Here is a 57,671-nt window from a genome sequence, read left to right as displayed (position 1 = left end):
AACCTGGCAAGACCTTACTAGACATTGGTTGCGGTTGGGGTACGTTGATGTTGACTGCCGCTAAAGAATACGGCTTAAAAGTCGTCGGGGTCACGTTATCACAAGAACAATATAACCTAGTTGCTCAACGCATCAAGGATGAAGGCCTCAGTGATGTTGCTGAAGTCCGGTTACAAGATTACCGTGAACTTGGCAACGAAACTTTCGACTACATTACCAGTGTTGGGATGTTCGAACACGTCGGTAAGGACAACTTAGCAATGTACTTTGAACGCGTTAACCACTATCTTAAAGCTGACGGGGTTGCCTTATTGCACGGCATCACCCGGCAACAAGGTGGCGCCACTAACGGTTGGTTAGATAAGTACATTTTCCCAGGTGGCTACGTTCCTGGGATGACAGAAAACTTACAACACATTGTTGACGCCGGCTTACAAGTCGCTGACGTTGAAACCCTCCGTCGCCATTACCAACGGACGACTGAAATCTGGGATAAAAACTTTAACGCTAAGCGCGCTGCCATCGAAGAAAAGATGGGCGTGCGCTTCACTCGCATGTGGGATCTCTACCTACAAGCCTGTGCCGCTTCCTTCCAGTCTGGTAACATTGACGTCATGCAGTACCTCGTAACTAAAGGTGCTTCATCACGAACCTTACCAATGACCCGGAAATACATGTATGCGGATAACCGAATCAATAAAGCTTAATTAAATGCCAAAATACCAACTATCTCGATTATTTCGAAATAGTTGGTATTTTTTTGACCATTTTTCAGGAATGACTGACAACTAGCTTTCAGTCACCGCCATGCGTACCCAACCCAAGATCTGATGGTAGATGAGTAACGATCCTAGGAAGAAAGCGGCCGCTAAGCCGGCGGATGTCGGTAGTTTGTTAAACATATTGGCTGGTAACACTAAGGCTAATAGTGGAAAGGCATACGCTGCTGGCAATTGTAAGTTAAGCGCCCGTAACCACAAATACACAAGTGGTAAGGCAATGACCGTCGTTAATAGCCACGAAGCAATCAATAGGTGAATGCCGACCCCAATACTAGCAGCAGCCGACAATGCAAGCCACTGCTTAAGTGCGGTCGTTACCGTATATTCAGACTGTTGAGCCGCTTCAAAGAAAACGACGATCACGGGTGGGATTGCGGCCATCTGGGGCTGTCCCGCTAGCCAAACAATACCCACCCAGACAAAAACTAGGCTGATAAAGCCGAGCATTTGCCAGCGACTAGCAGAAGCTTCGGTTACCCGTGAGATTGATCGCGGTCGTTGAATCCAAGCCCCAATCATCAGGCAAATAGTCCAGAAAAAGATGGCTACGATAAAGGTCCAGTGCGTTGCATTAATGATAATTGGCAGTAAGCCAGTAGCAAAGGCTGGCGCCAAATTCGATTTTAACCCCTTCAATAATAATAGCATCAGTAATAGACCGACAAGCACTTTGAGGGCGTACGACCAAGGTAGTTGATTGACTAAGAAGCCAATAATTGCAGTTCCAGATGGTACTAAGAATAACTTTAAGGGTTGCCGAGTCCACGCCGTCTTACGATAAACCCACGTCCCGGCTGTCAGAGCACCGATTTCGGGTAAAATGATTTCCGCATCATGTTGCAATGTGGCACTCGCCACCATTAATAGAATGAAGCTCCACCCAGCTAAGTATCGCCAACCATCGCTTTGCTTTAAATCCATTTCGACAAAATATTCCTTTCTTATATTTAATTAGATACATTTATGTTATCAAGTGTCAACGACTAGCATTGTACCATAAATACAATCGTCTCCTCAAATAATCCTGAAAACACATCAACAGTTTTCAGGATTATTTTCAATCACTTTCCTGACCTATAAATCAAAATTCGACTGAGTAAAGTCTTACCCAGTCGAATTCAGTCGTCGCGTCACCGCAGTCAGAAAATTATGCATTTTGCATAAGCCTTTTGATAACTAAACGGTTATGCTATTTATCGTACTAGTAATTGGTTAACCAGCCTACGTACACTAGCCGTTACGGCCTAACATCAAAAATATGAAGATGGCTTCTGCTACTCGTAACCACCACCGATATCGATGCCAGCGTAATACCGACCAATGGTGTTTTAGCCACTGATTGGCATAGTGCGCAATCAGTGGCGCCCCGATAATCATAAAACCCTCGGTCCAAAAATCGACGCGGGCGGGCCAAGTCGTGTTATCAAAGCCAGCACCAATGGTCGCAACTACGAGCAAGATGTAGAGGCCCCACAAACTGATTTGTAAAGGTCGTTTGATTTTCGGCCACCATTGCCGGGCCTGTATTCGCTTAATCATTGATTGATGGTGCGGCCGATAATGCTCATGACCAGGTAACGCTGCTAACATTGCAGTCGCACTTTGATATCGTTGCTGTGGGTCTAGGGCCGTGGCCTTCATAATAATCGGGGCCCATGTTGAATCCTGTGTCAGTGTCGTTGTATCTAACGGCCCGCTCGGCTCTTGACCAGTCAACAAACAGTTTAGAACGACCCCTAACGAATATAGATCGCTCCGTTGATCCGTTTGGGCGAAGCCATAGTTTTCAGGTGCGGCAAAACCGCTCGTGCCTAATAAACGAGTATCACTGTCTTGCTCAGCATGATATTGTCGCGCTGCGTTGACGTCAATCAAATAGTAGTGATTCCGATAACACATCACGTTACTTAGTTTAAGGTCCCGATGCACAATTTGTTGTTGCCCCAACGCCTGTAGCGTTATCAACAATTCTTGTGCGACGCGCACCGTCATTTCGGGGGAAAACGGTCCTTGTGTTGCCAATCGATCCGCTAGTGTTTGACCATTAATTAAGGTCTCAACACTTACAATGCAATCAGCCGCCGTTAATAATGCTTCGATCCGGGGCATTCGGGGAATTGGCTGCTGCTTCAAACGCTGTAGAACAGGAATATTATCAGGATTTACTAGTTTAGCTACCGAAACAACCTGTTGCTTCTTAACCAGTAACGGAAACTCGCGTTGCGCAACTAATGGTCCTAGTGGTTCATAACCAGCCGTACTTAACAATTGCATTGCTTGAACAATCGGTAACACCGTGACACCCCCCTTTTTATCAAAATTACTAACTTTTATCATAACCATACTTTTGGAGGAATTACAATGTCAAAATATCAGAATAACGAAGTCACACCAGTCGCACCCCATTCGCGAACAGCCGAATTAGTTTTAGGAATTATTGGCGGTATCTTCGGTATCATTGCCGGCTTACTGGCGATGACCATCGGCGGCATCGGTAGTGCTTTAGAAACCAGCGGATCGGCTGGGGTCAGCAATCTTGGCGTTGGCTGCATTATTGTCTCTGTCCTCGCGATTATTTTAAGTGTCATGATTAATCGCAATCACGTTTTAATGGGCTGGTTGATCATCCTTTGTGGGATTCTTAACTTCGTCTTTGTCAGCTTCTTCGGGATTCTAAGCGGTCTGCTCATTGTTATTGCGGGCGGCTTAGCACTAAGAAAGTAGGTAAGCTCATGCAAAAAACGAAAGCTTGGTATCAAAAATGGTGGGCGTGGGTCCTGATTCTCCTTGGCATCTTCTTTGTCATCAGCCTCGTCAATTCTCCACAAGACGGTAAAAACTCACAAGCAGCGACGACCAAAAAGACCAGCGCTAGCAAGTCCACCGCTAAGGAACCCCCGGCAAATACGATTTATAAAGTCGGGCAGACAGCCACCATCGATCACGTGCAAGTAACGGTTAATAATGTTAAAACCGCAACGACGCTCAATGATGTTCAGCCTAAAACTGGCAATCAATATTATACGGTCACCGTAACATTGAAAAATAGCGGTAGAGATAAAGTCAGCTATAACCCGTTTGACTTTAAAATCAAGGCCGCCGGTAACCAAACTAGCCTAGATGAGATCAACATTGATGAAAATAACCAATTAGATAGTGGTGACCTGACCGCTGGTGGCTCTGTCAGTGGTACCATGACTGGTCAAGCCAAAGCAGATGGGTCCGTTGAACTCATCTACAATCCCAGCTACTTCAGTGATCGGCATTTGACCTTTAAATTACAGTAGTTTCTGGTACACTAATACTAATTAAGAAGGAGTATTAGGGGGGCACTAACCGTGGTAGAACGCGCAACTAAGGAACTATTTAACGAAATCAAACATGCAAGTGAGGCCGACCAATTTATGACAAATATGGCCAATAGTTTTATTCGTACCAATCCGGCGGAATACCTCGCCGAGCTTATTCAAATCAAACACGTCACTAAAAGCCAAGTCATTCGGCGCGCTAATCTAACGCCCTCGATTGGTTACCAGTACTTCGATGGCAAGCGCCGACCTAACCGGGCTCGCATCATCGCCCTCGGATTCGGTTTTCAACTGACCCTGACCGAGCTTAACACGATGCTCAAGCGAACTGGTTACGCCGCCCTTTATGCTAAGGATGAATGGGATGCTCTGGTCATCTTCGCACTTAGTCAGCGCTTTGATCTTAATCGTACTGATGAACTACTTTATCAATACGGTCTAGGTACGATTACCGACGAAGATTAGCGTAGTTGCCATATAGACTCACGCCAGCTAAAAGTTCGGCATAACCAGGTTTTAGAATAATAAAAGACCAGGCCCTAATGAGTTGAATGCTCATTAGGGCCTGGTTTGCTCAATCTAGGTCAAAGATAAAGATGATGGTTTCAATCAACACAATGAACGGGATGTATCGAACAAATAAGATAAAGTACCAGAAGGCCTCGTTAAAACTCACAACATTGAATCTAGTTATCCCTAGAATAATCAAACAACTAACTAGTATCAAAATCGAAAATAGCTTTTTTACCCTTAATCGTTTGCCAAACCCTGACCCCATAATTACAGCCAGCAACAGCCCACAACTCACATACCCAGTGAGCTGATTACTATCCAGCTTAAATCCAACCTGAACCCCCGTCGAAAAGTAAAGTGCCGCAATGTATATCAGCAAGTAAATCCCTGCAATAACTTGAATTCGTCTGTAGCTATTCATATATCTCCCCAATTTAGCAGTTCTTAGAATAAAACTATACTAAAAGGAAACCAATAAGCCAATGCTTTTTTCAGCTATGTAGCACCTGTAATTAAGCATCGTTAAAATAAAAAATCTTCAACAATAAATATTTCAATCCCGGTTGTTCAACTTTAGAACCGTGCGCAAGGCCGATTAAGAAGCTACAGTCAGGTACGCTCAACGGCACTATCTTACGCATCCACGTCTGCTCCCAAAACAGATAAGCGCTGTTCCAGCTGTAGCTGGCAAATTCTTGATTATTAAATTAATAATATTAAATTTATACATTGGGATTAACTCGTTTATAACCGAAGACAGATTGTCGAAGTGCTACCGCTGCTTTCTGAAAATATTTTTTAACACTTGGACGATTTGCACCATCAAAAAAGGCCAAACGCATTGCGCCTGACCACTAAAATCAACTCGTAATGAAGGTGATAAATACCTCGTTCTAAACTGGCGCAATCAAATAATACCCGCCACTAAGTCCAATGAACAAGTAGATCAAATGCCGGACTGTCGTCATGGGTAGCCGCGGCAGGATTCGTGCCGCCAGCGCCGTCCCAATGACCGCACCTACCATACCAATCATAATATGGGGGAGCAAGAATGGCGTCAGAATACCGTTCAGTACGCGGACTGTCGAAATATAGACCACATCGATCAAAAAGAAAGTCTGCAAATTTCCCAAGTAATCCGCAGTCGTATCGGCAAGTGATAGAAAATAAAGGGCCATCAGCGGGCCGCCAATACCGAATAACCCATTGAAGAACCCCGAAATAATCATGAAGAGACCGGCTAACCACCACGGATAAGTCTGATTCGCCGCACGTTTGCTCAGACTAAAGTACCCGGCTAACGAAACTAACAGCGCACCTAATAACCGTCGCAATAATTGCACATCTAAAACTTGACCAAGATGTACCGAATAGGCCGCCACACTGGCATAAACGATAAACGGCACAATAATCTGACGAAAGTGGATATGCTGATGATAACGCCAAACTAATGTTATGACACTGGCTGCCATAATAACGCCCGCCACGGCCGCACTTTGAGCAATCGGAAACAACTGTGGTAAAAAGATCATCATGACGATGGCCGCACCAAAGCCCGTTAACCCTTGGACCAGACCAGCCAATAATCCGGGTAAGAAAACCAATAACCATACCATCAACGTATCCTCTTTTCATCATAATAAAAAAGAACCGGGTCACCCAGTTCCAACAAAATCTAAATATGAATTAGTAACACAAAAATCATCACTGAGACTAGACCAATCACCACTGATAAAGTCATTGAACGCGTGCGATAAGCCACAAATCCAACGAGAATAGCAGAAATAATCATCCCCAGATTGCCAGAAGTGATCACTGCGTACTTACTATCGATAAAGACACTTTTAACAACTAACGCCGTGAATAGTGAGACGGGTACGAACCGCATCCATTCATTAAACCATTCTGGGATCTTCCGCTTCGTAAAGAACAGTAGCGGGAAAAAGCGTGGTATGAAAGCCACACACGCACAAAAAATGACCAACCAAAAATGGTCCATACTACTCATTGAGCTGACTGATTGCATAAGAAAAACCCCTCTGTGCCCTACTTGTCAGATTCTTCCATGGCTGTTTGGCCAGTAGGATCGTGAACCTTATAGAGTAAATGACTTTCTGGCTTATGTGCCAACAAGTAACGTTCAATAAAGTAACCGGTCAACGACGCGAGTAGTGTTGACACCACTAGGCCCAGCGTACTCTTCATTAAGACCAGAAAACCTATCGTTAGAACGCCAGACAAAACTGCCACTAAGATAATCAAACGGCTCTTAGTTTGCATAATTGCCATATAAATGAATAGTGCCGTCAGCGCAAAATCCACCACTTGGAGATTAATCGTCAATGCACTGCCAATCAAACTACCAATAATATTACTTACCGTCCAAAATAATAACGAATAGTGTTCGACCATTAAGGCCTGCGATGGCTTCCAATGCTTGTCCGTCGCAAACTTTAAATAGTTGACCGCGTAATTTTCATCATTCATCGAAAACGCAAACGTAAAAATGAACGGTAATGATTGCCCCTTCAGATAGCGCGATAAGCTGGAACCTAATAAGGCGTACCGTAACTCCAAGAAAAACATCATCAAAATAATGGTTGTCATCGGTGCATTAATTGTCAGCATCGATGCAATTAAAAATTGGGCGCCACCGGAAAAGACCATTACCGAAATTAACGCCGTCAGTAGATGGTTGAACCCGGCCGCATGCAATAAAACCCCACAAGCTAACCCGATGGGAATATAGCTAAGCCCAAGTGGCATTACTGTTCGTAATACCACTAACCAATTTGGCTCGTTCTTTTTCACCAAGAATGCCTCCAGTACCATACCAGTAAAGAATTCTAGCAACAACAGCGAGCGTCAAATTACTTAGACACTCGGACTTAATTTTAACATGTTTTTTATTGCAATCCTACACCTTGTTAAGTTTTTAAGTGTATGTAAGCGGTATCAATACCATTTTTTACTTGAAATGTTGTCCCAGAATCACTAAGTCATTCGGTCGGCCACCTAATTCAGCGACTTCTGGCAGAAACCCCCACTGTTCGTACCCAAACTTTTTGAACAGCTTAATGCTTGGAATATTACTTGAAAAAATATAAGCGATAATCGTTGTTAATCCCAACACAGGTAATTGTTTAGGAACTAATGTCAAAACCTGGCTACCGATTCCCTGTCCTTGAACACTGCGATCCAAATAAACTGAAATTTCAGTCGTCTTTGCATACGCTGCCCGTCCATAAAATGGTGACAGACTAACCCAACCGACCACTGAGTCGTCCTTTACAACAACCCACAGCGGATAGTGTTCAGGGGTATGACTCAAAAACCAATTTCGACGTTGCTCAACCGTAACTGGTTTAAGATCAGCCGTCACTTGATGACTGGGAATCGTTTGATTGTAAATATCTACAATAATGGGTAAATCTGACATGGTTGCAGTTCGTAATGATACGCTCATAGGTGACTTTCACTCCATTCGGTTTAACTACTGTTATCAGTCTTCATTATACAGTTAATCGTGGATCATGCTAACAAATTCTACATAAATGGAATCGCAATTTATCCGCAAAGCTAGCATTCAAATATTAGCAAAAAAAGAAAGAACGCTCAAACTGGAACGCTTGTAGCGAATAGTCGAAGTAGTGACTAAGATAGGCACACGGCCTAATTTAGGGAATAATTTTTAACAAAGCACCTCATAATTATCCCGATTTAAACGTTGCTTTTTTAGCATCGCCAAATGAAGACTATTAATACTCTTTTTATCATAACATCCGCAGCCGTTCAACTTGGTCATCCTTGACAGTGCCTTTTTGAAATTACTCTGGATGCTAATTATTTTTAATTAGCTAAATCAGTGGCACAGCCCTGGTCATTAGTTGCCTGTCATGAATCACTATTGCCAACAAAAAAATCCTCCTTGAGCAGGCAAGTCTCAATTACTAGCTTGCCTACTCAAAGAGGAATATATCTTTTAAGAAATATCTCGTAGCGTTTACTAAGCTAATGCACCCACAGAATCTAATACACTAACTGCTATAATTTAGTTGAACCAGCTCTTAACCCCGCGCCACATCCGTACAAAGATATTTGCTTTGTCGATGGACTTCTTAGGCGTTACATTGATGGTCATATTCTTGCTAGTCGTTCCGTCAACTACCTTGATAGCTTTCTTGCTTAGGTTCAAGTTAACAGTACCGACAGTCTTGCCATTCTTAACGGGTGCTTGTAATTTACCATCGGTTGTCGCCGACTTCTTCAAGCTGACCTTACCAGTAACGGCACTAGCATCCGTCCCGGTTGGCAAGTAAATCTTGGTTGCACCACTATTTGAAACGAGTTGCGACGTTAAGGACTTCCCATCTTGGACATCAACGGCTTTCACACCATTGATCTTGCCATTCTTGTTAATCGTCGTAGTCGTGTAGTTGTGGTAAACATATGACATGATTTCAGCCGTTTGAGTGAAACGTTCCGTCCCACTATCGTTAGCGGCACCGGCATGCATGACGACCGTAATGATCCGGTTACCATTGCTAAACTTAACGGTCCCAGTGAAGGCATTCCCAGCCTTAGTGGAAGTCCCAGTCTTCAAACCATCCACAGGAAGTGCGGAGTAATGTTTAACTAATCCTTTGAGCATGTAGTTTCGGTTATCCATCTTGGTTGCTGAACTAGTACCCTTTTCAAACCAAGCATGGGCAATACTAGAAGTCTTTAAAACTTCTGGGTAATCTGATAATAGCTTTTGCGCAACGGTAGCAACATCTTGTGCTGACATTTCGTTTTCAGCACTGGCGGCAACGGTACTGTACCCAATTGTGCTGCCAACCTCTTTATTGGTTAATCCACTGGCATTAATAATGGTAGCGTCCGTGATCCCCCATGCTTTAGCCGTCTTCCGCATCAAGCTAACAAACTTATGGGGCGTCCCGGCTACCGCGTCACCCAAGGCTGTGATAGCGGCGTTAGCGGAATAGATTTCAGTCGCGTTATATAATTGCCGCACTGAATACGTCTTCGTTGATAATAACGGTACGTTCGCATATTCCGTGTTTTGGCTCATCTTAGCGACTGCCTTGCTAACACTGATTTTTTGATTCCAAGACAACTTACCTTCATGGATCGCCTTAAGCACTAAATATGTACTTAACATCTTCGTCATTGATGCGATCGCCATTGGCTTACTACTGTTCTTATCATACAGGATCTGACCGGTCGACGCGTCAACCGCAATGGCGGCTTTCGCAGAGATCGATGGTGTACTGGCTGCTTGGGCCTGGAGGTCAGCCCCCGCAATGCCTAAACCAGCTGTACTAAACGTGACTGCCGCAACGAGGGCAATCATAACTTTCTTTAACTTTCCCGCAAATCTCATTTCTCAATTATCCCTTTCTTAATTGCTAATGCTAGTTTTAGTTTAAATAATTATGTCTGTGGAAACAAGTTAATTTATCATATCCGATTGTTTTTTTGTTAATGGGTGGTCATGTTTAACTGGCAAATGAATAACAAAGCTTGTCTGCTCATCATCACTTTGCGCATAAATATAGCCACCGTGGTGATCCACGATACTTTGGGCAATCGCTAAGCCCAGTCCAGAACCCCCGGTCGCCTTAGAACGCGATTCTTCAACCCGATAAAACCGTTCAAATAAGCGTCCCAACGACTCAGCTGGAATACGCTGACCATCATTCGTGACGTGAATCACGACTTCTTCACCACGTTGTTCAGCTTGTAATACTACGTTTTTAGCACCAGTTCCATATTTAAACGCATTAGTGATCAAATTGCTGAAGACCCGCCCCAGCTTTTCAGCATCGGCTTCAATGTAAATAGGCTGCGTGCCACTTTCTACTTCAATCTTCAGATGCTTCTTGTTCGCTTCCAGCTCAAAGCTTGCCGCTAACTGTTCTAACATGGCCGTCAAGTTTAACCGATTAATGGCCAACGGTGTCTCTGTCTGCCGTGATTTCGTATATTCAAACAGATCTTCAACCAGTGACTTCATTTGTGTTGCCTTCAAATAGGCAATATGCGCATATTTAATTAAATCCTCTTCTGATTGGTACTGTTTGTTCTCAATTAAGCCTAAATAGCCGATAATTGACGTCAACGGCGTTCGAATATCATGACTGACATTCGTAATTAACGCATCCTTAGACCGCTCAATTTCCCGTTCCTCGTCCATCGAGTGGATTGCCGAGTCTACTAAGGCATTAACACTTTCAACGACTCGTTGTGTATCACCAGTCAGATTAAAGTCAATCCGATGGTCAAAGTGGCCGGCCGCAATATAATGCAACTCACTAATAATATGTCGTAACTGCATCTGTTTGTATCGTCGAATTAATCGCCAATATAATACGAAACCGTCCGCAATCAGCATCAGTCCAATAAAGATGTTTTCATAACTCCATAGCTGGTAGTTATTGGGACCAATGGTAATCGATCGTTTAATTTGGAAAATACCGCTCTGTAACCCCGGATTATGCGCAATCGTACTGTTGATCAGTACTACGATCGACAAGTTTAAAAGGAGTAGCAAAATCACCGTCACTACCCCTTCAAAAAATAATTCACTTTTTTCGCGTCCCGTTAATTTCAAAAGCTAACCCTCACTTTTAACGCGATTCAATCTTATAGCCAACGCCCCAAACGGTCTGAATGACTTTTTCTCCATCCGTGGCTTCTTCGATCTTATCCCGCAAATGACTCACGTGCACCATCACGGTCTTAGCTGAGACAATACTTTCTTGCTGCCAAACACGTTCAAAAATATCATCAGCTGAAAAGACTCGGTTAGGATGACTTGCGAGCAAATACAAAATACCAAATTCTAACGCGGTTAATTGAATATCCTTACCCGTCAACGTTTTAACTTCGTGTGAATCTTTATTGATCGTTAACGGTCCAATGTCCAAAATATCAGGCTCGGTAGTCGTCACGTTATTTTCAGAACGTCGTAATAGTGACTTGACCCGTGCCATAATTTCAAGCGGATTGAATGGCTTGGTGACGTAATCGTCAGCTCCCGTAATCAAGCCCTGAATCTTGTCCATATCACCAGTCTTGGCCGACAAGACTAGGATTGGAAGTTGGGAATCTTTCCGTACTTCTTTGATGACCTCAATCCCATCCATTTCAGGCATCATGATATCCAAAATCATTAACGCAATATCAGGATTCGTATTTAATTTAGTCAAAGCTTCACGGCCATTATAGGCGCTAATTGGTTCATAGCCTTCGTTTTTAATATAAATTTCTAATAGTTGTGCAATTTCTTTGTCGTCATCGACTACTAAAATTTTCATCTTATTTTTCTCCTTAAATAATTCTGTTTTTATTTTACCAAAAAAGCGGCCGGGCTTGGCAGTTAACGATTGATTTTAGAGAAAACGCAACTATTCCGCGTCATTTGCCGTACGGTGAACTAATAACCAAGTATAGTATCCACCTACTAAAATCAATAATCCCGCCGCAACCCATATCGTCCGTAATGTCCACCACCGCTGCAATATCGCCGAAACAATCGCGCCCGTAGCAAAGCTCAACACTAATTCCCAATACACTAAACCAGTGTCAAGCTCCGTGCGCACGCCTGTCAACCAATAATTCGTCAGCGCGATCGTTGCCTTCTTGAGATTACCAGTAGAGAACACGTTATTATAGCCGTGGCCGGCGATTGCGCTGAAGGCTGTCGTCTGCATCGCCATCACGAATGCGAGTGGTGGGACCACCATCGCATTACTAACAGTCGCTGGTAGCATGCCGACCATTAAACAAACAACCAGCTCTGCCACCAAAACGGGCAAGCGCCAGTAGTGTGACCGCGCGCCCAACCATTGTTTCAGTATACCCACGACAATTACACCTAGTGTAAAAAAGAGGACTGTTGCTAATTTAGTCAACACACCCGGTAAATTCCACTGTGCCACATCAACACTGAGAAAAATCAAATTTCCCGTTTGACCAGCTGCTAAGACACCACCCCGTTGGATGAATGTGTATGCGTCAATAAAGCCACCGATACAGGTTAAGCCCAAGCCAATTTCTCGTAACTGGAATAAATGGCGTGACTGAAACCGTTGCATCTACTCCCCTACTTAATATGTTGAATTTGGCACCTCACTAAACTGGTACAATACGTTTTAATAAGTCCATCATAGCGCAATTAATCATCAGTACCTAACGAAAACGCGCCTTTTAACCCATGACAGGTTAAGAGACGCGTTCATAATCATCACATCATTGCTGATGATTCTATTGTTAGCTATTTTGGGTGGTTAAATAATCATTAAACGCTGGTGCGAAATGGGCATCAACTACCTTAACGTGGGCCGCTTTGAAAACTGACCGAATCGTCGCAACTTGCGTCTGCTTGTCCATCATCCGCTGTTGCTGGATTTTTTCACACAAATAATTTGTCACATCAATCTGCTTACCGCTATCATCAGTTACAGCCGCAGTCTTGGATCGACGACTGACAACGTTGATAATTTCATAAGTTGGTTTGTCTTTCGTGTCGGCAGTTGCCATAACTGTTTTGACCGGTTTCGTGACATAGTGTCCCACTCGTAGTTTAGCTGTGGCCTGTACAATTGCTGGTGCTAGAGTTTGATTATAACTGTCAAACTGCGCTAATTTTCCAGCAGTTGTGTGCGCTTGTCGATTATTCTGATATTTTCGCACTTGCGAATCAAAGCTAGCACCCGCATTCAGTTCAGCAATAATTTTTTGCGCTTGCTTCTCATTGGCCGTCGCAATGTGTTGAACCGTTGTCATTGGCATATAAGCTGCTCGGGCTTTTTTTAGTTGCGCTTTAGTCACTGGATACTTAGCACTAATGGCTTTCTCCATCAATAAATTCGCTTTGATTTGCGATTTTAAACGCGGTTCAGTGACATGATTACGTTCTAAAATCATGTGATAATTTGCGCCTGCCTGCCGTTTGAATGCTTTTAATTTAGCAGTTACTTCAGCTTGTGAAACATGATATCGTTGATTAAGGACTTTGTTTAGAGTCAATTCTTGAACAGCCTGTTGCGTCGTCGCCTGGTTTTCAATTTGTTTAAATACTTCCGCTTGTGTGACCTGGCCAGCATCTGACTTGACCAATGTCGTAGCCTTCGCTTGACACCCTGTTAACATGACTGCGATGACTAGACTCGCACCTACCCCTATTAACCGATACTTCATTTATATTAGCCCCTTTCTTTGCATCACTAATACCACGATATCATTAAAAATCTAATGAACTTAATAAGTAACACAATCGTGTACAGAGCTAGTATCAACGTCCTAACAAGAAAGAAGCACTACGGTCAATCTACACGAACGTTACATCTGCCTATATTTTCTGCTGGTACTCACCAGACAAAAAAAGCGTAGAACAAAGTTGATGTTCTACGCTTACTTGATGCTTATTCAACTAAACCAATCAGACTGACTCATACGATATCGTCATTTTAACCGTTGACTGAATAGTTCGGTGCATTCTTTGTAATTTGAATTTCATGTGGATGTGATTCGCGGAGCCCAGCGCCAGAGATTTCAACAAACTGGGCGTTTTCGATCAAGGCATCAATGTCTTTAGCGCCAACGTAGCCCATGCCAGAACGTAAACCACCTAACATTTGGAAGATAATATCATCAACGCTGCCTTTGAATGGCACACGTCCTTCAACACCTTCTGGAACTAACTTGTTCGCTTCGTTCACGCCGCCTTGGAAGTACCGGTCAGACGAACCATGAGCTTGTGACATCGCCCCAACGGAACCCATGCCCCGATAGAACTTGTATTGACGGCCATCGTCAAAGACAACCTCACCCGGTGCTTCGGCTGTTCCGGCTAACATACTCCCAAGCATCACGGCGTTGCCACCAGCAGCGAGGGCCTTAACGATATCACCGGAATACTTGATCCCACCATCAGCAATGATAGCTTTGCCGTATTCGCGAGCAACGCTGGCAGAATCATAAACCGCTGTTAATTGTGGCACCCCGACACCAGCGACAATCCGGGTCGTACAGATTGAACCAGGGCCAATCCCCACTTTAACAACATCAACACCAGCTTCAAATAAAGCACGCGTGCCTTCTGCCGTCGCAACGTTACCAGCAATCAATGTCTGCTTAGGGAAGTGGGCCCGAATTTCCTTGATCTTCCGAAGCACACCAGCGGAATGACCATGAGCCGTATCAATAACGATGGCGTCCGCACCAGCGGCAAATAGGGCTTCAGCCCGGTCAAAGGTATCACTAGTGACCCCAACAGCCGCAACGGCCAACAAGTGATTGTTGGCATCAACGGCAGCGTGTGGGTGATCATCATCCTTAACGACCGCTTTGATCTTCTTAACTTCTTCAGCCTGCGCTTCAATGCTTAAGTTCTTATGGATAACAGCTAAGCCACCTTGGTTGGCCATCGCGATTCCCATTGCGGATTCTGAAACAGTATCCATTCCCGCACTAATAATTGGAATATTCAGCTGTAAATTATCGGCAAGTTTAACACCTAAATTGACTTCATTCGGTAAAACATGACTTTCGGCCGGAATTAATAGTACATCATCGAACGTATAACCCTTTTTTCCAAACTTTGTATCCCAATTAGACATTGAACGTTAGCTCCTTATGTTTTTATTTTTATCTGTAAAGGTAACAAAACATCGCGATAAATGCAAGGGGTTGCGCAGATTTTCAGAAAGTTCTTATTTTAAGCCTGTAACGCCCAACCGAATGTTCTAGGTTGGGCCGAGCGTACTTCACACACAACTTTCATTCAGTCATTACATCCGTATCACCAGTTTAAAAGCTAACTAGGTGAATAACAAGCAATGACCACTTGCAATCGACAAAAAGACAAGCCAATGCACGCCATCAGCTTGTCTTTCAGTCCGAGCCTAAAACATGCTCGTCGTAATATTAAAGCGCCGCTTCAACCACATCCGGGCGAAGAAGACGACGACGGCAATGATCAAGTACGCGATTCCTGGTAAGACCGGGTTCAATGGTCCTTGAATCATTGACATGGTTGTAAAGACTAACATCCAAACGATGATAGCCAGTACTGACCACGCGATTTTCTTCCATAACGAAACTTTCTTGCCATCTTTAGCAGGCATTAAGTATTCGAATAACTTAGCAACGCCCAAACCACCAATGGCAGACGTAATCAGAATAGCGGTGATCCCGTTGGCACCAGCTGAATTCTTAGTAGCGTTCGTGCCGATGAAGCCCATGATCCCGTACATTAAGCAGAAAATCATGAATAGCATCAAGCCATTATCCAGCGCCGTGACCCAATAGTTCGCCTTTTGACGTTCTACCGGTGTCTTTTTTGGATTCACAATCTCTTCGGTCCGTTCTTGAACGGTCCCGTATAATTGACGAGCCGTGGTTCCCCGACCTTGTTCCGCTAACAATGTAGACGTCATTTCATTCAGAACTGCCGTCTTTTTCTCACCACTCAACGCTGTGGCATCAAGTGACTTGCGCATCTGACGCATATATTCAGCATTGCGCTTCGTCAACTCAGTCGCTTCGTGAACTGGCCGTTCTGCGGCTTGGGCCTGCTTGGCCCCGGCCGCGGCGTTCCTAGGTGTCTTTGAAGTTTCGCTCTCACTCACTATACAATTGCTCCTTTCAGCTTAAACGTTGAAGCGGAATTCGACGATGTCGCCATCTTGCATGACATAGTCCTTACCTTCCAAACGCAGCTTACCATTTTCCTTGACCTTTGCTTCTGAACCGGCTTCATCCAAAGCATCGTAAGACATCACTTCAGCCCGAATAAATCCACGTTCAAAATCAGAGTGAATAATTCCCGCTGCTTGAGGGGCCTTAGTACCGCGTTTAAACGTCCAAGCCCGGGTTTCCTTACCACCAGCCGTGAAGAAGGTTTCCAGTCCTAATAGCTTGTAAGAAGCCCGAATCAGCTTATTCAAGCCAGGCTCTTCAACGCCTTCAGCTGCTAAAAAGTCGGCCTTGTCGTCATCATCTAGTTCGGCAATTTCTTCTTCAGTTTCAGCAGCAACACCAATGGCTTGGGCTCCTTCTTGCTTAGCATAGTCCGCAACCACTTGGAAATACTTAGAGTTTTCTGGATCGGCCATGTCATCTTCGGCAATATTGGCTACATACAGCACTGGCTTAGACGTTAATAAGAATAAGCCCTTGACGATTTGTTGGTCATCTTCGTTGAATTCTAGTGAACGCACGGGTTTGCCGGCTTCCAAGGCAGGTTTGATCTTTTGCAAAACAGCGAGCTCAGCCTTAGCTTCTTTATCGCTCCCCTTAGCAGCCCGTTGCACTTTAGCCAAACGCTTATCAACAGCTTCTAAGTCCGCTAAACTCAATTCTAGATTAATTGTTTCAATATCATCTTGCGGATCGACTTTACCCGTCACATGGGTGATATTGTCATCATCAAAGGCCCGGACCACGTGCACAATTGCGTCAACTTGGCGGATGTTTTCAAGGAACTTGTTCCCAAGTCCTTCACCCTTACTAGCACCCTTGACGATCCCGGCGATATCCGTAAATTCAAAAGTCGTGGGAACGACCTTCTTTGCGGGGATGATTTCTTGAATTCGGTCTAGTCGTTTGTCGGGAACTTCAACCATCCCAACGTTGGGGTCAATCGTCGCAAATGGATAGTTGGCCATTTCGGCGCCCGCCTTCGTAATTGCGTTAAACAATGTGGATTTACCAACGTTTGGTAACCCAACGATACCTGCTGTAAGTGCCATATCGGTTATTCACTCTTCCTTTTTTAATAATTAAGCTTGATCGGCTTTGCTTTCTAATACCTTTTTGAGTTTTTTATTGAACTCACGACGCGGCATCATGACCACGTGACCACATCCCGTACATTTAATCTTAATGTCAGCGCCCATCCGGGTAATTTCCCAGCGATTGACACCACACGGATGCGCCTTTTTCATCTCGACAATATCACCTAAATCATACATGCGCAACGCCCCTTTATAAATTAATTAATTTAAATCAATACTGAGAATTTCTAAAATCCGTGTCAAATCTTCATTTGACAAGTACGGAATTTCAATTTTCCCTTGATCAGCTTTGTTCGCCTTAGTTTGAATCGAAACGGCCGTCCCAAACTTCTCTTGTAATTGTTCTTCACTCGCACGGATGTACGGTGACTTCTTGGGTGCAACTTTTTTGGCCGGCTCCTTGGACTCGCCGTTATAACGCGCCACGATTTGTTCCAACTGACGGACCGTCATGTTATCCTTCACGACGCGCTTCGCTAATGGCGCTAACTTGGTTTTATCCTTCAAAGACAAAAGCGTTCGAGCCTGGCCCATGGACAGTTGGCCCTTTTGGATATACTGTTTGACCCCATCTGGCAAGCCCAATAACCGCAAATAATTAGCAATATATGGCCGACTCTTGCCTAGGCGCTTTGAGACTTCCGCCTGCGTCAACTTCAGCTTCTTCATCAACGAATCGTAGGCCGCAGCTTCTTCAAGCGGAGTTAAATCTTCCCGTTGTAGATTTTCAAGCACCGCCACTTCCATCATTTGTTCTTCGGTAACATCACGGACAATGGCTGGAATAGTCGTTTGATGAGCGAGCTTCGACGCCCGAAAACGCCGTTCACCAGCAATGATTTCATATTTATTCAGCTCGGCATCCGGTTGTCGTACAATGATTGGCTGGAAAACGCCGGACTTTTCAATCGAGCTGGCGAGCTCCTTAAGTGCCGTCTGATCAAAAGTTCGCCGGGGTTGGTACGGATTGGCATGAATATCCTTAAGATCTAGATCAACCACGGCTTCTTCACTAGCTGGTTCGTTAACATCGGCAAACAGGGCTCCAATACCGCGTCCCAGCGCCTTATTATCTTTATCTTTACTTGCCATGAGCGGCCAACACTTCCTTTGCTAGAGCTAAGTAGACTTGCGCACCTTTCGAACGGGCATCATAATCGACAATCGATAGGCCGTGGCTAGGTGCTTCAGATAACCGCACATTGCGGGGAATAATCGTCTTATAGACGGCGTCCTTAAAGTATTTCCGAACTTCTTCGTTGACCTGGGCTCCGAGATTGGTACGGGCATCGTACATAGTCAATAGCACGCCTTCAATTCGCAACTGTTTATTAAAATGTTTTTGTACGAGCTTGATCGTATTCAATAACTGACTCAGCCCTTCCAAAGCATAGTACTCGCTTTGAACCGGAATCAAAATCGAATCACAAGCCGTAAACGCATTAATGGTCAGCAAGCCTAACGACGGTGGACAATCGATCAAAATATAATCATAATCATCCTTCACGTCATCGATGGCATCACGTAAGCGGGTCTCACGTGCCATCATCGGTGTCAGTTCGATTTCTGCCCCAGAAAGCTGAATTGTAGCCGGAACGATATCTAAACCCTTATGACTCGTTGGGATAATGGTTTCTTTAATGGGAACGTCATTGATTAAAACGTCATAGATTTCACGTTCGATGGTCGACTTTTGAACACCTAAACCACTGGTCGCATTCCCTTGCGCATCCGTGTCAATTAATAAAACTTTTTGGCCTAATTCGACCAGACTAGCCCCGAGATTAATACTCGTGGTTGTCTTGCCAACGCCACCTTTTTGGTTAGCGAGTGCAATTACGGTTCCCATAATTATTGATCACCCCTTGGTTGATTTTTTGGAATTTCAATCGTAATCCGATACCCGTCATCCGTATCCTCTTCATGGGTCTTCACGGGTAAGCCGGCATCAGTTACCATCTTAATTGATTTTTTGATCGTATTCACAGCAATTCGCGTATCGCCGGTCAACCCCCGTGCACGTTTGCGTTTGGGCTTCGGCGGCGTTTGGGTCTTCGCCACTAGCTGTTCTGTTTCTTTGACCGTCAATTGATCAGCAAGCACCCGTTTCAAAACCGCAGCCTGTTGCTCCACAGCCAAGTTGAGTAGTGCGCGGCCGTGCCGTTCGCTGATTTGTCGCTGCAACAACGCCGTTTGAACCGGCTGTGCTAACTTCAACAATCGCAACTTATTCGCAACTAACGACTGACTTTTGCCCAATTCTTTCGCTAGCGCCGATTGCGTTAATTGGTTGAGTTCCATCAGTTCTTGGTAGGCCCGAGCCTCTTCAATGGCCGTTAAATCTTGTCGCTGTAAATTCTCGATCAGCGCCATTGACGCGGTTTCACCATCATCCATCTTTTGAATGATGGCCGGCACATCTGCCCAATGAAGTGAAGAAATGGCGCGGAACCGCCGCTCACCAGCGATAATTTCGTATTTCTGCGGTTCGTATTCCCGCAAGACAATTGGCTGCAACAAGCCGTGATCCGCAATCGTAGCAGCCAATTCAGCAATACCAGTTTCATCGAAGACTTGCCGGGGTTGAAACCGGTTGGGGATAATGGCAGTGACCGGAATACGGACAATTTGTTGCTCCGTGGGGGTCGTGGCCGCCTCGGTTTTATGTTTATCACGATTAGAACCAAATAATGAAAATGCCATTGAAATTACCTCCCACCTTACATTGGTGCCGTTAACGGCTGTTTCGCCGGTGTCCCCGGCTTGCGTGGATACCGCTTCGGTGACGGCTTCTTCTTATCAATAACAATGATATGGCGCGGATCAGCAGTCACGGGCAAACTAAAGGCCTCGTCCTGAACAATTTGGCCCCCTAATTGTTGAACGGCGTATGTCCCTTCAGCCGTTTCAGTACGGGCATTGGCTGCTTTCAATGCAATCATCTGGCCGCCAATTTTAACGAGTGGTAGGCAGAGTTCGCTCAATACTGATAGGCGCGCTACTGCCCGAGCCGTCACGATATCGTAGCTTTCCCGGTGAGCAGACTTCTTGCCAGCAAACGTTTCAGCGCGAGCATGGAACGTTTTCACACCCGTTAAGCCTAATTGTTGGACTAGATCATTTAAAAAATTGATTCGCTTATTCAATGAATCAACGATCGTCACTTGTAACTGTGGGAACGCAATTTTGAGCGGAACCGACGGGAAACCGGCTCCAGCGCCAACATCACAAATCGTGAGTGGTTGATCACGCAGCGCAGGAACGTAGAATGCTGGCGTGAGTGAATCGTAAAAATGTTTAAGATAAACTTCTGGTTCCGCTGTGATCGTGGTCAGGTTGAACTGCTTATTAGTCGTGACCAATAGTTGAAAATACAGCGCAAATTGTGCCAATTGTTTTGCCGTCAGCGCAATCTCGTGTTGGGCTAACGCTTGTTTAAATTCTTCTGGATTCATTAGTAATAGCTCTCCTTAAAGGGGTCACATTCGTCCTCTTTTTGTGAAACAACTCAATGTTTCACGTCACCTCATAACTTTAACGTAAATAACACTTAAAATCAATGCACAGCCCCGCTGTTAAAATCGCAATAACCCTTGAAAAGTCTGCTTTTACAGCCATCATTGACAGCTATTCTAGTTTGCAATTTTTCTAGTCAAATTCATGAACCGCCTTGAACATCTCACCGTTAAAAACGACACCGGATAAAAGTATGACCAGATGATTCATTAATAAAAAAGAGGCCAGCCGAATAGCTGACACTCTTACGTTCAATTCAAAATTAAATTATATCACCGACTACCAAACGAACAACCCAACGACACCGGCTGATAGTAAGGAGACCAGGATCCCAGATAATAGCATGTAACCAACATTCCGTGAAATCAAATCGTTCTTTTCACGATCAACGATTCCCTTGAAAGCCCCAATAATCATCCCAATCGTTGAGAAGTTCGCGAAGGACGTTAAGAAGACCGTTAAGACTGCCCGGAAATGCGGTGCAAAATCGTTAACTTTGCTGGAAACTTCACCCATGACAACGAATTCGTTAGTCACTAATTTCGTTCCCATATATGAAGCCATTTGGAAAGCATCACTTGGGTTAAAGCCAAGTAACCATGCAAATGGGAACATGACAACCCCAAAGATGTTTTCAAGTGATAAATTGCTATTGATTAAACCTAACAACTTATCAATTAATTTGGCTAACGCTACGAAAGCAATAACGTTAGCAGCAATAATCAAAATCAAGCGACCAGCGCCTAAGATTGAATCACCCAAGAAAGAGAAGAATGGTTCGCGAGCTGGTTTAGCTTCCTTAACTTGTTCATTAGCTAATTCTTCAGAACCGCTCGTTTCAGTGGTGGCAGTAGTTTCTTCAACAGCCGCACTACCTGAGATTTTCGCAATGGTATCTTCTTCCGGCTTAACTTCGACCGGATTCAAGATTGCAGCAATAATCGCAGCGTTTAAGACGTTCATTGGCACCGCCGTCAAAATGAATTGACCAGGCATCATCTTAATGTAAGCCCCTAAGATCGATGCCGTCACACAACTCATTGACATCATCGCAATCGTCAAGTTTCGTTGTGCCTTCATCTGCTTCAATTGTAACTGCGAAACAGCAAGAGCTTCCGTGTTGCCCAAGAACATCATTTCAACAACGAAGAATGATTCGAACTTTGGTTGACCAGTAATGTAAGCTAAGCCCCGGCCAACCCATTTGATAATCCATGGTAATACGCCAATATAGGTCAAAATATCGAATAATGGCACAATCAACAAGATTGGTAATAATGAACTAGTGACGAAGTCCATCGACTTAACGTTAACCCAACTAGCTAACGCAAAGGCGATCCCATCGTATGATACATTGACGAGCCAAGTGAAGCCATCTGCCGCTGCTTTAACCGCGTCGACACCGACTTGTGAACCCGTTAAGAACCATGCCAATAAGACTTCTAGTACTAACATGACACCAACTGAACGCCAGTTAATGGCGTGCTTTTGCTTGGAGAATAAGTAGGCAATGGCAATAAAAACCACAATCCCAATAATATTAACTACCAAGTTAAAGACCATGTGAATAATCCCTCTTCCCTATGAATGTAAGAAATATGACAAAACTACTTCTATTAATTTACCATTTAATACGCACTTGCGGTAGCACTTTTTAAAGAAAAGCTTAAGTTCTTAATTAGGCCGTACCAATTTATTGAAAGGCCCCGTCCAGATAGTGCTGGTAACCGTGAGAATTTTAGTTATGTCTGCCCAATTTCATTCTAAATTTTAGTAATTCTGCTAATCATAAATCGAAAATTTAGGTCCATCTTGATTAACCGTTAACTTATTGTGACTAGAATTAATTTATTAACTTAGTAATCTATCTGAGTATTCTCTAAGTCGTTAAGTTACAAACTAATAGCAATAATAAAACCAACACATTATAATCTGTAAAATTAAAGTATCATGATTCAATTTACCTATATTTCTCACCGCAAGTACCCGTAATTCAAAGTCATTGTATCAATCAAGGGCCAATTTAATAAATCATTATCAGTTAATAAATACCTCAAATCATTAAATAACAGTTGAAAATCACCAGTTACTTGGCAGATAATAGACTTTTGTTGTTACAACCCGGGAATCATTGAGATTGACTATATCTCTATGTTGGTTGCATTCAATTATTTTTAGTTAATCTTTTTAAAACTTTATGCCAATATACAAAGGAGAATTTCATGCGTCATTTGGGGAAAGTACCAGTTTGGATTACTTATACAGTAGCCTTTATTATTTTAACTTGCATCATTTATAGTCCACTATTTCTGGACGGACGGTCTTTGATTTGGACAGTAGATGGGATTTCACAGCATTTGCCAATACTAACAGCATTCCAAAAAATGCTTAAGGGAATTGGCACACAATCATTATTTGGATGGTCCTGGAATCTTGGCCTAGGAGCCGATCAAATGACGACTTTTGCGTATTACGTTGTCGGCGATCCATTCAACTACTTAGTCGCTCTATTTCCAACTACTAAAATTGAATTTGCATATCAGTTTCTGATTTTGATTCGCTTATATGCTACGGGCCTAGCTTTTTTAACATTTGCTAGGATATGGCACTTTAGCCGCTTAAGTCTTTTAATTGGTTCTTTAACATATACCTTCACTGCTTTTGCACTTCACATCGGCATGCATCATCCCTTCTTCTTATTACCCCTCATCTTTTTCCCATTATTATGTTGGGGAATTGAGCGAGTATTCAGAGGAAAATCATGGTGGCCCCTGGCAATAGTAATTGCAATCACGGTTGCCAGTAACGTTTACTTTGCTTACGTATTAGCACTCGGGAGCGTTATTTACACAATCTGGCGTTATTGGCAACAATATCGTCAAACAAAAACGTATGCACGATTTTGGCAATTGATTTACCACTTATTAAGCGCTGTTTTAGTCGGTGTAGCGTGTGCAGCAGTGTTAGTTATTCCGACCGTCCTCGCCATGTTGCACTCGACACGTACAGGTGGCCAATTTGCCAACGGATTATCGCTCTACCCATTAAGTTATTATATTGCGCTACCCAATTTGGTTTTAAATAGTGATGGGATGCCGTTTTGGGTCATTTTAGGTATCAGTAGCCTAACTTGGTTAGCTATTTTACATTCGTTACGTCATTTTAAACAACGATGGGACTTAAATAGTCTACTCATTATTTTATTAGTAGGCCTATTACTTCCAGCTGTTGCAGCCACATTCAACGTTCTATCTTCGCCCTCCAATCGTTGGCTATTATTAAGCACTTTGCTGTTCAGCGTTCTTACAATGCGACTCATCGATGACTGGAAAAAACTTGATAGTTGGGATTACCGACTATTTCTAGGCGCCAGTGTTGGCTTAATTATAATTATTTGGGTCGTAAATGGTTTTACTTTTAACGTTAGTGCGCGCGACCTAATATCATATATATTACTATTCGTCTTAATCACCTGGTTTATCGGGTCAAGTGCGATGCATTTAAGCCGCTTAACACTGATAATTGGCTGTTTCACTCTGCTATGTCTTAATCTAATTAATACTGGCTTTGGTGCAACTATGACCAGTTCCGGAGTTGCCAATCCACAACAACTATATCGTGGAAGTGCCACGAGTTGGATTAATAAATATTTGGATGGTGCTCAAAAAGCTTTACCGCGTAATGATAATTTCTATCGAACTACATTAACCCCTGGATTCTATGCTAGAGGAGCTGCTTCTGGAAAGAAAAACATCTCAATGTTGCTCGGCACCCATGATATTGCATCCTATTTCTCAGTACAGAATAGAAGTATTAGCCAATTTTCACAGTCAATTGGCAATCAAGAGGCCGATCCTAATTCACCACTAAGCACAGCTGATGGTCGGACAACAACACGTAACCTTCTGGGGGTCCGTTATATATTTGAACTAGCAGACCGTTATGACCCTAAAAATATTCCCGTGGGCTATCATGCTTTAAAAAACAACGATGGGCACGTGCGTATATTTAAAGATCAACCAGTGGCCGGTGGATTATCTAACAAAACCGGAACTATCGTTTTTGTTAATGACAACTTTTTACCATTAGTATCCACGCAAAACGCTCAGATTAGCGCAGCCAAATATCAACGATTAAATGCTGTTGATAAAGAGCAAGCAATGATACAAGCGCCGATTACTGATAAGCCAATAACTGGTGTTAAACAAGTGCAACCTCAAAAAATAGCCACCACTGTCCCCTATACCGTTAAAGTTAGGAATGTTACCGACAGGCCAGTCAACTCTTCAAGCCGACTAAGCCAGAAATTAGTCACTACTAATAAAAAAATTGTTAATGACAATCAAACCACTAACAAAGATGGTCTACATCAATTAGTTAGTGATTGTCAGGGACATCAATTGACCTATGATTTAATTCTTGATCATCCTGAAAAGTGGCAAAATAAAGAGTTATATTTAGAGGTTAGCGGTATGACAATGGTCAAACCTACGTTGAATCAATTTTTGCAAAATAATGCGGCTAATGCCGTATTTGCTAATCGCCCCAATACAACATTAGCTAAGATTCAACAGTTTCGCCAGGCACTTCATACTGATTGGCAACTCAGCGGTTACTATTTATCCGCATCAACCGCTTATCGAAGTAACAACTTTTCACAACAATCACCAACTAATCTTTCGAATTATTCGATTCGAAAACGTGTTATTTTAAATTTAGGCTATTCAAGTCATTTACGAAGAATCGTGACCGTTCGTTTTAGTCAAGTGCCTGAACTAAAAATCCATCATGTAAAATTAATGGCAGTTGGATTTAAGGGGCGCTACCAGCGTCAAATCAAGGCCATTCAAAAGCACGGCCTTAAACAACAAAAGGTAACTAACAACACCATTACGGGTCGCACTCAAGCACAAACTGCCAGCGTATTAACTACCTCGATTCCATATTCAACTGGTTGGCACTTAACAGTTGATGACAAACCAACTAAGACTCAAGTTGTTAATACAGGTTTCGTTGGTGCAAAAATTCCCGCTGGTCAGCATAAAGTCAAATTACAATATCATACACCCGGATTACGATTGGGCGCTATAATTTCGTTAATTGGCCTTTTGCTTCTACTGGTTAGTATCCTTTGGCAATCACACGCTTGGTTGCATAATCAATCAAACCAGTAAGAACTCCAGTCTATTTTCTCGTATTAAAATTTACACGTAATTCATGCTTTCTGATCAAAAAAGTTCGATTCGTCATTGAATCGAACTTTTTCTATCAGCTCCCATTTTGAATAATAAACCAATGATGAACTGACTTGATGACAACTGAAAATTCAGTCGTTAAGTACCCCGCAACCGCGGAGTGCCCCTGCCAAGGAATTCTATTATACCGCGTTTAGTCCGTTTGCGAACTAATTAGTTGACCTGACCATTAAATGGGACTAAACTACGGACAATTAATGAAAGGGGGTGATGCTTTTTGAGTACCATATGTAATCTTAAAGCATCAGTCTCTGCCCTATTCGGAGCACATGACTGATACCTTTAAGGAGTCCCGACCAAATTTACTTGGTCGGGACTTTTGCTATCTAAAAGTGTGTATAAACAGTTGCAAGTTGACTGTGAGTGGCTTACATTAAAAGTGCAGTTTATTTGGAGATATGGAGTAACGGGAAATATGAAAGCAACGACAAAACAAGTATTGACAGGCGCTACCTGGCTAGTAGTTCTGCTAGCAATGATCGGTGGTACCATGCTTTGGCAACAACAAGTCCACAAGTCAAAACCGGTCACCACCATAACAGTGACTTCTACTGAACGTATTCCAATGGTGCTCTTACTAGATGACCACTTAACTCACAATCAGATTCAGCAATTAACTGCCCATATTCAAAACAGTAGCGCCACTCAGACACTGGTCACCGCCAAAATTACAGCGACGGGGACCGTGACATTTAAAGGACAATTGCTCAACAGTGACAACCGCCCCTACATACAAGTGCAACTGCCCAAGAACCTTGATTCAAACCGACAAACGCATTTATTAAAGCAACTCCTAACCGCCGCCCGCCAGCAGTTTGAATTTCGCCGGTTTAACCTTGTCAGTTACGGTCGTGGCGGTCTCACTGCCACTAACTATGTCGAACACACAACAACAAGCTTATCACCACAACACCTTGTACTGATGGCCACCCCATTTAACGGCACCAGCCGCCAAAGTAACAATCGTCGCCAAACGACGCCGGTTGCCGCCAAGTCGCAAACGGCCACACTAGCTAAATTGATTGCACACCGCCATACCATTGATTCCAAGATGCAGGTATTGATTGTCGCTGGAAAAGCCATCAAAGCTGACCAACCCCTACCACTGCAAAGTGCCCTGGCTGGTCAATCTATCTTCAAGCCAGTGGTAAAGGTCTATCAACAAAAAGTGTTGCGCTCATGGCGCACCCAATCCGGCTTACTCAACAACCATCAAATCGGTAATACGATTCAAACGTTTATAAACTGATTTCACCCGTCCAATCGACCTAGCCATCATTTTTGCTCAGAGTGCTTATCTAAAACATATCTAAAAGATTAATAGCCACCTTTCCTGACAACCAACTTGGTCTACTGGAAAAGCGGCTATTTTTAGCTTTAATTGTGCGATCTGGTCGTAGTAAGCCTTTAACGTTAAAAGCAGCCAGCTTAAGTCCGCTGAAAAAAGTTTAAGTTAGTGCCAACCCTGCCTGGTTGAGCGCGTCCTACAACGCCTTCCAGTCGGGATAGCGTTCGAATGGCGGACATGTGCGTATTCCGTTTCTGATGAATTGGCCGTGGCTATTTTAGCGACAGCGACTTTGCCATATAACTGTCAGTCTGATAATAGAATTACGACTGTTCCATGATCTTTATACTGAGGTATTCAAAACAGTTGATGTCCCATTAACATTTGTTCAAAGTTCTTAGTAGTAAATAATAATTTAACGACTAATTGCACCAGTTAGGCGGTCGTTCATCTACCTTTCGAGTGGCTTCCCGAAACATGCTCAATGCCACTGAAGTCTGTGCTGGCTACGCCAACGCTCTGCCTAACTTTGCTACTGCCATAACATCTGATCCGGATACTCCTTGGTCAAAAACTGTTTAATGGCACGAATCATGATAGCCGTTGAAGGAGCGGTCGCCTGGGTTTTGTTGGCAACTAAGGCAATCTCACGATTATAGGGTTCGGCAAAGGAAAACGTGTTAACATCTCCAGTTAGCTTCCGTAGTGCTAGCTGAGGCAAAATGCCCATGCCTAAACCGGATTCTACCATTGAAATAATAGATTGATCATCAATCGAGAATCGTAAAAAGTTATTAGTAACGTGGTAGTGGTCCAGTGCTAGCTTGGTGTCCCGGTCATAATCGCTTTGTTGTAGAATAAAGTTCTTATCCGCAACGTCATCAGTCGTAATGAATTCACCATTTTCTGGGATAAAATCAGCGGGCGTCACACAATAGATTGGATCATTGATCAGTGAATGCACTAATAAGTTCTCATTGACTGGCATCGACGTAAACCCAATATCGATAGTACCGATCTTGGCCCAGTTGGTTATTTCATTAAAGTTACCTTGCATGACTGAAATCTTAATATCAGGATATTTATGATTAAATTCGCGAATAATTCGGGGTAACCAGTTGATACAGACACTACTGAAACCGCCGATCCGTACCGATCCAGAGTGCAATCCTTGAATATTATCGGCAACTTGTCGCAAGTTACTTTCCGTATTCAGAATCTCTTGAACATAGGGTAAAACCTGCCGCCCATCACTAGTAAGTTCAACGCCTGAACGGTTACGGATGAATAGTGGAAAACCCAGTTCTTTTTCCAACTGATTGATCGAATGACTGACCGCACTTGGCGTAACGTTAAGCGTAGCGGCCGCTTGATAGAATGTGTGTTGGGCAACGACCGTTGAAAAGACTTCATATGCGAAGTTTGCCATAATGATTTACCTCTCTTAGGTGAATTTATTTCACTTATTATTGAAAAAGTTGAGTTTTACTAATTACAAGTTTTATTTTATCATATTGATAATCAAAGAAAACAGTTTAAGTACAAAAAACTGAGTGGGGGAAAATTATTATGAAAAAATTATTTGCAAATCGCGTGTTAAACAATGACACTTCCGACCTAGATGAGGTCTTCAAGAATAGTGCAAACCCGGAAAACATTTCCTTCGCTGGTGGTTTTCCAGATCAGCACTTATTCCCTGACAACGACTTAAAGCAAGCCTATCGTGATGCTATTGAACACGATGGTCAAGGCATCTTCCAATACTCATCAACTCAAGGGCTGCCGGCATTACGCCAAAAAATTGCAGATCGAATGGCGACTCATGCTGACGTTCAAGTTAGTGCCGACAATGTCATGATGACTCAAGGTGGTCAGCAAGCCATCGACCTCGTGGCGAAGCTCATGTTGAACCATGGAGATGCCATGGTCGTCGAAGGCCCGACTTACATGGGGGCTTTAGCCGCCTTCGACACTTACGAACCGACTTACTACGAAATTCCAGTTGATGATAATGGGATGAATATTCGTCAACTTCGTAAAACCTTGAAAGCTCATCCTGAGATCAAATTGATTTACACGATTCCTGACTTCCACAATCCAACGGGTACGACGATGAGTGCCAAACGTCGTCAAGCACTCGTTGCCCTTGCCAATCAGTACGACGCCATTATTTTGGAAGACAGCCCGTACCGGGACCTCCGTTATAGTGGTCAAAACATTCCGGCTATCAAACACTACGATACTGAAGGCCGCGTCATCTTTATCTCAAGTTTCTCAAAGATTCTCTCCCCGGCCTTGCGAACAGGCTGGATTGTTGCTGACGACGCAATCATGCACGCATTGGTCGGACTGAAATCCGCAATCGATGTTCAATCGCCAAATGTAACACTGGCTGCTATCAACAGCTACCTAGATCAACACGACATCGACGATCACGTTGCAACTATTAGTACTTCATACCGGATTAAACGTGACGCGATGTTAGCCGCACTCGATCAATACTTCCCGCAAAATGTCCACTACACCCGTCCTAATGGGGGCTTCTTCATCTGGGTAACCTTGCCAGAAGGAATTGATGCTAAAACCTTGCTCAATGACGTTGTTTTACCGCAAGCACACGTTGCCTATGTGCCATCCGCTTGCCAATTCGCAAGTCGCAAGGTTAAAAACGGGTTCCGGTTGAATTTCACTAGTCTCAACGTCGAAACAATTACGCTGGGAATTAAACGCCTTGGCCACATCTTACAACCGGCACCAGTAATTGTTCCAGCAGCATCGTTCGCACCCCAATTCTAACTTGACCCACTCATCATGCGACTAACCGTAATAATTGCGATTAGTCGCATTTTTTGATTACATCTGTCAGCTGTAATGAGTGGTCGTGCTCCTGAATATTAGCACTTTTTATATCAGGATCCACATCAAATAAGCCGTACGCTTTACGACCATTTATACTGTATCAGTTTGAGCACCCGCGCTTGCGTCGCTTTTACTGATAAAAAAGGGTTTGACAGTACTTCTCTGATTCGCTACACTAACGCTATACTAGCCGATTATGAAATAAGCATTGGTCCGTTTGCGACACTCAATGCTTATTTTTTGTTAACAGCTTCATTTTCGGATAAACTAGGAGTGTTGTGAAAAATTTCTAGGAGTGTGAATCATGAAGTCATGGGTTAAAAAATTAAGCGTTGCAGTGCTTGGGTTAGGTTTAGCAGTTACATTGACCGCCTGTGGTAGTAACACTAGCAGCAGTTCAAAGTCTAACGACCTCGGATTGCAAAAATCGGGGACGTTGACGATTGGCTTAGAAGGCACTTTTCAACCATATAGCTACCGTAAAGACGGTAAATTAACTGGTTTCGAAGTTGACCTCGGGAAAGCCGTTGCCAAGAAGATGGGACTAAAAGCTAAATTTGTACCAACGAAGTTCGATTCGTTAGTAGCTGGTTTAGACACAAACAAATTCGACGTTGTCATGAATAACATGTCCGAAACGGCGGCCCGAAAGAAGAAGTATCTCTTCTCGACCCCTTACATTTATTCTAAATCACAATTAGCCGTCAAGAAGAACTCATCGATTAGTAAGATTACCGATATTAAGGGTAAGAAAGTTGCCGAAACAACGACTAGCAATAACGCAACGGATGCTAAACGTTTAGGTGCAACCATCACCCCAACCGATAGTTTCCAACAGTCGATCGACCTCGTCTCACAAGGCCGCGTCGCTGGGACTATTAATTCTCGTGAATCCTTCTATGCTTACTTCAAGCAGAATCCGAAGGCTAACATTAAGCTGATTGATTCCGGCGATCACATTGCCTCACAAAAAATCGGGGCCATCGTCACTAAGCACCACCCTAAGATGCAAAAACAAATCTCGAAAGCAATCCAAGAATTACGTAAGGACGGCACGTTAAAGAAATTGTCCAATAAGTATTTTGGTGGTAACGTTACTGATAAGTAACGTACCATTGCCCGCTATTATGGCGGGATACATAGCACCAAATTCTAATTTGTTACAGGAGGCTCCCTATGGATTCAATCTGGCACATCATTGTCACATCAACGCCGCAAATTGCTGCAGCGGGTTTAAAATATACCATTCCGATTGCCATTATTTCATTTATTCTCGGTTTGATACTTGCGATTTTCACGGCCCTCGTCAAGATTTCGACTCGTCGTGGTTGGTTTTTAATTCTGAAAGCCATCGCTAACTTCTACGTCTGGCTCTTTCGGAGTACCCCACTGCTGGTACAACTCTTTATCGTCTATTTCGGGCTTCCCTACCTTAAAATCAAAGGGTTCTTTCCAAATGGGGTCCAGCTCGACCCCTGGACTGCTGGGATTGCCACTTTTTCACTGAACACCGGGGCTTACTGTGCGGAAACGATTCGAGCAGCCATTCTTTCCATTCCTCAAGGTCAGTGGGAAGCGGCCTACTCGATTGGCATGACCAAGTCACAAGTACTCAAACGAATTATTTTGCCGCAAGCTGCGCGAGTCTCACTACCGCCACTATCCAATAGTTTTATTAGCTTAGTCAAGGACACCTCCTTGGCCGCTTCAATCACGATTATTGAAATGTTCGAAGTCAGCCAACAAATTGCTGCTCAAAATTATCAACCACTTGTGATGTACTCCCTGGTTGCTGCCCTATACGCAATTCTATGTACGATTCTCAGCTGGCTACAAGGCTACTTGGAAAAGCGGACGTCACGTTACTTACGGCCACTTAATTAGGAGGTTGTCGAATGATCAAATTAGAACACTTAAATAAGACGTTTGGCAATCACCAGGCGTTAACCGATATCAATACTGAATTTAAAGAACACCAGACGACCGTCATCGTTGGCCCCTCGGGTTCTGGTAAATCAACCTTACTGCGGTCACTAAATTTGCTTGAACGGCCCGAACAAGGTTTATACCACTTCAATGACGAAACTATCGACTTTACTAAGCCGTTGACTAATAAAACAATTCTCAATATTCGACGCAAAACTGGGATGGTCTTTCAAGGTTATAATCTGTTTCCCCATCTCAGCGTTGTTAAAAATGTCATGGAAGGCCCCGTGCAAGTCTTAAAAAAGGATTCCGCGACGGCTAAAAAGTCCGCGCTAGAATTGTTGGCCCGGGTCGGCTTGCAAGATAAGGCCGACGCCTACCCCGAACAATTATCCGGTGGGCAACAACAACGGGTCGCGATTGCGCGCTCGTTAGCGATGGATCCCGAATTCATCTTGTTAGATGAGCCAACTAGTGCGCTAGACCCCGAACTCGAAGCTGGTGTGCTCCGCGTTCTACTAGCCCTCGCTCAGGAAGAAGACTCCATGATTATCGTCACTCACAACATGGAATTTGCCCGCGCAGTTGCGGATAAGATCCTATTTGTTGAAGATGGCAAAATCCTGTTCGACGGGACACCCGCTGAATTCTTTAAGCAGCCAACGCAACGAATTGCCGACTTCTTAGCCGCGATGACGTTCACCACGATTTCAGACAAAGCAAACCAATAGCGTTCATTTGAGTTAACGTGCATCTAACTGGAAAATCCCAGTCAGATGCACGTTTTTTAGCACCCCCTAGCGTCTCACGTCAACTATCGATCTGGCGCATTCACAACAAATGGCATTTAGATTAATATAAAATGTGATTTTGATTTGACAATTGTTATTTAATCTTGTAGACTAGCCTCAATATCTAAACATTGTGATGAGATGAGTAGTGTGATTGCCACGCAAAGCGAGCCGTTGGTTGGTGTAAAACGGTCGGACAGTGATACGAAGATGGTCTCTAAATGGTATTGGTGAGCATTAGCAAGCCAGTAACGCGTCGTACCCGTTAGCGTACTGAGTGAATTAGCTCATTGAGCCAAGCGTTGTGCACGCGCTTGGAAACTAAGGTGGTACCACGATCAGCAGTCGTCCTTTTTCGATAAAGGACGACTTTTTTTGTCAAAAAATATAGCTCTACGGGGGTAATCGATATGAAAAAATGGCTCAAAGCAGTAAGTTTAACAATTTTAGGACTCGCACTAACAGTCACCTTGACGGCATGCGGTAATTCTAGCTCATCTAAAAGCAGCACTTCTAGCACAAGTAGTCAGCTCAAATTGCAAAAGAGCGGCACGTTGACGATCGGGCTAGAAGGCACCTTCCAGCCTTATAGCTATCGCAAAGACGGTAAGTTGACTGGTTTTGAAGTCGACCTTGGTAAATCCGTCGCTAAAAAGCTCGGTCTCAAGGCAAAGTTCGTCCCAACGAAATTCGACTCCTTGATTGCTGGCCTGGATGTCGATAAATACGACGTGGTCATCAACGATATCGCTGAAACTGCGCAACGTAAACAAAAATACCTCTTCTCTACGCCTTATATCTACTCTAAATCCGAATTAGCGGTCAAGAAGGGGTCCTCAATTAACAAGATCACGGATATCAAAGGCAAGAAAGTTGCCCAAACAACGACTAGTAATAACGCGACCGATGCTAAACGTTTAGGTGCGACCGTCACACCGACCGATGGCTTTCAACAATCGATCGACCTCGTAAACCAAGGTCGCGTCGCCGGAACAATCAACTCACGGGAAGCATTCTATGCTTACCTCAAGCAGAATCCAAAGGCCAGCTTGAAATTCATTAGTGGTGGTTCAGAAATCAAAACACAAAAGATTGGCGCAATTGTCACTAAAAAGCACGCCTCACTCCAAAAACAACTGTCTAAAGCGATTCAAGAACTCCGTCAAGATGGCACCTTAAAGAAACTGTCTAATAAATACTTTGGTGGTAACGTCACAAACCAATAGCCATCGCAATCTATTTGATAACGTCCAGTTGATAGTCACAAAAAGCCCGGAAAACCGGGCTTTTTGTGTGTGTCGGCGTCTTTCAGCGACCATCTTTTATCACTCATTGTGTTTCTAAAAACCATCCGGGACCATTTACACCATTGCTTATGTCGTGAACCCGGTCAGCTAATTCAACTGATTTGCAATATTGAATTTCATCTTGCCATGATTGACTTCCAACCACATATATTTGGTGTTCTTAGGCGACAAAACCTCAATATGTGAATATTTTTGATTGTGATTCTTCGCGATTTTTTCAGAGCGGCTTTGCAGTGTCTTGGCTAGTGACTGCCACGAAGCGGTCTTGCCTTGATCGACACTTTCAATAACTGGCGCTTGCTTTGATATTCGCACACGCATGGCACCACCATTCCAACTCACTTTAACCTTGCCATATTCAGCTTTATTCGTTCTGATTTCTGATTGAATATTGGCTGCAAGCGTATTAGCTTCCCGAGCCTGATACAAATTAAATCCAATCTCAAAGACAATGACTAGCGCACAGATAACTGGTGGCAACCAAAACCACCACGTCCGTAAGCTCTTTTTTTGATGATGCGGCTGCTTTAAAGTCGTCGTTTCCGCGTCTTTACGCTTATCCTCAGCAACTGTCGGTTGTCCACTGCCACATTTTCCACAATACTGGGCACTTTGGGGAATTCGTTCACCACAAACCACACAATTCTTCATGTCCGTTTCCATAATTGCCCTCCGTCATAATATTATCGATAATAATTAACTCAGCCATGACAATTAACTGTATTAATATTTCAATATAATGATTATATATCGAAATCAGTCATTTTTCTAGGCCTTATCAGATCAGTATAGTATCACCCTTGCGTACCGGACAGCTGGTATTCGCTGAGCATCATGATTTTAAGCTTTAGTACGGGCCTATTTCAGTCACCGTTAGCAAGCACGTTTTGCGTTTACTAGTGGCTAAAAGTAGTTTGCCTTTTATCATTATTTTAATATTTAAGTTTGACAGTTAGTTTCACTTCACTGTATACTACTCATTGAGCAATACTATACGACGTATAATATAGCAGGAGGGATAGCAATGGCCATTCAAATTAGTTCCGAGTTATTGGACGGGTGCGTTTTAGCCTGCCTTAAAGGCCAAGATTACTATGGTTACGCGCTAACGCAGCGCTTGCAAGCCGCCATCTCGGTGTCCGAATCGACGCTCTACCCAGTGCTTCGACGACTCAAGAAAAATGACTGGGTCACGACTTACGATCAGGCCTATCAAGGCCGCAACCGACGCTATTATCAGATTACGAGCGCCGGCCTGACACAATTGAGTGCGATTCAACAAGAGTGGCAAACCTATTATTTGGCCATTAACCACTTACTTCAGGGGGAGGATGAATCATGAACGACTACTTATCTAAATTTAACGCGTTACTCGTTCAACTTACCGATGATGAACGCGACGAGGTCGTTGAATTTTATCGCGAATACTTGCTAGACGCGGCAATCGCCAATTATGATGATTGCGTTGCAGAACTGGGAACGCCTAAACAATTGGCTCGGAAAGTGTTAGCCGATTATTCGATTCGTTTTAACGAAAATCTCAACGCCAATACTTCTAAACGGCAAAAATCTCAAGCAACCGTACGCACGATTTGGCTAATTGTGCTTGCTTTATTATCAACACCGATCACAATTCCCGCATTAATAGTTATTTTAGCGGTCTTCTTTGCCTTGGCCGTTACCGTCTTTGCATTCGTGATTGCAGCGGGTGCCATCTTAATTGGCGTGACCATCCTCGCATTTGCCATGCTAACAGCCGGCATCGGTATCTTCGGCCAGTCGCTATGGGTCGCACTATTCTACCTAGGTAGCGGTCTTGCTATTATTGGTGCCGAGCTATTAGTTTTACCACTATTTATCTGGCTTATTAGCGTTATTCTGCAAGGAATTGCAAAAATCGTACAAAACCTATACCACCGATTTGTTAAGAAAAATCGGGCGGAACGAGGAGGTCACCACCATGCGAAAGACAATTAGAGTTGGCATTATTTTATTAGTTGTTGGACTGCTTCTAATCATGTTTGGAATTGCCAATAACGGTATTCAAAGCGTCTATTGGGACCAGGGTTTTCACATTGTTCGCCATAAGACTCGGCGCTACCACGTCAGTCAGCTAAAAGATATCACGATTGCAACGGCCAACAATATTACTATTAAGCAAGGCACAGCTGCTAATATCACGGTTACCGCCACGCGCGCCTTACCAACTGTTACGATCAACAATGGTCACGTCACTGTTACTTCAACGACACACAACGCCAAAACCGTTGGCTTCATGTTCGATAACGTCGGACAATTTGCTGACACGACAATAATTACGGTGCCTAAAGGAACTACTATTCATCAAATAACCGCCAAAGCTAGTCAAAGTGGTAACGTTTCGTTGCAAAAAGTTACCGTCGACCAATTGAAAAGTCTTAGTACGGATAGCGATATTAATTTAACGGATGTCAAAGTCAATCAGTCGCTGACGTTGACCGGCGATAATTTACGGTTAACTCGTGTCTCGGCGCCTAGTCTACAAATCAATAGCGATCCAGATATCAGCATCACCGACAGTCATTTTACCAAGACTGCTTCAAAAATTATAACCGCTGATAGCGACATCCATCTAACCAATAATCAGTTCAAAGCCCTTAAGCTAACAAGTAGCGAAGGTGATATTATGCTCAATAATAATCGCATCACTGAAAGTTTATCCGCTACAGCCAGTGACGGTGATATTCGAATAACCGCGCCACGGACAACCGGTATTAAAGCTAGCACTAGCGATGGGGACTTGCATATTTTCAATCATCTCCAGTCCGATGGCGGTGATTACCAGGTCAACCAATCGGCAGCCGTGCAATACCGACTGACGACCAGCAATGGTGATATTACGGTTAGTGCTAACTAGTCCATGCTAGTACTGCACTTACTCAAATTTTCAAAATAAAACCGCGACTTGCTCATGGCAAATCGCGGTTTTATCGTACTTACGTTTAGGATGCTGTTGCAGTCGTCATTTCCGGACGCCCTTGAATCGCCAGCAGTGCTGCTCCCGACTGAATAGACTGATTAGGTTCTGATTCTATCCGTTGATAATTTTTACTATTTGTCACAATCACCATGACCGTGTCATCTAAGTTAGCAGCTTTTAACACCGTTGCGTCAAACTCACCTAAGAGATCACCCTTTTGAACAGTTTGCCCCGGTTTAACGACAACTTTAAAGCCTTGCCCTTTTAATGACACCGTATCAATACCGATGTGAATCAACAACTCAACTCCATTATTGGTTGTTAACCCATAGGCATGTCCTGTATCGGCTACAACACTCATCTGACCACTTTGTGGCGCATAGACTTTTACCGGCCCCTGTTCCTGTGGCTTAATTGCAATGCCGTCCCCCATCATCTTAGATGCAAAGACCGGATCGTTAACCGTACTCAAGGCAATACTTTTACCAGAAACTGGTGAAAATATCGTATCATCTACAATCTTTGGTTGTACTTGATCAGATTTTAATATGTCCTTAGGAATCGCAAACATATTAGTGGCAATAAAAGCCACTGCTACCGTCAATAACGAGACGACCGTATAAATCAGCAAATCACGAGCATTGTAAATATACATCAGATAAGAGGGAACAACGGCTAGACCATATGAATTTGCTGCCACACTCATAACACTCAGTACGCCAGCACCTATCCCACTGGTTAAAACGGTTACAACCAACGGCTTGAAATTATAGCGAATCAAGACCCCGAACAAGGTTGGTTCTGAAACACCAAATAGTTGCGAGGAAAATGCGCCAATAAAATTAGCCTTAGCCTTTTGTGACTTTGCTCGTAAAATCATCGCCAAAGCTACCCCCAGATTAGCAAAGCCATACATGGCTTCTAAAGTAATTAACGGATTGAGCTTGGTAGCTGCTAATAGTGACGTTTCGATGGCAATCATCATCTGATGAATACCAACTAGCACCATTAACGGATAAGCGGCTCCAATCAAAAAACCACCAATTCCAAATGGTAAGTTAATCAACCCTTCAACACCACTAATCATCACATTTTCAATCCAGTGTACAACCGGGCCAACCCCTAAAATCATAATACCAAAAGTAACTAACATCGTTAAAAAGGGCGTTAAAATTTGGTCGAGAACGTTAGGGACGTGTTTATGAAAGTAATGCTCCAGTTTACTTCCAAGAAAACCAGCAACTAACGCTGTTAATACGGATCCTTGACTACCGATAACTGGAATCTTGTCAAAAAGCATAATCGCTTTCGCTGTACCACCCGCAACTGAATACGCGTTAGGCAGTGAAGGGGAAACGAGCATTAGTCCAATCACAATACCGACAATTGGTGTACCTTTAAAATAGCGAAATGTGGACCAAACAATTAAAGCTGGCAGAAATGAAAAAACAGTCCCCGTTAAAACTGAAATTACTGTATTAAGACTTGCCGGAATCGCGGCAGATGAAGTTCCAAACAACTGTAAAACCTGATTGTTAGTCAAAGCACTTTGTAATCCCAAGAAAAGTCCAGTAGCTGCAATCACCGGAATAATTGGAATAAAGATTCCCGAAAGCATTGCCATGAATCGTTGCAATGGTGACTTCTGATCATCAGGAGTCGGCGTAGTCGTTGTTTCCTGACTATAAATTGCATTAACTAAATGTAACTTTTCAATTGCGTCATACACATCGTTAACAACACCTGTACCAATAATGACCTGATACTGTCCTGAACCGAAAAAGACCCCCTTAACCTCATCTAAGTCTTCAAGTGCTGCTTTATCAATCTGCTTAGGATCTTTAACAACAAACCGCAACCGTGTCTGACAATGAGTAACCGATTCAACATTGTCAACACCAACAATATCAATAATTTTTTTCGCAAGTACCTGATAGTTTTTACTCATTTGAATTCACCTCAAAAAGAATGGCTTGATATGGTTCCAACGTATTGAGTCGATAATGTGCGTAATTATTTAATCGAGGTCGGCCATTAGGTAACGTTAGGAATAACCGTTTTGCGCTTAAGTTAACATACACCTGTACCCTTCGACCACGTTGATAAGCAATCACTTGGTCACAATCACAAGTAATTGGCCTAAAATCACCGACTATTAAATCCTGACTTAAATTTGATATTTGCCGTAACTTAATCAATGACTGATAAAAATGCCAAACTGAATTTGAATCTAATTGTTCGCTTTGCCAGTTTACCCTATCATGTGACTGTTTTGGTGTAATCCATGGCTTGGCACCCTGATTAAAGCCTTGATTGACGGAATCATCCCATGGATATGGTAATCGCGCATTATCCCGGGAACGAGCATTTACAAAGGCAAGCGCCTCGCTTGCTGAATATCCCTCTTCAATAGCACGATCATAGTTATCGTGACTGCTCAAGTCGTTAAACATGGTAATTGAGTCACGCCGTGCATTTGTCACCCCCAGCTCTTGTCCTTGATAAATAAATGGACAACCGCGCAAGTTAAAATAAAGTAAGGCTAGTGCTTTGGCACCAATTTCATTCCGATAAGCTGGTGTCTGAATATATTTATCAATACTCCGCGGCTGATCGTGATTTTCAAAAAAGTTAGCTCCCCAGCCGACATTTTGAATCGCCAGTTGGCTTTTAAAAATTGCGCGCCGTAAGTCCGTCGGTGTCCACTTAACTCGTCGATACCACTCTGATCCGGATGCAATATCAATATCTGCGTAATGAAAGTCAAAAATCATCGAGAAGTAACCTTTTTTACCAATAAATTGTCCAAGTTGGTCATAACTAACCCCCGAAGCCTCTCCAACCGTCACCGCGTTAGCTGGTTTAAAAGTAGCCGTGTTCAATTCAGCTAAGAACTTTTCAATACCAGGTCGATTTTCAGCTTTACGTTTGACTTTACCTAACCCATCAACACCATCAGGACTAATGCTGGCAAAATCTTGATCTTTTTTTATGAATGTTATTGCATCGATCCGAAAACCCGCAACCCCTTTTGCCAACCACCAATTAATCATTTGATAGATTCGTTTCCTTAGAGCCGGATTTTCCCAATTTAGGTCCGGTTGTTGTTTAGAAAAGACATGGTGATAATACTCATCCTGACTTCCTGGCAATAACGTCCATGACGAGCCTTTACCAAAGTTTGATCGCCAATTATTAGGCGGATTGCCGTGTGCCCCACGCCGAATAATATAAAAATCACGATACGGACTCGTCGGCGATTTAATTGCAGATTGGAACCACACGTGCTGATCAGAGGTATGATTGATAACCAAATCTAAAATGACTTTTAATCCTAATCGTTTAGTTACTTCCATCAACTCATCAAAATCAGCCATCGTTCCAAACCGAGAATCAATAGCTTGGTAATCAGAAATATCGTAACCGTTATCAACCATGGGTGATTGATATATTGGAGATAACCAGATAGTCGTAATTCCCAGCTGTTTCAACCGGGGTAACATTTGGATGATTCCACGCAAATCCCCAATGCCATCGTTATTAGCATCTTTAAATGATGCCGGATAAATTTGATAAAAAACTTCTTTTTGCCACCAATTTTTTTGCATAATTACTACTCCTATATTTGGAATCGATTCCACTTTAATCAAAAGAAAAAGGCTTAAGCACTTTTTCTTTTGATTAAGTCTAAGCTTAGATCAATCGTTAACTCAGGTCGTTGTAACCGGCCCAAGTGATGTAATAACTGATCGACCGCCAATTGAGCCATTGCCGCGACCGGTTGTCGAACCGTTGTTAATGGAACTTGGGCCACCGCCGCAAATGGTTGATCGTCATACCCCATCACGGCCATATCATCTGGTACGCGAAAATGTTGTTGCTGTAACTCATCAATTACCCCAACGGCCACCTCATCAGAATTGGTAAACACCGCTGTCGGGCGATCACTAGGGTTTAAGGACGCTAATTGCTTCCCCAACGCTTGTCCATCCGCAATCGTATGTTGTTGTGCGAAAACCCAGTTATTGTTTACAACTAACTGCTGCTCTTCACAAAAATCTAAATAGGCTTGCGTCCGCGAACGTCCATGATGCGTACTGGGAAAATCACCACCCGTGGCATAGGCAATTCGCCGATGACCTTGATGATATAAGTATGCCAAAGCATCTTTAGTTGCCTGATAATGATTTAAACTGATCATTGGAATACCAATATCAGTAGCTTCTTCATTCAACAGCACCATCTGATTAGCATACGTCGCCGACAATTGTGCCACTAGTTGTTGATTTTCAATGGATGCCAGAATGACGCCATCCACTTGTTGCTGCTTGAGTTTATCCAGAAAGTGTTGTTCTGCCAACGCATCATCATGAGTCTGCATTACCATCACTTGAAACCCGTATCCGTTTAACTCCCGTTCCAATGCATCAAATAACTGTGCAAAGAAGGGGTTAGAGATTCTTGATACCAGTACACCAATCGTATTAGTGCTCTGCGCGCGTAGCTGACTCGCAATGGCATTCGGGGTGTAATCCAGTTTTTCAATCGCTGCCTGAATCTGTTTCTTCTTAGCAACTGAAACACTAGGCCGATGGTTTAAATACCGCGAAACAGTCCCAACACCTACACCAGCCTCAGCTGCTATTTCACTAATCGTTGTCATTTAGGCTCACCCCCCTATTTGGAATCGTTTCCATAATTAATATAACGACCTTTCAAGTAATTGTCAAGACAAATTGGTTTTTCAAAATGAATTCACTAAAAACGGTTGCCCTTAAAACATTTAGTCCACCATTAAAAAATGGCAGTATACTGCCATTTTTCTGTTTTTCGGCTTGAAATGGAAGTATACTGCCATTTCGATAACTTCATTTTTAACATTCCAGCCAAAAAAATATTCCAAGCCAGCGTACACCTGACTTGGAATATTTTAATTACTGATTCAGCCTTAGTAATCGCTATAACGATGCTTGATAGACATCAAACCACGTCAATAATAGCGACACAATCAAGATACCAAGCATCGCCACCGCGTGCCACCATTTATTTCGGACAAATATCGCAATATACTCACGAATGATCGCATCCGGTAAGAAGAATCGCGCCGTCCGCGCACCAATACCATCCGCTTTTAGACCTGCTTGCTTGGCAAACATCCCGGCTCTAAAGGTATGGTAATTATTTGTAACAAAAATCGTGCGTGGATTTTTAACAGGGCCCTGTGCAATCAATTGCTTACTAAACTGCATATTTTGCAAGGTCGTCTTCGATTGCGTCTCCGCCCAGCCATCCGTTGCAGGAAGGCCATGCGCAATGGCGTATTCCAGCATGGCTTGGCCTTCCGGAACCGTTTCATCACCACCCTGACCACCTGAGAAAATCATCACGGCCCGATGATGCGTCTTGCGTTGTTGCTTCTGATAAAAGCGCAGTCCACGCATGATTCGTTGCCCTAGCAATGGCGAGACACGGTCTCCATCTAACAAGCCAGCCCCAAGCACAATAATATAATCTTGTCGCAGACGGGGCCAATTGAATTGATAAATCGTCAGCATCGTCAGATAGTTATAAAACCAAAAACCAAGGTAAAAAATGACCAGATTCGGAAATACCGTCAAAAAATAACTCACGGGCTGCGGCACATGACTACTCAACAGATTGCCTAAAAATGGCAAAATCAGAATGGCCAGTCCCAAGTACAAGGTCAGCATATTCGCCAACGTATGACTCTCATGACGCCACATGATCCACGCATTCCATAAGAGCAAGAAGGCTTGTAAGGTAAAAATCAGCCCAATCAACAGGATCAGCAACACAAACAACGTCCCACTGATAATGATCAACCAGTGGATATTGCTACCTAAAATTGTAATCGCCAGCATGGTTAAAAACGAATAGAAAAATAGCGAAAACCAAATACCGTTACCTAGGCGAACCTTATCGCGATGATAACGCCAACCAAAAATGGTTCCAAATATGAGTGGTACTAACCAGCCCCAGTAAAACATTGCTGGAACTGGAACCCAAACCGCTGCGTCATTCACATCAATACCCCCGCATTAAGTTTTATTTCAGCTTCCATCATAAAGGACTCCCCGCGGGACTGCAATCAGAAGTCATTACTTCAACTGTTTTTGTTCATTATAGAAATTACGGTAAGCTAAATAGCACGCAATGATTGACCCCAAACTAGTCGCTGATAAGAGCATGAACGTGACCATAATTTGATACTTAATGGCCCGCACTGGATCGACCCCTGCAAAGATCAAACCGGACATCATCCCTGGCAGACTGACTAGACCCACAGTCTTTGCCGAATCAATGGTTGGTGACATCCCCGTACGAATCGCCTCACGCACGATGGCAATCGAAGCGTCGAGTAGACCAGCCCCTAACGCCAACCGTTCAAGCACACCTTGCCGCTGGTCATGAAACTGACTATTGAGGCTGCGATAAGCCAGCCCAATTGCGACCATTGAATTCGACGCAATCATACCAGAAATGGGAATCATTTGCGATGGCACAAACTTAATCGCACCAGATAGCACGAGGACGCCGAGTGTTACCCCCGTACTAACAAAAATGGCTAATAACGAAATGGCTAATGCATGGTCAATCCCCGGCCCCCGTTTTTTCGCATTCCAAGCCGCATTGAAGATAATGAAGCCCATCATCGCCAACGTTAGCCACAAATTGTTGACTCGGAAAATATACTTTAGCAAGTAACCCACGATAAATAGTTGTACAACAGCCCGCACGACACCAATGACGATGTCCTTATCCAAGCCAAGTTTCTGCCACAAACTAATTCCTAACGCGACGAGCACTAACATTGCCGCCAAAAATAGCGACGTATTATTAACTGCTAAATTCATGCGTGTACCTCCAATCTGCCAGCAACCACTTTCGCTAATTGATCTGCCGCAGCAATCTCTGTCGCGTCATGAGTAATCATGATCGTTGTCACGTGATCCTGCTCATTTAACTGTCGTAACCAGGCGTGCACGATTTGCTTATTATTTTCATCCAAACCAGCTGTCACTTCATCTAATAACAACACTTTTGGCAAGAATAAGATGTTGCGAATCAGCGCGACCCGCTGCCGTTCACCACCGGAAAGCTCGGTAATCGGCTGATGCAGGGTTCGTTCGGACAGCCCAACATTATTTAACGCCGTTACCACTCGTTGCGTATCCATGACTTGCTTACGAATTTGGTACGGGAAAGCTAAGTTATCTGCCACCGTCTCACCAAATAACGTCGGTTGTTGGAAACAATATGAGACTTGCCGCCGATACATGATTGGGTCATAGATTTCAATCGGCTGCCCATCAAAAATCAAGGTCCCACTTGTTTTAGAAATCATGGCCGCAATGATCCGTAATAACGTACTTTTCCCACCACCGGATGGTCCCGTCAATGTAATATGAGCCCCAGCTGGAATCTGCCAATCAACATCATGTAAAATATGTTGATCAGCGATTTGATAATTAACTTTTTCTAAACTAATCAATGAATTCATATGCCCACCCCCGATTACTAATTTAGAATCATTATAACCTGACTGTTAGGCGACTTTCAAACAATCCTCCTCAGTTATCCTGTGTCTTTCCACATGCTATAATGGAGGTTAACACAGTTCACAGAAAAACGAGGTCAAAATCAAACTTATGCCACAATCTAATCATTATTCGCACCAATCCCGATCGCACAATGATCGGCGCCGACAACAGCCGGATGAAAAAGTGCAAGCGACCGTTAACATCGGCCAGCGTTTTCCACTGACCATTCGGCGTTTAGGCATTAACGGTGAAGGTATTGGCTATTACAAACACGTCATCACCTTCGTCAAGGGCGCCCTTCCTGAAGAAGTCGTTGTTGCTGAAGTAACCGCCGTGCACCCACGTTACCTAGAAGCTAAGATTCGTAGTATTCGCAAGCCTAGTCCTGACCGGGTCGATCCCCGCGATGCCTATGCGGGCGAAGTCGGTGGTTTTGAATTAGAACACCTCGACTACCCGGCCCAATTAGCCTTTAAGCAAGATTTAATTCGTCAAGCACTCGAAAAATACCGCCCAGCTGGTTATCGACACTATGATGTTCGGCCCACCATTGGGATGACTAATCCTTATGAATACCGCAACAAAGCCCAATTTCAAGTTCGTTTAATTGATGGGCACGTCGCTGCTGGCTTATATAAAGAAAATAGTCATGACCTAGTCGACTTACCGACCTGTTCGGTGCAAATGCCGGCGACAATGACAGTCATGCGTCAAGTCGTGGCTTGGCTGGAGGAACTCCAAGTACCGATTTACGATGAAGAACATAATTCTGGCATCGTCAAGACAATCGTTGTGCGTGAAGCGGCCGCCACTGGTGAAATTCAGCTGGTCTTCATCACAAATACACCCAAGTTACCGAAAAAGCATCAATTATTGATGAAAATCGCTGAAAAACTGCCAATGGTCGTGTCGGTCATGCAAAATATCAATGCTGGTAAAACTTCATTGATCTGGGGTGACCAAACAACATTACTGGCCGGCAAACCAACTATTACGGAGGAGCTAGACGGCCTAGTCTTCGATTTATCTGCTCGGGCCTTCTTCCAATTGAACCCGCAGCAAACCAAGAAACTCTATCGCTTAGCACGCGAAGCTTTGAACTTAGCGCCTAATGAGACGCTGGTCGACGCTTATTCGGGCGTCGGAACGATTGGTTTATCACTAGCCGACGTGGCTAAGGAAGTTCGGGGAATGGATACCATTCCGGCAGCCGTTGCAGATGCCAATGCCAACGCCCAACGCAATCAAATCACTAATGCTCATTACGAAGTTGGTGAGGCGGAAGTCTTGTTACCGCAATGGTTAGCGAGCGGTTTTGCGCCTGATGCAATGGTCGTTGATCCACCCCGTACTGGTTTAGATAACGTCTTAATTGATGCCATCTTACAAAGCGCACCGGAAAAACTCGTCTACATTTCATGTAACCCATCGACGCTTGCTCAGAATTTACAAGCACTTACCCGCGGATATCAAGTCGACTATATTCAATCGATCGACATGTTCCCACAAACAGCTCGTTGCGAAGCCGTCGTCCGCTTCACGAAGCGTCATTAATTTGCCACTCACTGCCAATCATATTAGGGGGAATCATCATGGCAGCTACTGATAGTCAAATTGCATTAACGATGACCTTTACGTTACGGCCACCATTCAAGACTCATTTCTTACTATTAAAAGATTACGTGGCGGATGTTCGTATCCCGGCTCGTGATGGGATGCTAACGACGATTATTGCCAAAAACATTCCGCTATCACCGGCCTTAGAGCAACTAAAAACGATTTTTGATGATGTCCAAAACCCAGTTTACTGGCGCTTACACGACCAAGCCGTTCAGGAATTCTTCAGTGCGCATCCTGAACAGCGACCGGTCCTGCCAATCGACTTGCTGCAAGTCATGCTCAATACATTATCTGCCCAAGGTTTGTCCGATCAACAATTAATGCACATTATGAAAGACGTTTTTGAACGGCTACAAACCAATGACTTCAACGGACAGGCATCACAGCGAATTTTGACGTCGTTGAACAATAAGTAACACGCCACCATTTATCGCTGACTTTTATAAATTAGGATTAGATAACACCAAGTTGTCTAATCCTATTTTTTCGGACATAAATCAATAGCAGTAACTAACTAAGAACATTCTTTAGCACATCGATGAAACTTCATTAGTCACAGAAACTTGCACTAATACTCGTTTTTCTTTTTCTTAGCCATTCATTATATTCCAGCATAAGAAGATGGTCTTTCGGTTATCGAAAGCAAACTTGTTGACTTTGAAGTTACATGTGATAAGCTAATCACTGTAATTTTTATTGCTACAGCAATTTGAAAGGATGTTTTAATTATGAAATACGCCATCACTGCCGCTACTGGTAAATTTGGTCAAAGCGCCGTTAGTACGCTGAATGCTAAAGTTGGTGCAGAAAATGTTTTAGTAATTGCTCGTAATCAGGACAAAGCTGCTCAGCTGTTTCCTGATAATCCAATTCGTACCGGGAATTACGATGATGTCGACTCAATGACGAAAGCCTTCGAGAACGTTGAACGCGTGCTCTTCGTTTCATCACAACCTGGTGGTCCCGTTGACCGGGCCACCGCTCATAAAAACGTCGTGACTGCCCTTAACGCCGCTCATGTTAAATTTGTCGCCTACACTAGTTTTCCCAACGCACAGGCAGCAGTCAGCGCCTTAGCCAATGATCATCGGGCCACCGAAAATGCCATAAAAGCGACTGATATTGCGCACAGTTTTCTTCGTAACAACTGGTATTTAGAAAACGAAATGGGCTTCTTACAAAGTGGTGCCCATAACCAAGAAACCTTGTACTGGGCTAATAATACAGCTGGCTGGGCCTTGGAACGTGAATATGCCGAAGCGGCAGCAACCGTTTTGATGGCAGATGCCCCTCAAGAAGTGTACGAATTTGCTGGGACACCCCTCACTTATGCCGCACTCGGTCAAGCACTCCAAGAAGCAACTGGCAACCAAGTTAAGATTACCCAAGTCAGTCAGGATGCGTACGTGCAATTCCTTGAAACGACTGGTCTAAATCATGATACCGCTGCTTTGTTTGCCTCATTCCAATCCCCAATCAATGATGGTGCGCTGGCTGAAAAGTCAGCCGACTTAGCTCATGTCTTGGGACGTCAACCATTGGAAGCCAGTGTAGCTATTAAAGAAATCTTAGCGCGCTAATAACGAGCTAGCTGTAGGTTTCTCTTAAATATCTTCTACAATACGAAAATAGGAAGTTCAACGAACATGGCGTTGAGCTTCCTATTTTTTAATGATTCGTAAATGGCCTTTTCATTAGCGCGTAACATCAGCAAAATACTGAGCTAAGGTTAGCTGAATACCATTATGATTATTATCAGTTGTTACTATGTTCGCTGCCTCTTTAACGGGTTGTGGCGCATTAGCCATCGCAACACCAATCCCCGCTGTCTGGAGCATCGCAACATCATTAAAGTTATCGCCAAACGCAAGCGTTTCAGCAGGGGTAACTTGATCATCCTGTAATAATTTCATTAATGCGGCTGCTTTAGTTACGCCTGCCGCAACGATTTCTAAATAAGTTTCTTTCGAACGATAAACTGCTAAGCCGCTAAATTCATTACGGCTTAATCGTTGTTCAATCGCCTGAATAATATCTGGATCGGCCATGATCATCATTTTATGCACTGGCGTCGGCATCCGTTGCAACCATGTGCCCAAATCCGTGACATGGGGTGCATAACCAATTCCCGTCGCTTCCTGCTGTTCCCACGGGCCATTAGTAGCCACCAACCAGTTATTATTCGAATAAATACTAATTGAGGCAGCTGGCCAATCATGAGCTACTACCGTTTGCACAGCTTGTGCTAGTTTAGGGTCAACGGCTTGCTCTTCAAAAACAGTTAGTCGATCATTCACATCGGTCGTAGCCGTTAGCGCGCCATTATAGGCAATCATGGTCGAATTAATTCCTAGTTGTTGTGCAATTCCAAACATCCCCTTAGGCGAACGTGCTGAGGCCAACACCATTTGTGCCCCCCGTGCAACCGCTGCTTGAACTCCCGTAATTGTAGCCGGTAATAACTGTCCTTGACTGTCGACTAGGGTACCGTCGATATCACTTACGATTAATTTGATCATTGATTTTCCTCCGTTAAGTTAATCATGGCTATGCTAAGCGTAGACTTATATTATGTATCCTTATAGATTCTACTGTAGCATGAATCAAGTCATAAATAAGTATTCCAGACCATTTTTCATTCATAGTAAAGTAAAAGAACCGATAACGTTACTTGTTATCGACTCTTTTTACCTAAAATATCAAATTTTTGGCCAGGGCGACATTACCAATCGTTGCAGAACCATTATTAGCAATTCCCGTTAAAACAATCAAATGATCTAAGTTCGGTAATTCAACATAATTGTTATTAAGCTGCTCAACGTCTCTTCTAATCACTGGAAGTTCAGTTTCGCTTACTACTGAGCCACCAATAACAATTCTTTCAGGCATGAAATTAAGATATGCATCAAAGACCAGCTGTGCAATATAATAACTGATCAACTTAAATACTTCATTGGTTCGCTTCAATTGTTCCCCCGGTTTGCCAGTTCGAGCCTCAATTGCGGGTCCTGAAGCCATGCCTTCAAAGCACCGATTTTGATGATATGGACAGACACCCTTGAAGTTATCGCCTGACATAGGTATGACCATTGTATGTCCCATTTCAAGATGAGACATACCACCTATGAAATGATTATCTTGGATAACACCACCACCAATGCCTGTCCCAATAGTAAAGTATACTAGTGAACGCACTGCTTGTCCTTGTCCAATCATATATTCACCATAAGCCGAAGCATTTACGTCCGTTGTAAAAGTAATTGGAATTTTCAAAGCTGCCCTCAACATCTGTACAACATCCGTATGAGACCAACCAGCTTTTGGTGTATTTAAAATCTGACCATATGTCGGTGAATCCACCTTAATATCGGCTGGGCCGAAACTCCCGATTCCCAACGCATCGACTGGATTTTTCTTAAAAAATGAAACACAGGCTTCCAGCGTTTCATTTGGCTTTGTGGTCGCTACTCGTTGTCGCTTCAAGATACGGTAGTGCTCATCAGTAATTGCTAAAATGAACTTAGTCCCTCCAGCTTCAATACTTCCCAAACGCATGAGCTATGCCCCCTGATTGTGTATGAGCAAGGTAACCATATCATAAGGCTGAATCATTAATTGTTCCGAACATGGTTGAGCCTCTTCCAGAGCATTTACCTGAATGAAATGTTGTTTTAATAAGGGGGTCAAATCAGCAGCCACACCAGATTCATTTGCCAAACGGATAACAAAACTATTTGGCACAGTATAGGCCGGATACAACGCGCTAATTGTGACATGTGGATCGAGTTTCAAAAATGACTCGCACTCTGAGATAGTTGGTAATGAATCATCAAATTCAACATCCCAAATTTTATTGTCTAATCGATTTACAAATAAATTCAATTTTTGTAATTGATAACTAACATCGGGTGCTAACCACTTTTCAGCAATTATTGCCAATTTATTTTCATTCAATTGAGACGTGGAAACTAACCCAAACTCAAATGTATTTGCTCCTAATTCTTCGGCCAACGGCGTTGGTGTCATCTGATGCCCAATACTAGTTGTATCGCCTGAAGCACGACCTGGTCGCCACAGTAAATTAGGCTTACCAAGTTGACCAGTGGTTGCCATTAATGTGACATAAAATGCTTTCTTTCCTAACTCGTATTCCTTCATTCCTTTAGCAATTAAATACAGGCTATCGCTAGCCCCTTGCATCCCGACAATTTTATCAAAGTTATAAAGGTTAACCGGTTTTTCAACAAATTCTTCTTCCCAATTTTCCGCAATTGGTAAATTACGTGTTCTTTGAAAGCCGCCTTGAACTTGCGCAACTGCAGTGTCACTTTCAATTGCTGTATTAATTTTTAACCGTAATCGATGATCTAGAACCTGATTATCGACAGTTAAACGACCTGCCAATACATTGTCACCATCAGTTAAAGTCAACGTTAATTCAAATGCGACATCGTGCAGCTTTGGTTCGTGACTAATCCTGTCAGCCAAGCCTTCTGGTAACTGCCACTTGCCGCTTAATCGCAGTTCTTGCCTTCCAGCTCCAACATAAATGGCTACAACGCCGGCTAAAGGCAAGTCAACCTCTTTGTCGCCTCGAAGCGGTGAATAATCGTACGTATCACCATCATTACCCGAATCTACAATACTAATGATGTTTTTGTAAGTTTTCCCATTAGTAGTTGCCTGAAAGTTGCCATCGACATAATTCACTTTCCAACTTTCATTTTGGATAGCCGTTTGTTGCTCAGACTGTAATTCTGGCAAAGCTTCTGCACCATCCTTAAAGTCAATTACTTGGTAGCCCAACCCATCAAACTGGACTGCAACTTGTACTTGTAATTCATAGTAACCAGGCTCGTCTTTAAATTCAAAGCCTTTAGCCGTTTGTTGCATGATATTTTCTCGCTTAGCCACATAATTTGCACTTAAAATAGTTGCTTGATATTTTTCATCAAACATAATGTTTTTCGATGATGTTAAGAAACGGATTTTCTTATATCCATTGAATGGGCGTGGATCAGTATTGAATACAAGCACCTGATTGGCATCCAGTTTCAACCGTTGTGCGATTCTTTTCTTGATATAGTTTTCGATACCGTCTGCAATTTCAAAACCTTGTTTGAATCGATGGTCAATATCAATAGCAACATTATCAGAAACACTGCCACCCAAACTGTCATGCGGTTGACATTCTAGCAACTTTTTCCAAAGTTTCAAAATAAGACCCTTAGACACATCGATACCACATCTTTTGGCGATGACCATCAGTGGCTCAACACGTCGTAATATTTGCTGTTCGAGTTTGAAATTCTGCCGTTTAATGCGCGAACGTACTGAACCAATTGTCCGATGAACTCTAGCATAAGTTGGATACCGCAACTCGCCTTGATAATCCGGTAAATCGTTGCGTTGTCGTAATGTTCGCATAAACTTCGGATAATTGCTGATCACAATCTGATTATGACTATATTTATTTATCTTACTAATAGTCTCAGATACGTTATGAATAATATTCATTTGATCGATTCCCGAAGGCACTAGGACCGAATTATTTTGACCCTGTTGACTTTCAAAATCAATTCCTGGATCTAGACGGTTTGCAACGAACTCTTGTAAGTTTTTCTTCGAATCCAATGCGATTTGACCAGTATAGTAACCTAACGGAAAATTAGCAGCATAGACTTGACTATGACCTAGACTGTGCCATTTAAAATAAACAGAGTCCATTTGTCGCTTAAAATTAGTGCCCCGCCAAAAAATAAAGTCATTAATGCCAACTTGATTTAAGAGCATTGGCAATTGCGAATTAAATCCAAAAGTATCTGGCAAATAGCCAATCATCATTGGTTGCCCATACTTTTGTTTGGTATCGTTGATGCCAATAACTAAGTTACGAATAATTGATTCTGCATCAGGTATCATCGCATCAGTCTGTGTATACCATGGTCCAACAAATAATTGATTACGGTTAATTAATTTCTTTATCCGGATAACATCTTCGGGATGCATTTCAACATACTCATCTAGTATTGATGTCTGTCCGTCTAAAGTAAAATTAGCTTCAGGATGCGTTTCTAACTCCTTCAAAACATTTGAGAACAGCTGATCACTTAGCACCTGTGCGTCCTCAGTTGTAAAATACCATTCTCGATCCCAATGAGTATGATTTACAAAATGTGCTTTTGTCATAAATGTATCGCTCCCTGTTATTTTAGGTAACAAAAGCCGCACTACGGCTCTTTAACCATTATGCGGCTCGTTTTAGTCAATCTAAGCTTCAAAATTAATGTTAATGTCGTCCTCATTATCATCAGTGACTTGTTCTTCGCTCTGTGTTTGGTTAAAGTCCACAGCCAATGGTGCCAGTACACCGATAATCGCAGCGCAAACAATTAGACCGATTAAATAGGCCCAACCATTCGTAATGGTGACAAATCCATAAACCCCACCAACAGGAGGAATCTTAGCCTGAGCCCCAAGTAAAATCGTAGTCGCCGAACCAGCAGCACCAGCAATCATATTAATTGGAATTAATTTCAACGGGTTAACTAATGTAAACGGAATAGCACCTTCTGTTATTCCAATAAATCCCATGAACCAGTCGCTTCGTCCAGCATCAAGTAATTCATCAGAAAAACGATGCTTAAAGAAAGTCGTCGCAAATGCATATCCTAAGGGAATACCAGCAATAGCCACATTAACGATCATTGCAGGGGTGTAAATCTTTTCAGCTAATAAAACGTTTCCTGCCATCCATGCAGCCTTATTAACAGGACCGCCTAAGTCAGAACCAATCATAGCGCCCATGATAACTGCTAAGGTAATAGCACTTACACCGCTTGTACTCATTTGTTTAATCCAGGCGACAAGTGATACATTAATCCAAGTCAGCGGTTGCTTCAAAATGACTCCCATCAATATTGCCACAACCATTGTAGATAGCAGCGGTACAACAACTAATGGCATAATAGATTCGAACTTTTCACCAACATGTAACTTATTGTGACACCAACGTGCAGTATAACCAGCTGCAAACCCAGCAACCAAGGCTCCTAAAAATCCCATATTAGAACTAGATGCTAATGAGCCCCCCATGAACCCGGCGGCTAAAGCTGGCTTATCGCCAATAGCATATGCAATGTAACCGGCCAAAACTAAATTAACTAAGCCAACACCAATCCAACCAACGGCTTCAATTTGTCCCATATAAAACCAAAAACCAGTTTTATACGCATCAAAACTTGTAATTCCAAAACATAGACCTATCAACTTAGGAACTGCAACTACGAGGGACCCGCCAATAACAACCGGTAACATATATGAAATACCAGACATTAAGTAGCCCTTCCACTCAGCCAATATTTTCTTCATAACTCACTCCTCCATTCTTCATTAAGTTCATTTTATTTAACACGAGCAGCAACCGCTTTGCTGACCTTATCAATAACAGCTTTCGGCTTTTTAATACACATATTAATATCAACTCGAACTGCTGGAATCCCTTCAAATCGATCCATCTTTTCAATTTTTTGATCCGAACCAATCAATAAAAACTTTGCGCTTTTCGCCTCTTCAACTGTAATTTCATTTTTAAGTCCCATTGCACCCTGTTGTTCTACTTTAGCTTGTAAACCTAGTTCCTGCGCTGCTTTTTCTAGCGCTTTCGCCGCCATTGGTGTATGTGCTAACCCTGCTGGGCATGATGTAATTGCAACAAAATCCATATCAGTCATCCTCTTTTTATAAAATTTTTTCCGAACTATTGGTTAATACAGTGTAAACATCCTGAACTGTTTGACTTTCAAGTAATGCTTGACGCTCACGGTCATCCACTAATGCACTCGCAAAGTTAGCTAGAATCTGTAAGTGTGCCTGCTCACTATTTTTTGGAACTAGCATAGCAATTACCTGATTAACTGGTTGGTCATCAAATGTCGGCCAATCTTGAATGCTTGTTGTAGAGCGAATGAATAGTACAGCAGGTTGCCGCAGATATTCTGAGATTGCATGAGGAATCGCTATACCGTCCTGCATTCCTGTTGAAGCTTCTTTTTCTCGTTGATACAGCGCTTTCAAAACTGCATCTTCGTTATCTGCAAAGCCAAGTTCAATTGCTTTATGTGCAATAAAGCTAAAAACATCCTCACGTGTTCTAAAATGTTCTTTTAAAAAAATATACTTCTGTTTAAAAATTTCTGTCATATTTGCATTTCCCCTTCACTGCTGTGCTAATGTATCAATAATTTCTTGAGCATTTTGAGCCTTTATTAAGGCCGTCATTCGCTGCCCATCTTGAATCAAATTATAGAAATAACTGTAAATATCATCCATTTGTGTTTCAACCGTGCGATTCAGGGCTACGAAAAATACAATATGGACATTTTCGTGATCCCATTTAATTCCCTTTTTCGACGTCATGATTCCAATCGTTGGTTGCAAAACATGGTCGATATCACCATGGGGAATTGCAAATTTATCGATAATGGTGGATGCAACTTGTTCACGTGCTAACGCTGAATTTTGCATTTGATTATCAACATACCCATACTTTTCTAGCCGATCAGTTAGTTGAATAATCGCCATCTTTTTTTCAGTTGCCTTTGAATTTGTAATAATACCGTTTGGACTTAATAATTTAACAAATGCGTTCCGCGTATACTTTTCTTGACGAATATCTTGACTTAACTTTTCCAATAAGCTGAGTTCTTGGTCATTCAAAAACGGACTGACTTGAATAACCCTCGTACCGCTCATCTTTAACGGGATAGTCGAAATAATAATGTCTGCAGTCACTGTTGAAGTCATCAACTCATTCACAGACAAAGTGCCAACAATCTGAACATCCGGTAGTTTGTCCATGACACGTTGCTTTAGTAACTCCGCCGTACCATAACCAGTGCTACATACAATTGCAAGCTCAACATCTGGTTTTAAGACCTTTCGGCGCTCAATGAACGATTCAAAGTGCAGTGCTAAGTATGCAATTTCATCCTCAGTTAGCTGTAAATGGTATTGCTTTTCAATCGCCATCGCTAATGCTAGTGCTTGATCAAAAGCGACGGGAAAATACGTTTTAACTTGATTACAATACGGATTCGTAATACTAATGCCATTTTTAATGCGAACCAGCGCCGGACGTAAGTGTAGCGTTAGATTACGTAATAACTGATTATCATAATCCGTTAGCACGCTACGTAGCCAGTCGACTATCGTTCGTTCAACTAAGCCGCTTCTATCCAGATCAATGTACCCATCCTCAATGGCCGCGACATGCATATTTAAATAAGCAATTTCTTCATCGGGAATTTCACACTTAAAGGCCACGATAAGCATTTTAACTAATTTGTTGGTACTCGGAGATATTGCCATAGTGTCAAAATTCTGTGTCGTCGTTTGAGTAATAAACTCGCCATTCTTAATTCGCTGAATCGCAATAGTTGTATGGATCAGTAAAGACTCATATTGATATTCATTTACATCAACTTTTAAAATCTTCACAAATTTATTCAGGACTTTTTGCATCTGATTTAAGGTTTGTTTATTGACATATCGTTTCAGGGACTGCGGCACTTTAAATGTGCGTGTCATTTTGCCAGTCTGTTGATTTTGCTTAATCTCTTGTCCCCAATATGACTGTAATAGCTGACCAATCACTCGACGAACATCACTCTCCGAACTATTGAATTTAACACCTTCTGTAGTGGCCGTCAGCTTCAACCCATAATCCATTTTTAAAACATTTAAATCACGTTCCAACGTACTACGACTAATAAAGAAGTGGTCAGCAATATCATCTAATAACACTGGTTTAGATTGCTGTGTCAAGAATGTCATAATGCTAATTCTGCGTTCTTGCTCACTTTGGCTATTATCCTTCAGTATCGGAAACTCAGCCAACAGTCCCTTCGTATTACCACTAAAACGAATACCCTGTCCTCTTTTCCTAACAAGGTGTACACCTTGTTGGTTGACTACCTTTTCCACCTCATTCAGATACTTAGCAATCGTCTTACGAGATGTGCCCGTATACTCCATAATATCTTGATAGTGAACTATCCTTTTTGACAATATCAACTCAATAATCATTCGTGTAAGAGTTGCTGGTGAACTATTCGGCGCCAAATTTATCACTCCCTAACTTTTACAATTCATATGATAATGTAACCGTATACATTATTTAAGCTCATAAAAGTACACTTGTAGCTAGTGTACCTTTCATAAGTTATTATTCTTTGTGCTGTCGGCCATATACTTGAAGATTGCTTTAGAAGTTTAATCTCGAATCCTATTGTGACTAATATTACCCCGATTTTGCGCGTTATCTTACAGGAAGACAAATCATTTACTGAATTAATTAACTATTGATATCAATCATAAAAAAGCAGCGTGATTTCATTATCCTGAAATCACGCTGCTAAGACTATCCAATTACAATATTCCTCAGAACAGTCTAGTATTAACTCTCATTATCAAATGGTGCCTAACTATCTGGTCTCGAATTATCCTTCAATTCAAACTTAACTTTATCCCCCACGAGTTTGACAAATAGTTCCTGGTCAGGCTGAGGATCAAATGGCCCCAAGTCGACAAGAATCTGACCATTATCCGCCACTTCATATCCTTGGTAACGATCGGCAAGCAGATGATAGATTGTTTGGGCTGGTCGCATCCGCTCATCCACCTGAGCGGCCGCCGCCTTCAAGGTATAACCAGTCTGCAATAAATTACTCATCGCGGCTGCCTTGATAACCATTTTCATTGTATACACGCGAGCCTGGCCCGGCTCATCCTCGTTCTTAGGAATAATGTACCCCTTTTTTTGCCAATACCGTAGTTGTCGTGGCGAGACACCAGTCATTCTGCTTAGTTCACTAATACCAATAGTTAATTGTCCTTTATGAAAAAGCTCACGTAAATCTGCACGCGTCCCGTTAGTCATACTGGCGACTCCTTTCCAAAGTTGCTATTGATATAAATTATAGCATGGAATTTCGTCGCGACCATTAACTCGCTTGGAATTTTCCGTGATTAATTAACTTTTCTGATAATTTGTTTGTAAGTAATCCAGCAATGACTGGGCGGGACGATCCATAATCAGCTGATAATCATCACTTACTGTGGCTAATAGTCCGCGGGCGCCACCGGCATACATCGAGGCCAACATTGGCCCCTCACCATT

Annotated in this window: 55 protein-coding genes and 1 other annotated feature (2 of these 56 cut by a window edge); of the genes, 17 read left to right on the top strand and 38 right to left on the bottom strand. The window is 42.9% G+C overall.

Annotation, left to right across the window (positions count from 1 at the left end; genetic code table 11):
- Nucleotides 1-707 carry the 3' portion of an SAM-dependent methyltransferase gene (locus ACWQAU_RS12665; RefSeq protein ID WP_011102067.1) on the top strand. It extends 487 nt beyond the left edge of the window, so only the last 707 of its 1,194 coding nucleotides appear in the window; its start codon lies beyond the left edge, outside the window; its stop codon occupies nucleotides 705-707.
- Between the two features lie 81 nt (nucleotides 708-788).
- Here ACWQAU_RS12665 and ACWQAU_RS12660 read toward each other — a convergent pair whose 3' ends face one another.
- Together ACWQAU_RS12660 and ACWQAU_RS12655 are read right to left on the bottom strand one after the other, a co-directional pair.
- Nucleotides 789-1,703 (bottom strand): hypothetical protein, encoded by a 915-nt coding sequence (locus ACWQAU_RS12660; RefSeq protein WP_013355954.1) that lies wholly within the window; start codon nucleotides 1,701-1,703, stop codon nucleotides 789-791.
- A 309-nt stretch (nucleotides 1,704-2,012) separates the two neighbouring features.
- On the bottom strand, nucleotides 2,013-3,119 hold the full coding sequence (locus ACWQAU_RS12655; RefSeq protein ID WP_033608028.1) for a serine/threonine protein kinase: 1,107 nt from the start codon (nucleotides 3,117-3,119) through the stop codon (nucleotides 2,013-2,015).
- Between the two features lie 24 nt (nucleotides 3,120-3,143).
- Here ACWQAU_RS12655 and ACWQAU_RS12650 point away from each other — a divergent pair, with 24 nt between their 5' ends.
- From ACWQAU_RS12650 to ACWQAU_RS12640, 3 genes are read left to right on the top strand one after another with little or no spacing between them, the layout of a single operon-like run.
- Nucleotides 3,144-3,506 (top strand): DUF4064 domain-containing protein, encoded by a 363-nt coding sequence (locus tag ACWQAU_RS12650; protein ID WP_003642412.1) that lies wholly within the window; start codon nucleotides 3,144-3,146, stop codon nucleotides 3,504-3,506.
- A gap of 8 nt (nucleotides 3,507-3,514) precedes the next feature.
- Nucleotides 3,515-4,069 (top strand): DUF4352 domain-containing protein, encoded by a 555-nt coding sequence (locus tag ACWQAU_RS12645; protein ID WP_027821689.1) that lies wholly within the window; start codon nucleotides 3,515-3,517, stop codon nucleotides 4,067-4,069.
- 51 nt (nucleotides 4,070-4,120) lie between these two features.
- Nucleotides 4,121-4,555 (top strand): hypothetical protein, encoded by a 435-nt coding sequence (locus ACWQAU_RS12640; RefSeq protein ID WP_027821688.1) that lies wholly within the window; start codon nucleotides 4,121-4,123, stop codon nucleotides 4,553-4,555.
- A gap of 560 nt (nucleotides 4,556-5,115) precedes the next feature.
- On the opposite strand, the gene ACWQAU_RS12635 is transcribed toward ACWQAU_RS12640, so the two are convergent.
- From ACWQAU_RS12635 to ACWQAU_RS12545, 19 genes are all read right to left on the bottom strand, one after another.
- Nucleotides 5,116-5,244: a hypothetical protein gene (locus ACWQAU_RS12635; protein ID WP_003642416.1), complete on the bottom strand. Its 129-nt coding sequence runs from the start codon at nucleotides 5,242-5,244 to the stop codon at nucleotides 5,116-5,118.
- A 252-nt stretch (nucleotides 5,245-5,496) separates the two neighbouring features.
- Nucleotides 5,497-6,219 (bottom strand): sulfite exporter TauE/SafE family protein, encoded by a 723-nt coding sequence (locus ACWQAU_RS12630; RefSeq protein ID WP_024272421.1) that lies wholly within the window; start codon nucleotides 6,217-6,219, stop codon nucleotides 5,497-5,499.
- A 59-nt stretch (nucleotides 6,220-6,278) separates the two neighbouring features.
- Nucleotides 6,279-6,629, bottom strand: a complete 351-nt coding sequence (locus ACWQAU_RS12625; protein WP_003642419.1) for an AzlD domain-containing protein — start codon at nucleotides 6,627-6,629, stop codon at nucleotides 6,279-6,281.
- A gap of 20 nt (nucleotides 6,630-6,649) precedes the next feature.
- On the bottom strand, nucleotides 6,650-7,435 hold the full coding sequence (locus ACWQAU_RS12620) for an AzlC family ABC transporter permease (RefSeq protein WP_003642420.1): 786 nt from the start codon (nucleotides 7,433-7,435) through the stop codon (nucleotides 6,650-6,652).
- 136 nt (nucleotides 7,436-7,571) lie between these two features.
- Entirely contained in the window at nucleotides 7,572-8,069 is a 498-nt protein-coding gene (locus ACWQAU_RS12615) for a GNAT family N-acetyltransferase (RefSeq protein ID WP_003642421.1), read from the bottom strand.
- Between the two features lie 585 nt (nucleotides 8,070-8,654).
- On the bottom strand, nucleotides 8,655-9,989 hold the full coding sequence (locus ACWQAU_RS12610; protein WP_021357082.1) for a D-alanyl-D-alanine carboxypeptidase family protein: 1,335 nt from the start codon (nucleotides 9,987-9,989) through the stop codon (nucleotides 8,655-8,657).
- A gap of 69 nt (nucleotides 9,990-10,058) precedes the next feature.
- Entirely contained in the window at nucleotides 10,059-11,219 is a 1,161-nt protein-coding gene (locus ACWQAU_RS12605) for a sensor histidine kinase (RefSeq protein ID WP_003642423.1), read from the bottom strand.
- Between the two features lie 16 nt (nucleotides 11,220-11,235).
- The gene (gene croR, locus ACWQAU_RS12600; protein ID WP_003642424.1) at nucleotides 11,236-11,925 is read right to left on the bottom strand and encodes a response regulator transcription factor CroR; all 690 of its coding nucleotides are present in this window, start codon (nucleotides 11,923-11,925) and stop codon (nucleotides 11,236-11,238) included.
- A gap of 90 nt (nucleotides 11,926-12,015) precedes the next feature.
- On the bottom strand, nucleotides 12,016-12,705 hold the full coding sequence (locus tag ACWQAU_RS12595) for a YoaK family protein (protein ID WP_003642425.1): 690 nt from the start codon (nucleotides 12,703-12,705) through the stop codon (nucleotides 12,016-12,018).
- A gap of 175 nt (nucleotides 12,706-12,880) precedes the next feature.
- Nucleotides 12,881-13,810, bottom strand: a complete 930-nt coding sequence (locus tag ACWQAU_RS12590; RefSeq protein ID WP_027821687.1) for a peptidylprolyl isomerase — start codon at nucleotides 13,808-13,810, stop codon at nucleotides 12,881-12,883.
- A gap of 269 nt (nucleotides 13,811-14,079) precedes the next feature.
- On the bottom strand, nucleotides 14,080-15,231 hold the full coding sequence (gene guaB / locus ACWQAU_RS12585) for an IMP dehydrogenase (protein ID WP_003642427.1): 1,152 nt from the start codon (nucleotides 15,229-15,231) through the stop codon (nucleotides 14,080-14,082).
- 285 nt (nucleotides 15,232-15,516) lie between these two features.
- Complete coding sequence (locus ACWQAU_RS12580) at nucleotides 15,517-16,242, bottom strand: DUF1129 domain-containing protein (protein ID WP_003642428.1); 726 nt, start codon at nucleotides 16,240-16,242, stop codon at nucleotides 15,517-15,519.
- 21 nt (nucleotides 16,243-16,263) lie between these two features.
- On the bottom strand, nucleotides 16,264-17,364 hold the full coding sequence (gene ychF / locus ACWQAU_RS12575) for a redox-regulated ATPase YchF (protein ID WP_003642429.1): 1,101 nt from the start codon (nucleotides 17,362-17,364) through the stop codon (nucleotides 16,264-16,266).
- 30 nt (nucleotides 17,365-17,394) lie between these two features.
- A complete protein-coding gene (locus ACWQAU_RS12570) occupies nucleotides 17,395-17,586 on the bottom strand; it encodes a DUF951 domain-containing protein (protein WP_003639829.1) in 192 nt (63 codons plus the stop codon).
- 24 nt (nucleotides 17,587-17,610) lie between these two features.
- Nucleotides 17,611-18,501 carry a ParB/RepB/Spo0J family partition protein gene (locus ACWQAU_RS12565; RefSeq protein ID WP_003642430.1) on the bottom strand — a complete coding sequence of 297 codons (891 nt, stop codon included), beginning with the start codon at nucleotides 18,499-18,501 and terminating at the stop codon, nucleotides 17,611-17,613.
- A complete protein-coding gene (locus ACWQAU_RS12560; protein WP_003642431.1) occupies nucleotides 18,491-19,258 on the bottom strand; it encodes a ParA family protein in 768 nt (255 codons plus the stop codon). The genes ACWQAU_RS12565 and ACWQAU_RS12560 overlap by 11 nt, the downstream gene beginning before the upstream one ends.
- Before the next feature lie 2 nt (nucleotides 19,259-19,260).
- Complete coding sequence (gene noc, locus ACWQAU_RS12555) at nucleotides 19,261-20,112, bottom strand: nucleoid occlusion protein (RefSeq protein ID WP_003642432.1); 852 nt, start codon at nucleotides 20,110-20,112, stop codon at nucleotides 19,261-19,263.
- Between the two features lie 17 nt (nucleotides 20,113-20,129).
- Entirely contained in the window at nucleotides 20,130-20,864 is a 735-nt protein-coding gene (rsmG, locus tag ACWQAU_RS12550; RefSeq protein ID WP_027821686.1) for a 16S rRNA (guanine(527)-N(7))-methyltransferase RsmG, read from the bottom strand.
- A 340-nt stretch (nucleotides 20,865-21,204) separates the two neighbouring features.
- Nucleotides 21,205-22,488, bottom strand: coding sequence for a NupC/NupG family nucleoside CNT transporter (locus ACWQAU_RS12545; protein ID WP_003642434.1), 1,284 nt, complete (start codon nucleotides 22,486-22,488; stop codon nucleotides 21,205-21,207).
- Between the two features lie 659 nt (nucleotides 22,489-23,147).
- Here ACWQAU_RS12545 and ACWQAU_RS12540 point away from each other — a divergent pair.
- Together ACWQAU_RS12540 and ACWQAU_RS12535 are read left to right on the top strand one after the other, a co-directional pair.
- Entirely contained in the window at nucleotides 23,148-26,099 is a 2,952-nt protein-coding gene (locus ACWQAU_RS12540) for a YfhO family protein (protein WP_027821685.1), read from the top strand.
- A 496-nt stretch (nucleotides 26,100-26,595) separates the two neighbouring features.
- On the top strand, nucleotides 26,596-27,429 hold the full coding sequence (locus ACWQAU_RS12535) for an alpha/beta hydrolase (protein WP_027821684.1): 834 nt from the start codon (nucleotides 26,596-26,598) through the stop codon (nucleotides 27,427-27,429).
- Between the two features lie 571 nt (nucleotides 27,430-28,000).
- Here ACWQAU_RS12535 and ACWQAU_RS12530 read toward each other — a convergent pair.
- The gene (locus ACWQAU_RS12530) at nucleotides 28,001-28,897 is read right to left on the bottom strand and encodes a LysR family transcriptional regulator (RefSeq protein ID WP_003643448.1); all 897 of its coding nucleotides are present in this window, start codon (nucleotides 28,895-28,897) and stop codon (nucleotides 28,001-28,003) included.
- 140 nt (nucleotides 28,898-29,037) lie between these two features.
- On the opposite strand from ACWQAU_RS12530, the gene ACWQAU_RS12525 reads away from it, so the two are divergent.
- The 5 genes from ACWQAU_RS12525 to ACWQAU_RS12505 all read left to right on the top strand — a co-directional run bounded on the left by ACWQAU_RS12525 (nucleotide 29,038) and on the right by ACWQAU_RS12505 (nucleotide 34,270).
- Complete coding sequence (locus ACWQAU_RS12525; RefSeq protein ID WP_027821683.1) at nucleotides 29,038-30,264, top strand: aminotransferase-like domain-containing protein; 1,227 nt, start codon at nucleotides 29,038-29,040, stop codon at nucleotides 30,262-30,264.
- Nucleotides 30,265-30,631: 367 nt separating this feature from the next.
- Nucleotides 30,632-31,435: a transporter substrate-binding domain-containing protein gene (locus ACWQAU_RS12520; RefSeq protein WP_027821682.1), complete on the top strand. Its 804-nt coding sequence runs from the start codon at nucleotides 30,632-30,634 to the stop codon at nucleotides 31,433-31,435.
- A gap of 68 nt (nucleotides 31,436-31,503) precedes the next feature.
- Nucleotides 31,504-32,211: an amino acid ABC transporter permease gene (locus tag ACWQAU_RS12515; protein WP_079111856.1), complete on the top strand. Its 708-nt coding sequence runs from the start codon at nucleotides 31,504-31,506 to the stop codon at nucleotides 32,209-32,211.
- A gap of 11 nt (nucleotides 32,212-32,222) precedes the next feature.
- Nucleotides 32,223-32,984 carry an amino acid ABC transporter ATP-binding protein gene (locus tag ACWQAU_RS12510; protein ID WP_003642441.1) on the top strand — a complete coding sequence of 254 codons (762 nt, stop codon included), beginning with the start codon at nucleotides 32,223-32,225 and terminating at the stop codon, nucleotides 32,982-32,984.
- Nucleotides 32,985-33,168: 184 nt separating this feature from the next.
- Nucleotides 33,169-33,400, top strand: a binding site (T-box leader).
- A 54-nt stretch (nucleotides 33,401-33,454) separates the two neighbouring features.
- Nucleotides 33,455-34,270 carry a transporter substrate-binding domain-containing protein gene (locus ACWQAU_RS12505; RefSeq protein ID WP_027821680.1) on the top strand — a complete coding sequence of 272 codons (816 nt, stop codon included), beginning with the start codon at nucleotides 33,455-33,457 and terminating at the stop codon, nucleotides 34,268-34,270.
- A gap of 168 nt (nucleotides 34,271-34,438) precedes the next feature.
- Here ACWQAU_RS12505 and ACWQAU_RS12500 read toward each other — a convergent pair whose 3' ends face one another.
- The gene (locus ACWQAU_RS12500; protein WP_003643452.1) at nucleotides 34,439-35,014 is read right to left on the bottom strand and encodes a zinc ribbon domain-containing protein; all 576 of its coding nucleotides are present in this window, start codon (nucleotides 35,012-35,014) and stop codon (nucleotides 34,439-34,441) included.
- Between the two features lie 361 nt (nucleotides 35,015-35,375).
- Between ACWQAU_RS12500 and ACWQAU_RS12495 the strand changes: the two genes are divergently transcribed.
- The 3 genes from ACWQAU_RS12495 to ACWQAU_RS12485 are packed head-to-tail and all read left to right on the top strand — an operon-like array spanning nucleotide 35,376 to nucleotide 37,247.
- Nucleotides 35,376-35,693 carry a PadR family transcriptional regulator gene (locus ACWQAU_RS12495; RefSeq protein ID WP_003643453.1) on the top strand — a complete coding sequence of 106 codons (318 nt, stop codon included), beginning with the start codon at nucleotides 35,376-35,378 and terminating at the stop codon, nucleotides 35,691-35,693.
- Nucleotides 35,690-36,328, top strand: a complete 639-nt coding sequence (locus ACWQAU_RS12490) for a DUF1700 domain-containing protein (protein ID WP_003643454.1) — start codon at nucleotides 35,690-35,692, stop codon at nucleotides 36,326-36,328. Before ACWQAU_RS12495 ends, ACWQAU_RS12490 begins: the two co-directional genes overlap by 4 nt.
- A complete protein-coding gene (locus ACWQAU_RS12485; RefSeq protein ID WP_013355966.1) occupies nucleotides 36,312-37,247 on the top strand; it encodes a DUF4097 domain-containing protein in 936 nt (311 codons plus the stop codon). Before ACWQAU_RS12490 ends, ACWQAU_RS12485 begins: the two co-directional genes overlap by 17 nt.
- 85 nt (nucleotides 37,248-37,332) lie before the next feature.
- On the opposite strand, the gene ACWQAU_RS12480 is transcribed toward ACWQAU_RS12485, so the two are convergent.
- The 6 genes from ACWQAU_RS12480 to ACWQAU_RS12455 form a co-directional block, all read right to left on the bottom strand.
- On the bottom strand, nucleotides 37,333-39,258 hold the full coding sequence (locus tag ACWQAU_RS12480) for a sucrose-specific PTS transporter subunit IIBC (RefSeq protein WP_027821679.1): 1,926 nt from the start codon (nucleotides 39,256-39,258) through the stop codon (nucleotides 37,333-37,335).
- Complete coding sequence (locus ACWQAU_RS12475; RefSeq protein ID WP_003642449.1) at nucleotides 39,251-40,918, bottom strand: alpha-glucosidase; 1,668 nt, start codon at nucleotides 40,916-40,918, stop codon at nucleotides 39,251-39,253. The genes ACWQAU_RS12480 and ACWQAU_RS12475 overlap by 8 nt, the downstream gene beginning before the upstream one ends.
- Nucleotides 40,919-40,971: 53 nt before the next feature.
- Nucleotides 40,972-41,973 carry a LacI family DNA-binding transcriptional regulator gene (locus ACWQAU_RS12470; protein ID WP_003642450.1) on the bottom strand — a complete coding sequence of 334 codons (1,002 nt, stop codon included), beginning with the start codon at nucleotides 41,971-41,973 and terminating at the stop codon, nucleotides 40,972-40,974.
- A 295-nt stretch (nucleotides 41,974-42,268) separates the two neighbouring features.
- Nucleotides 42,269-43,354, bottom strand: a complete 1,086-nt coding sequence (locus tag ACWQAU_RS12465) for a YdcF family protein (RefSeq protein ID WP_003643457.1) — start codon at nucleotides 43,352-43,354, stop codon at nucleotides 42,269-42,271.
- 75 nt (nucleotides 43,355-43,429) lie between these two features.
- Nucleotides 43,430-44,185 carry an ABC transporter permease gene (locus tag ACWQAU_RS12460; protein WP_003643458.1) on the bottom strand — a complete coding sequence of 252 codons (756 nt, stop codon included), beginning with the start codon at nucleotides 44,183-44,185 and terminating at the stop codon, nucleotides 43,430-43,432.
- Nucleotides 44,182-44,832, bottom strand: a complete 651-nt coding sequence (locus tag ACWQAU_RS12455) for an ABC transporter ATP-binding protein (protein ID WP_027821678.1) — start codon at nucleotides 44,830-44,832, stop codon at nucleotides 44,182-44,184. Before ACWQAU_RS12455 ends, ACWQAU_RS12460 begins: the two co-directional genes overlap by 4 nt.
- Before the next feature lie 148 nt (nucleotides 44,833-44,980).
- On the opposite strand from ACWQAU_RS12455, the gene rlmD reads away from it, so the two are divergent.
- From rlmD to ACWQAU_RS12440, 3 genes are all read left to right on the top strand, one after another.
- Nucleotides 44,981-46,426: a 23S rRNA (uracil(1939)-C(5))-methyltransferase RlmD gene (gene rlmD, locus ACWQAU_RS12450; RefSeq protein ID WP_027821677.1), complete on the top strand. Its 1,446-nt coding sequence runs from the start codon at nucleotides 44,981-44,983 to the stop codon at nucleotides 46,424-46,426.
- 38 nt (nucleotides 46,427-46,464) lie between these two features.
- Nucleotides 46,465-46,908: a hypothetical protein gene (locus tag ACWQAU_RS12445; RefSeq protein WP_003642455.1), complete on the top strand. Its 444-nt coding sequence runs from the start codon at nucleotides 46,465-46,467 to the stop codon at nucleotides 46,906-46,908.
- A 312-nt stretch (nucleotides 46,909-47,220) separates the two neighbouring features.
- Nucleotides 47,221-48,072 (top strand): SDR family oxidoreductase, encoded by an 852-nt coding sequence (locus ACWQAU_RS12440; protein WP_003645317.1) that lies wholly within the window; start codon nucleotides 47,221-47,223, stop codon nucleotides 48,070-48,072.
- 114 nt (nucleotides 48,073-48,186) lie between these two features.
- Here ACWQAU_RS12440 and ACWQAU_RS12435 read toward each other — a convergent pair whose 3' ends face one another.
- The 9 genes from ACWQAU_RS12435 to ACWQAU_RS12395 all read right to left on the bottom strand — a co-directional run.
- Nucleotides 48,187-49,011, bottom strand: a complete 825-nt coding sequence (locus tag ACWQAU_RS12435) for a Cof-type HAD-IIB family hydrolase (RefSeq protein ID WP_003643461.1) — start codon at nucleotides 49,009-49,011, stop codon at nucleotides 48,187-48,189.
- A 172-nt stretch (nucleotides 49,012-49,183) separates the two neighbouring features.
- On the bottom strand, nucleotides 49,184-50,047 hold the full coding sequence (locus ACWQAU_RS12430) for an ROK family protein (RefSeq protein ID WP_003642458.1): 864 nt from the start codon (nucleotides 50,045-50,047) through the stop codon (nucleotides 49,184-49,186).
- 3 nt (nucleotides 50,048-50,050) lie between these two features.
- Nucleotides 50,051-52,681: an alpha-mannosidase gene (locus ACWQAU_RS12425; RefSeq protein ID WP_079111857.1), complete on the bottom strand. Its 2,631-nt coding sequence runs from the start codon at nucleotides 52,679-52,681 to the stop codon at nucleotides 50,051-50,053.
- An 81-nt stretch (nucleotides 52,682-52,762) separates the two neighbouring features.
- Nucleotides 52,763-53,863 carry a PTS fructose transporter subunit IIC gene (locus tag ACWQAU_RS12420; protein ID WP_027821675.1) on the bottom strand — a complete coding sequence of 367 codons (1,101 nt, stop codon included), beginning with the start codon at nucleotides 53,861-53,863 and terminating at the stop codon, nucleotides 52,763-52,765.
- 32 nt (nucleotides 53,864-53,895) lie between these two features.
- Nucleotides 53,896-54,216 (bottom strand): PTS fructose transporter subunit IIB, encoded by a 321-nt coding sequence (locus tag ACWQAU_RS12415; RefSeq protein WP_003642461.1) that lies wholly within the window; start codon nucleotides 54,214-54,216, stop codon nucleotides 53,896-53,898.
- Between the two features lie 16 nt (nucleotides 54,217-54,232).
- Nucleotides 54,233-54,694 carry a PTS sugar transporter subunit IIA gene (locus ACWQAU_RS12410; RefSeq protein WP_003643463.1) on the bottom strand — a complete coding sequence of 154 codons (462 nt, stop codon included), beginning with the start codon at nucleotides 54,692-54,694 and terminating at the stop codon, nucleotides 54,233-54,235.
- Between the two features lie 15 nt (nucleotides 54,695-54,709).
- Nucleotides 54,710-56,326: a BglG family transcription antiterminator gene (locus ACWQAU_RS12405; RefSeq protein ID WP_003643464.1), complete on the bottom strand. Its 1,617-nt coding sequence runs from the start codon at nucleotides 56,324-56,326 to the stop codon at nucleotides 54,710-54,712.
- Nucleotides 56,327-56,972: 646 nt separating this feature from the next.
- The gene (locus ACWQAU_RS12400) at nucleotides 56,973-57,431 is read right to left on the bottom strand and encodes a MerR family transcriptional regulator (protein ID WP_003642464.1); all 459 of its coding nucleotides are present in this window, start codon (nucleotides 57,429-57,431) and stop codon (nucleotides 56,973-56,975) included.
- Nucleotides 57,432-57,524: 93 nt separating this feature from the next.
- Nucleotides 57,525-57,671, bottom strand: partial view of an SDR family oxidoreductase gene (locus ACWQAU_RS12395; RefSeq protein ID WP_027821674.1) — the 3' portion only. The gene runs 717 nt beyond the window's last position; the window shows 147 of its 864 coding nt (coding positions 718-864); its start codon lies off the right edge, out of view — the gene reads right to left on this strand; its stop codon occupies nucleotides 57,525-57,527.

It is taken from the genome of Lactiplantibacillus sp. 3062 (assembly GCF_055413545.1).
The sequence above is the reverse complement of the archived record's forward strand: the minus strand, read 5'-3'. Positions and strand labels throughout refer to the sequence as shown.

Bases quoted from the DNA above. Each gene is read 5' to 3' on its own strand.
- ACWQAU_RS12520 (WP_027821682.1), top strand. From the start codon at position 30,632: ATGAAGTCATGGGTTAAAAAATTAAGCGTTGCAGTGCTTGGGTTAGGT.
- ACWQAU_RS12620 (WP_003642420.1), bottom strand. From the start codon at position 7,435: ATGGTACTGGAGGCATTCTTGGTGAAAAAGAACGAGCCAAATTGGTTA.
- ACWQAU_RS12510 (WP_003642441.1), top strand. From the start codon at position 32,223: ATGATCAAATTAGAACACTTAAATAAGACGTTTGGCAATCACCAGGCG.
- ACWQAU_RS12590 (WP_027821687.1), bottom strand. From the start codon at position 13,810: ATGAAGTATCGGTTAATAGGGGTAGGTGCGAGTCTAGTCATCGCAGTC.
- ACWQAU_RS12525 (WP_027821683.1), top strand. From the start codon at position 29,038: ATGAAAAAATTATTTGCAAATCGCGTGTTAAACAATGACACTTCCGAC.
- ACWQAU_RS12500 (WP_003643452.1), bottom strand. From the start codon at position 35,014: ATGGAAACGGACATGAAGAATTGTGTGGTTTGTGGTGAACGAATTCCC.
- ACWQAU_RS12495 (WP_003643453.1), top strand. From the start codon at position 35,376: ATGGCCATTCAAATTAGTTCCGAGTTATTGGACGGGTGCGTTTTAGCC.
- ACWQAU_RS12545 (WP_003642434.1), bottom strand. From the start codon at position 22,488: ATGGTCTTTAACTTGGTAGTTAATATTATTGGGATTGTGGTTTTTATT.
- ACWQAU_RS12615 (WP_003642421.1), bottom strand. From the start codon at position 8,069: ATGAGCGTATCATTACGAACTGCAACCATGTCAGATTTACCCATTATT.
- ACWQAU_RS12420 (WP_027821675.1), bottom strand. From the start codon at position 53,863: ATGAAGAAAATATTGGCTGAGTGGAAGGGCTACTTAATGTCTGGTATT.
- ACWQAU_RS12490 (WP_003643454.1), top strand. From the start codon at position 35,690: ATGAACGACTACTTATCTAAATTTAACGCGTTACTCGTTCAACTTACC.
- ACWQAU_RS12455 (WP_027821678.1), bottom strand. From the start codon at position 44,832: ATGAATTCATTGATTAGTTTAGAAAAAGTTAATTATCAAATCGCTGAT.
- ACWQAU_RS12655 (WP_033608028.1), bottom strand. From the start codon at position 3,119: ATGATAAAAGTTAGTAATTTTGATAAAAAGGGGGGTGTCACGGTGTTA.
- ACWQAU_RS12460 (WP_003643458.1), bottom strand. From the start codon at position 44,185: ATGAATTTAGCAGTTAATAATACGTCGCTATTTTTGGCGGCAATGTTA.
- ACWQAU_RS12565 (WP_003642430.1), bottom strand. From the start codon at position 18,501: ATGGCAAGTAAAGATAAAGATAATAAGGCGCTGGGACGCGGTATTGGA.
- ACWQAU_RS12440 (WP_003645317.1), top strand. From the start codon at position 47,221: ATGAAATACGCCATCACTGCCGCTACTGGTAAATTTGGTCAAAGCGCC.
- ACWQAU_RS12505 (WP_027821680.1), top strand. From the start codon at position 33,455: ATGAAAAAATGGCTCAAAGCAGTAAGTTTAACAATTTTAGGACTCGCA.
- ACWQAU_RS12415 (WP_003642461.1), bottom strand. From the start codon at position 54,216: ATGGATTTTGTTGCAATTACATCATGCCCAGCAGGGTTAGCACATACA.
- ACWQAU_RS12570 (WP_003639829.1), bottom strand. From the start codon at position 17,586: ATGTATGATTTAGGTGATATTGTCGAGATGAAAAAGGCGCATCCGTGT.
- ACWQAU_RS12470 (WP_003642450.1), bottom strand. From the start codon at position 41,973: ATGACAACGATTAGTGAAATAGCAGCTGAGGCTGGTGTAGGTGTTGGG.
- ACWQAU_RS12635 (WP_003642416.1), bottom strand. From the start codon at position 5,244: ATGCGTAAGATAGTGCCGTTGAGCGTACCTGACTGTAGCTTCTTAATC.
- ACWQAU_RS12625 (WP_003642419.1), bottom strand. From the start codon at position 6,629: ATGCAATCAGTCAGCTCAATGAGTAGTATGGACCATTTTTGGTTGGTC.
- ACWQAU_RS12540 (WP_027821685.1), top strand. From the start codon at position 23,148: ATGCGTCATTTGGGGAAAGTACCAGTTTGGATTACTTATACAGTAGCC.
- ACWQAU_RS12650 (WP_003642412.1), top strand. From the start codon at position 3,144: ATGTCAAAATATCAGAATAACGAAGTCACACCAGTCGCACCCCATTCG.
- ACWQAU_RS12475 (WP_003642449.1), bottom strand. From the start codon at position 40,918: ATGCAAAAAAATTGGTGGCAAAAAGAAGTTTTTTATCAAATTTATCCG.
- rsmG (WP_027821686.1), bottom strand. From the start codon at position 20,864: ATGAATCCAGAAGAATTTAAACAAGCGTTAGCCCAACACGAGATTGCG.
- ACWQAU_RS12560 (WP_003642431.1), bottom strand. From the start codon at position 19,258: ATGGGAACCGTAATTGCACTCGCTAACCAAAAAGGTGGCGTTGGCAAG.
- ACWQAU_RS12425 (WP_079111857.1), bottom strand. From the start codon at position 52,681: ATGACAAAAGCACATTTTGTAAATCATACTCATTGGGATCGAGAATGG.
- ACWQAU_RS12480 (WP_027821679.1), bottom strand. From the start codon at position 39,258: ATGAGTAAAAACTATCAGGTACTTGCGAAAAAAATTATTGATATTGTT.
- ACWQAU_RS12430 (WP_003642458.1), bottom strand. From the start codon at position 50,047: ATGCGTTTGGGAAGTATTGAAGCTGGAGGGACTAAGTTCATTTTAGCA.
- ACWQAU_RS12595 (WP_003642425.1), bottom strand. From the start codon at position 12,705: ATGCAACGGTTTCAGTCACGCCATTTATTCCAGTTACGAGAAATTGGC.
- ychF (WP_003642429.1), bottom strand. From the start codon at position 17,364: ATGGCACTTACAGCAGGTATCGTTGGGTTACCAAACGTTGGTAAATCC.
- ACWQAU_RS12530 (WP_003643448.1), bottom strand. From the start codon at position 28,897: ATGGCAAACTTCGCATATGAAGTCTTTTCAACGGTCGTTGCCCAACAC.
- ACWQAU_RS12485 (WP_013355966.1), top strand. From the start codon at position 36,312: ATGCGAAAGACAATTAGAGTTGGCATTATTTTATTAGTTGTTGGACTG.
- ACWQAU_RS12630 (WP_024272421.1), bottom strand. From the start codon at position 6,219: ATGGTATGGTTATTGGTTTTCTTACCCGGATTATTGGCTGGTCTGGTC.
- ACWQAU_RS12660 (WP_013355954.1), bottom strand. From the start codon at position 1,703: ATGGATTTAAAGCAAAGCGATGGTTGGCGATACTTAGCTGGGTGGAGC.
- ACWQAU_RS12445 (WP_003642455.1), top strand. From the start codon at position 46,465: ATGGCAGCTACTGATAGTCAAATTGCATTAACGATGACCTTTACGTTA.
- ACWQAU_RS12535 (WP_027821684.1), top strand. From the start codon at position 26,596: ATGAAAGCAACGACAAAACAAGTATTGACAGGCGCTACCTGGCTAGTA.
- ACWQAU_RS12410 (WP_003643463.1), bottom strand. From the start codon at position 54,694: ATGACAGAAATTTTTAAACAGAAGTATATTTTTTTAAAAGAACATTTT.
- ACWQAU_RS12515 (WP_079111856.1), top strand. From the start codon at position 31,504: ATGGATTCAATCTGGCACATCATTGTCACATCAACGCCGCAAATTGCT.
- noc (WP_003642432.1), bottom strand. From the start codon at position 20,112: ATGGCATTTTCATTATTTGGTTCTAATCGTGATAAACATAAAACCGAG.
- guaB (WP_003642427.1), bottom strand. From the start codon at position 15,231: ATGTCTAATTGGGATACAAAGTTTGGAAAAAAGGGTTATACGTTCGAT.
- croR (WP_003642424.1), bottom strand. From the start codon at position 11,925: ATGAAAATTTTAGTAGTCGATGACGACAAAGAAATTGCACAACTATTA.
- ACWQAU_RS12400 (WP_003642464.1), bottom strand. From the start codon at position 57,431: ATGACTAACGGGACGCGTGCAGATTTACGTGAGCTTTTTCATAAAGGA.
- ACWQAU_RS12405 (WP_003643464.1), bottom strand. From the start codon at position 56,326: ATGACATTCTTGACACAGCAATCTAAACCAGTGTTATTAGATGATATT.
- ACWQAU_RS12645 (WP_027821689.1), top strand. From the start codon at position 3,515: ATGCAAAAAACGAAAGCTTGGTATCAAAAATGGTGGGCGTGGGTCCTG.
- ACWQAU_RS12435 (WP_003643461.1), bottom strand. From the start codon at position 49,011: ATGATCAAATTAATCGTAAGTGATATCGACGGTACCCTAGTCGACAGT.
- rlmD (WP_027821677.1), top strand. From the start codon at position 44,981: ATGCCACAATCTAATCATTATTCGCACCAATCCCGATCGCACAATGAT.
- ACWQAU_RS12610 (WP_021357082.1), bottom strand. From the start codon at position 9,989: ATGAGATTTGCGGGAAAGTTAAAGAAAGTTATGATTGCCCTCGTTGCG.